We start from the raw sequence: 57,671 nt of genomic DNA, 5'->3' as shown, positions 1-57,671 counted from the left end.
GGTTAAATAGGCGGTGGTAGACGTACACCCCATAGATAAACGTTCAAAAATAATGCTCGCATCCAAGCGACTCAGCCCCAATCCGCCACTGGCTTCGGGGGCATACAGGGCCGCAAAACCCATTTCACCCGCTTTGCGGATCACCTCTACCGGAAAGAAATGCTGTTGATCCCATTCGGCGGCATGCGGCTCAAGCTCAGTACGAGCGAAGGCCGTCGCCATATTGGCAAACGCCTGCTGATCTTCATTTAGCTCAAAATCCATTACCCTCTCCTTACACTCAAGCTGTCTGGCTTAGTCGATGTGGCTTTTAACAGCCGCATTATTTGTAATCTGTTGTTTCTAATAGGTTATGTCACACGCTTTATTTCAAGCACTTTATTTCAAGCACTTTATTTTAAGCACTTTACTTTAAGGTAATGGTCATATTCGGACCTGCTGCAATGTCATCCTCAAACCAACGAGCCGTCACTGTTTTGGTCTCACTGTAAAAACGTACCGCTTGCTTACCATAGGCATGTTGGTCGCCGTAGAATGACTTGCGCCAGCCAGTAAAAGAGAAAAACGGTAACGGCACAGGTACCGGTACATTAATACCGACTTGCCCTACTTTGATTTCATGTTGGTATTTACGTGCCGCGGCACCCGATGCGGTAAAGATAGAAGTGCCGTTGCCATAGGGGTTGTCGTTGATCAAGGCAATCGCCTCTTCCAACGTATCCACTTCCAATATCAGCAATACAGGGCCAAAAATCTCTTCGGTATAAATCGACATATCCCGCGTTACCTTAGTAAACAAGGTCGGCCCGACCCAGTTTCCCTCTGGGAAACCAGCGACCTGACAATCACGCCCGTCTAAAACACACTCAGCGCCTGCGTCTATGCCCTCGGTTATTAACTGCACCACTCGTTGCTTGGCTTGAGGGTTGATCAAGGGGCCATAACCCGCCGCTTTATCATCCCACGCACCGGGGCGAACTTTCGCCAGCGCTTCTGTTAATTCACCCACCCATTGGCGCGACTCGCCGACAAACACCGCCACCGAAATCGCCATACAACGTTGGCCAGCAGCGCCGACGGAAGCCCCAACCAGATTATTAATCACCTGCTGCTTCTGCGCGTCTGGCATCACTACCATATGGTTTTTGGCACCCGCAAAAGCCTGCACCCGCTTCATATGCGCTGTGCCGGTTTTATAAATATGTTCCGCCACGGCGACCGAACCGACAAAAGAAATGGCTTCTATATCTGGATGTACCAATAACTGATCCACTACCTCTTTAGTGCCATGTATTACTTGCAATAAACCCGCTGGTGCACCGGCATCTTGAAACAATTCGGCTAAACGCATCGGGGTTAATGGATCTTGTTCAGAGGGTTTTAAAACAAAGGTGTTACCGCAGGCAATGGCCATGGGAAACATCCACAACGGAATCATCGCCGGAAAATTAAACGGCGTAATGCCGACACACACGCCCAGAGGTTGGCTGTAACTGTAGCAATCCACTTTACGGGCCACGTTTTCAACCGTTTCACCCATGCTGAGGGAGGCAATATTGCACGCATGCTCCACCACTTCTATACCACGCCACACATCGCCTTTGGCATCCTCAAAGGTTTTTCCCGTTTCCTTACTTAGAATAGTCGCCAGTTCATCATGGTGCTCTTTTAATAAGGCTTGATAACGCAACATAAGCCGAGCTCGCTCTGACACTGGGGTTTCTTTCCAGCTAACAAAGGCGGCTTTGGCTGCGGCTACAGCCTGTTCAACCTCGGCCTGCGTCGCGCACGGCAGGCTGGCGATTTCATTTTGTGTCGCTGGATCAGTCACGGCGAGCCATTGAGTTGTACGGCTGATCACCATTTCACCATTGATAAGCATAGGAACTTGTTGCGTCATATCCGTTTCTCCCGAGGTAGTTACCTTTACGTTAACGTTAATCTCAAAGTGGTTCTTTTTCAATACTAAATATGTTTTACCACGCCCGCGAAACTAACAGGATTGATTAAGTTGCTAAACTAATGGACTATATTGCGATTCTCCCATAAAGCTTACCTAAGCCTGCACTCACAAGGGTATTATCCATGAGTCGACCATCTAGCTGGCCCATCCCCTCCGGCAGCATACGTTTTGTACTACCGCGGCCCATTGTGAGCGAGTTAAGCCAACACAACCTGTCTAAAGATATCTATCCGTTAGCCATGGGGTATTACAAAAACGCCGCTGGACATCGAATGTCGCGCAATCAGCACGATGACTATTTATTAATATATTGCGTTTCTGGGGAAGGTTTTTTACGGATCGACCAGCAAGACTATCGAGTCAGCGCAGGCGACTTATTAGTACTGCCAAAAAATGGTATTCATAGCTATAGAGCGGATGAGAGTAATCCGTGGAGCATTTATTGGTTACATTGTGATGGAACGTTAGCGGCGGACTATTTTCAGTCCGTCGAAGCCATGCCCGCACAGCCGGCGCTCTCCCTTGGGCTGCACCCACGGCTGGTGGCCGACTTTGAAGCCTTGCTAGACATGCGCCAATCGTCGCAATTACTGGTGGCATATTTACATAGCAGCAGTCTATTAAGGCAGATAATGACCCACATCGCCCTTCTGAAAACCCAAATGCAGCACCATTATGATAAAAGCCTCAACATGAGCGCCATTCAAAGCCTGATGTTGACGCACCTGCATGAAAAGCTCGATATAGAAACCTTGGCCGCTACCGCCAATTTATCGAAATATCACTTTATCAAACGCTATAAAGCCCTGACTGGGCGCACCCCGATTAATGATTTTATTCATATGAAAATAGAACGCGCCTGCCACCTACTGGACATCAGCGACCAAAGCATGGCGGAAATAGGCTGGGCCATAGGCTACGAAGACGCCTACTACTTCTCTCGGGTATTTAACAAAGTGATGGGTATCTCACCCAGCCGCTACCGCAGCATACGCATAGGTAAAGCCACTTATAAAGAGTAGGAGATTCCAGTTCTATACATCCTGACATAGCTTATTCAGCACCATATTTATTCCAAATGTGGCTAACATTTTCAACGAGCATCTGAATTTGAACTCACGGATAAATTAGCTTTTCTACATACAGCTACATGTCAGATGCAAAATAAGCCATTATTTCAGCGGTTGTCATTTCTTTGGTTTCATTTGAAAAGCAGTAATAGCTAGGTCGCATGTCACTAAAGTACTGCATATCCATCTCCAGCCCTTCCAAGTAGAGAAGACTAGCTTGCTCGGCGGCAGCCAAAGCCCTGCTATCAGGCTGACCACCTTTTTGATTGATATGGATTTTAAGTTAACACCGGATAATAACGCGAACAAGTGTTTATGGCACAAGGAGCACCAATACAAAAAACTGCACAATTGAGAGGCTGGCTTGCGGTGTACTGAGTACCGCTATAGCCTCCCATTAGTGCCCCCATTTACCCTAGCATAAGGTGCCACAGAAAACTGTTAGATCAGTTCAATCGCTACCGCTGTGGCTTCGCCGCCACCGATGCAAAGAGACGCGACGCCGCGTTTTAAATTGCGCTGCTGGAGAGCATATAGCAGGGTCACCAGTATGCGGGCGCCGCTGGAGCCAATCGGGTGCCCAAGGGCGCAAGCGCCGCCTTTCACATTCACTTTGGCTGGGTCTAGCGACAATTTTTGTTGCGCTAACATAGTGACAACAGCAAAGGCTTCGTTTATTTCAAACAGGTCCACCGTGTCTTTCTCCCAGCCAGCTTTTTGCAATACTTTTTCAATCGCGCCTATAGGCGCAAGGGTAAATTCCGCTGGTAATTGAGCGTGGCTGGCATGCGCTACAATACGCGCCAACGGCTGTAGACCGTCTTGCAATGCTAAAGTCTCTGTCATCAGCACCAGTGCCGAGGCGCCATCCGAAATGGAGCTGGCATTGGCGGCGGTAACCGTGCCGTTTTTCGCGAAGGCAGGCCTTAAGGTACGGATTTTTTCTGGCCGCGCTTTGCCGGGTTGCTCATCAACGCTGACAAGGGTGTCGCCATGGCGACCCACGACAGTCACTGGGGCAATTTCGGCGGCAAAGCTACCGCTTTCAATGGCGTGTAGGGATTTTTCCAAAGAACCAATCGCAAAATCATCCATAACTTCGCGCGTCAAAGCAAAGGTATCCGCTGTGTTCTGGGCAAAGTTACCCATCAAGCCGCCTTCGTAGGCGTCTTCTAAACCATCACAAAACATATGGTCCAATACTGTGCTATGACCCATACGCAAACCTTCACGCACTTTGGGCAATAAGTAAGGGGCTTGACTCATGTTTTCCATGCCACCCGCGACCACCACAGTCGCGCTGCCGGCCAAAAGTTGATCGTGCGCCAACATGACCGCCTTCATGCCTGAACCGCACATTTTATTCACTGTGGTACAGGTTGTTGACAGAGGTAGACCTGCTTTTAGCGCCGCTTGACGAGCCGGTGCCTGCCCCAAACCGGCGGGTAACACGCACCCCATAATGACTTCATCGACCTGATCCGAGGCGATGCCTGAACGCTCGATGGCCGCCGCAATCGCCACGGCCCCAAGGTCTGGTGATCTGACACTGCTTAAATCTCCTTGTAAGCCGCCCATTGGTGTCCTTGCGGCGCCGACTATTACGATTGACTCACTCATATCTCACCTCTTGCTAACTTAATGCCCTTCTCTCTAGCTTATTAACACTCTAGTTCACGGACTAACGTTAATTCACACACTAGGCCAGAAGAGAAAGGCGGATTGATCACCATTACTGGCGCTTTTTCTTTAGCCACTTTTGCAGCTCGCCCACGATACCCGCACGAAACGCCAATACACAGACAATAAAAATCCCCCCAAGAATGACGTTTATCCAATCCCCCAGTGCACCCTGAGATAACTCATGCTCAAGACTCACCACAAAGGTCGCCCCAACCACAGGACCAAATAAGGTCCCAACGCCACCCAGTAAGGTCATCAAAATCACTTCGCCAGACATCTGCCAGTGAGCATCATTTAACGAGGCTAATTGGAAAACCAACACCTTAACGGAACCCGCCAAGCCAGCCAGACCCGAAGCCACCACAAAGGCCAGCAACTTATAACGATCCACGTGATAGCCCAAAGAAATGGCGCGTGCTTCGTTTTCTTTAATGGCTTTTAATACCTGTCCATAAGGCGAATGGATCATCCGCTGCACCAAGGCAAAACCCGCTATAAAGACAGCCAATACAAAGTAATACATATTCATATTGTCTTGCAGATCAATCAGGCCCAACAATTCCCCGCGCGGAATGCCGTGCAAGCCATTTTCTCCATGGGTAAACGGCGCTTGCACAAAGAAAAAGAACACCAATTGCGCCAAGGCGAGGGTAATCATGGCAAAGTAAATGCCCTGTCGGCGAATCGCCAGAAGGCCAAACACCAGCCCCAACGCTGTGGCCACTAAGGTGCCTGCGACAATGGCGATTTCCGGTGTGAGGGTAGAATAGCTAGTCAATAAATAGCCAGTGGTATAACCACCAGTGGCCAAAAAGGCAGCGCTGCCAAACGACAGCAAACCGACGTAGCCCAACACCAAGTTAAACGCCACCGCAAACAAGGAGAAGCAGAGTATTTTCATCAAGAACACTGGATACACCAATAACGGCGCAAACAGTGCCGCCACCAGCAAAACGGCATATAAAATCAGCATATGGCGTTCGCTACGGGAGCGTGTCGCCAAGCTAGGTTTGGTACTGGCCGTGGTAGATACGAATATCGACATAACTACGCCTCCTTTCCAAATAAGCCCGCAGGGCGAACCAATAACACCAACACCATCACCAAGAAAATTACTGTGCTGGACGCTTCTGGGTAAAACACCTTAGTCAGGCCTTCGATCACCCCCATGGCTAAACCAGTAATCACAGCGCCCACGATGGAACCCATGCCCCCTATGACCACGACAGCAAAGACGATAATCAATAAATTGGCCCCCATTACAGGTGTCACCGAATAAATAGGCGCCGCCAACACACCGGCAAACGCCGCCAGCATCACCCCAAAACCATAGGTTAAGCTGACCAATAAAGGCACATTGATGCCAAAGGCTTGGAGCAAGGGCGAGTTTTCCGTACCAGCCCGTAAATAGGCGCCCAGCTTGGTTTTTTCAATCATCAGCCAGGTCGCCAAACACACCAGCAACGCCACCACTATGATCCAAGCGCGATAGTAGGGCAGGAACATAAAACCCAAGTTCACCCCGCCGCGAAACACTTCGGGCATGGCATAACGCAAACCCGACACCCCATAAATATTGGTAAAAACCCCTTGAATCACCAAGGCCAAACCAAAGGTTAACAATAGACTGTAAATCGGCTCTTCATTGGCTATTTTGCGCAACAAAAAATATTCCACCGCCACACCCAACGCACCCACCAAAATGGGCACCAGCAATAGCGTCAGCCAATAACTCACACCAAAGGCATTAAACAACACCACAGCGCATAAGGCCCCCAACATATAAAATGCACCGTGGGCAAAGTTAATGATTTTCAACAAACCAAAAATCACCGCTAACCCAAGGCTCAGCAAGGCGTAAAATGCCCCATTGATCAAGCCAAGCAATAACTGACCAAAGAGTACCGCCATTGGCACCCCAAATATTATGCTCATAATGACAACCCACCTATATCAAACGGCGGCGGCAACGCCGCACGCAACTCTCGGCCCCAGTGACAAGGAAAGCGAGAATCACATGCAGGTTACCCACCTACCTTATATGGCCTATTTTACGGCAACTGTACCTTTAATCAGCTTGCACTGGCTGTCGGCCAAGGGACGATAAGCGTCTTTGGCCGGAATAGTACGGATGATGTCATACAGATCCCATTCGCCTTTTGATTGGGCTGGGGTTTTCACTTTTGCTAAGTACATATCGTGTACCATGCGGCCGTCTTCACGAATCTCGCCGCCTTTGGCAAACATGTCATTAATAGGGGTGGCGATCATTTTTTGACGTACCTTTTGGGTATCGTCTGACTCGGCCGCTTTAATGGCATTAAGATAATGCAAGGTGCTGGAATAAATCCCCGCATGCACCATAGTTGGCCGTACGCCAGTACGCTCCATAAAGCGATCCGACCAGGCTCTTGCTTCGGCGTCTTTATTCCAATACCAACCGGTTGTCAGCTGTATTCCTTGGGCGACATCCACACCCAAAGCATGCACATCCGTGAGGAACAACAATAGCGCCGCTAACGATTGGCCTGATTGAGTCACCCCAAATTCACCCGCCGTATTGATGGCATTAATGGTATCGGAACCGGCATTGGCCAGCGCCACCACGGAAGCGCCCGAACCTTGCGCCTGCAAGATAAACGAAGAAAAATCACTGGTCGGGAAAGGGTGACGTACTTTTTGCATCACAGTGCCGCCATTTTCTCGCACCACTTTTTCCACGTCTTTTTCAAGCGAGTGACCAAAGGCATAATCGGCCGTCAAAATAAACCAGCTATCACCGCCCTCTTTTACGACGGCTTGCGCTGTACCATGGGCCAACGGATAAGTGTCGTACACATAATGAATATGGTTAGCGGTGCAATATTGGTCGGTAATACTGGACGCAGCGGAACCAGACACTATGCCCAATTTATTGCTTTGTTCTAAAATTTTCGTGGTGGCAATGGTGACCGAAGAGGCAACCATACCCGCCACCATATCGACGCCATCGGATTCCACCCATTGGCGTACAGTGCTGGACGCCACATCTGGGCTGTTGCGATCATCCGCACTGACCACGGTAATAGCCGCCCCATTGACCTTGCCGCCAAAATCCTCAACCGCCATATTCAAAGCCGTCAAACCATTGGGGCCAGCAAGGTCGCGATAGGTGCCAGACATATCCGCTAAATAGCCGATGCGCACTTCATTATCGCTAATGGCCGCTTGGGCACTGCTGGCCATAACGGCACTCGCTATGGCTGCAGTTAAGAGTTTTTGCATTATTTTCATCGTGTGTCTCCATTGCCTAATTGGCTATTATTTTTTTTAAAAGTAACAACACTGGTTTCTTTGCCCCGACTAGGAGCCTTACTGGTTTTATCTCTGGATTGCTTGGCTTATCTCTAGATCACTTGCCTTAGCCACGCCCTACACTCCCAAACAAGTATTCAGCAAGGCTTGCTTGGCCGTTAATTCGCTACTGTGAATTTCTTCTATGATTTGGCCATGCTCCATCAAGTAATGACGGTCCGCCAATGGCGCTGCGAAGCGGAAGTTTTGTTCCACTAAAATGATGGTTAAGCCTTGTTCCTTGAGCTGCAAAAGCACTTGCGCCAGTTGCTGCACAATCACTGGCGCCAGCCCTTCGGTAATCTCATCGAGCAGCAGCAACTTGGCCCCGGTTCTTAAAATACGCGCCATCGCCAACATCTGCTGCTCACCACCAGACAGGCGGGTGCCTTGGCTAAAACGGCGCTCATAAAGATTGGGGAACATGCCATAGATGTCGTCCAAACTCATGCCACCAGCGCATACTACTGGCGGTAACATCAGATTTTCCGCCACACTCAAGGCGGCAAAAATACCCCTTTCTTCTGGGCAATAACCCACGCCCAAACGGGCAATATGATGGGCTGGACTGGTGATAACTTGCTTACCATGAATTTTGATAGAACCTGTGCGGCGCCCCACCATATTCATAATGGCTTTTAAGGTGGTGCTGCGCCCTGCGCCATTGCGGCCCAATAAAGTGACTAATTCACCCTCTTGCACGTGTAAATTAACCCCATGCAATATATGCGACTCTCCATAAAAGGCGTGTAAATCGCTTATCTCCAATGACGTTGGCGCACTGGCCTTGTGTAAGTCTGGCGCTTGCGCGACTATGGTAGAGTTTTGCATTAGTGCACCTCCAACGGGCCAGCGGCGGTGTTATGTACTTGGTTTGTGTTGGTGGGCGCACTGGAATCTTTGTCCTCAGCGGCATCGCTGCCCACTTCACTGCCCACTTCACTGCCCACTTCACTTCCCATGTAGGCCTCACGCACTTCTGGATTGGCCGCCACGGTTTGATAATCCCCTTCGGTGAGCACCACGCCGCGCGTCAATACACTAATGCGATCACATAATTGGCTCACCACACTCAGGTTATGCTCCACCATGAGTACAGTTCTCCCCACGGCCGTTTGACGAATAAGCTCGACCACCCGCTCCACATCTTCATGGCCCATGCCTTGCGTTGGCTCATCAAACAAAATCAGCTCTGGCTCCATTGCCAAGGTCGTGGCCAATTCCAAAGCGCGTTTGCGCCCATAGGACAAGGCCACCGTGGGCGTATCGGCCCAGTCCGCCAAGCCGACGGATTCCAACAACTGATAACAACGCTGGTTAAGCTTATTCAGCGTTTTATCCGACGACCAAAAGTGGAAGCTGTTGCCCTCAAAACGCTGCAAGGCAACGCGCACGTTTTCTAACACTGTCATATGCGGAAATACCGCCGAGATTTGAAACGAACGAATAATCCCCAAACGGGCAATAGACGCCGGTTTCATGGCGGTAATGTCGCGCCCATTAAACAAGATCTGTCCTTTTGTCGGGGTTAAAAACTTGGTTAGTAAATTAAACACCGTGGTTTTACCGGCCCCATTCGGGCCGATCAATGCGTGTATATGGCCGCGTTTAATTTGCAGATTCACCTTATCCACAGCGGTAAATCCCTTAAACTCTTTGACTAAATTTCGCGTTTCCAGAACAAATTCAGAACTCATAAGCCTGCGCCACCTATTATTATTTTTGTTGCTTTAGGGCTGTGTTGTTACTTGTATTGCTATGCCGTTACTTTTATTGCAGTGCCACAGCTGCACTAGGCCATTTCGGCCACCTCAGCCTCGGCGGTTTGCCGCAAGATAAAGCGCTGAATTTTGCCGCTGGGGGTTTTCGGTAAAGCTTCCATAAAGGTGATTTCACGGGGAAATGCATGGGTAGATAAGCGATTACGCACCAAGGTTTTTAGCTCGCCGGCCAGCGCATCTGACGCCATGTAATGGGCCTTGAGCACCACAAACGCCTTGATAATAGCGCCACGTTTGGCATCAGGCTTGGCAACCACACCGGATTCGGCGACCGCTGGATGTTCCAATAAACAACTTTCCACATCCGCAGGTCCCACGCGATAACCCGCCGTGGTAATGATGTCGTCATCACGGCCAGTAAACGAAAAACCACCGTCCTCATGACACAACACCATATCGCCAGTGAGATAATACTGACCATGAAACGGCGACTTCACAGATTGGCCATAGCCATCAAAGAAAAACAACGAGGACGCGGCCACATCCACCGCCAACTGACCCGTTTCACCTGCGGCCACTTCGTTAAATGCCTCGTCCAATGCCACCATTCGATAGCCCGGCATGGCATACCCCATAGAGCCGATGCGTTTAGAATGCGCCAACGCATGGAAGTTACAGCAGGTCATGCCAGTTTCAGTTTGCCCATAATGATCCATCACAGGGCAGTCCAAACGCCGCCCCACCCAATTAAGCACCTCAGGATTCAACGGCTCACCCGCACTGCTGGCCACGCGCAAGCCAAAGGATTTCGCCGCTGGCAATAGATCATCATTCGCCATCAACATCCGATAAACCGTCGGCGCCGCCGCCAGATTGCTGATGCCGTATTTTTCAATCATCTGATAAGTGCTTTCAGGGGTAAAACCGGCTTCATTAAAATGTGTCGAATGGCCCAACAACAAAGGCCCTATCACCGCATAGTACAAGCCATAAGCCCAGCCGGGATCGGCCATATTCCAATAGCTGTCCTGCTCTTGCAGTTCAATGGCGTATTTCATATAGACATAAAACGACAGCAAGGCCTTCGCGGGAATGGTCACCGCTTTGGCTTTTCCCACAGTGCCTGAGGTAAACATCTGTAAAAACGCCTCATCGGCGGTAATTAATACTGGGGTAAACGAGGTCGATTGCTGCGCCATAAGTTGGCCAAAGTCATCCACCCCTTGAGCATCCAACGGGTCCACACAAATTATCGGCGGACAGGTCTGTATCGCCTCAAGCTTGGGGTAGTTTTCCCCATTGGTGACCACCAAACGCGTACCCGCTTGGGTTAATCGATAATCGATCGCACTGGGGCCAAACGCAGTAAATAACGGTTGGTATACCGCACCCGCTTTGAGCGTACCCATAATCACAATCAATAACTCTGGGCCACGGGGCAACAAACCCGCCACCCTATCGCCCTTACCAATGCCTCTTGCCGTTAGATAATTGGCAAAACGCGCCGCCTGCTGGCTGAGTTCGGCAAAGGTTAAGGTGCCCGAGGTGCCGTCGAGAGCTTGATAATAGAGCGCAATTTTCGCTGTGTCAGTTGCCCATCTATCACACACTTCATCACAAACATTGAGCCCCTTTTCTAGATCACCATGCAACGCTTGCGGGGCCAGCATTGCGGGACGAAAATCGGGGAAAAATGACGAATATTCCATTACACTCATAACTAGTCACCTCGGATAATTATCTTGACTGGGGGCAAATAAGTACCACAGCATTACCTTAACGTAAAGGTAGAATTGTTTAAAAAATAAACCAATCTGGACCAGCCGAACAACAAATCCCTACAACTAGTTGAAGCGCAATAATTTTCTACTTTTTGAGATGATTCTCCATAAAATTGACTAATAAGCCGTTAATTGGCGTTTTTTTAGCTGTTTCATTCACAGACAGTGACTCATACGTCGCCCTATTGCCGCTATAATAAGCCTCAAAGCACTCGTCAAATTTAGCCAAAAATCTACTTTACGTTAACGTCAACTTTGGTTAATCTTAATTCAAGCTAAAGGAACCTCATTATGAACAGTAAAAAGAAAACCTTTTCCATCAGCGAGCTTGCCAGTGAATTTGATGTCACCACTCGCAGCATCCGTTTCTATGAAGACCAAGGGCTGATTAAACCCGAGCGCAAAGGCCAAACGCGAATTTATAGCTCGCAGGACAAGGTACGTCTGAAACTGATTTTACGCGGTAAACGCTTGGGGTTTTCTCTCGCCGAATCGCGCGAGCTGTTTGAACTGTGGGACGAAACGCCCAGTGGCAGTGAACGCCAACTATTTAAAATGCTAGAGACCCTAGGCGCCAAACAAGTGCAGCTGGAGCAGCAACTAAAAGACATTCAAATGGCTAAGATAGAAATCGAAAGTGCCGAAGCCCGCTGCCATGCAGCACTAAAAGAACTGCAACAAAAGAATCAAAACACCAGCGACACCATGACAACAGACTCGGATAACGTCTTGAACCGACTATAATAACTCACAGGTAACTGACATGATCTCACAATACTCTGAACTGAATTTTGGACTAGGTGAAACCTTGGATATGCTGCGCCAGCAGGTAAACCATTTTGCCGCCACGGAAATAGCCCCACGCGCCGCTGAAATAGACCAAACCAATGTCTTTCCGGCCGACTTGTGGAAAAAATTCGGTGATATGGGGCTGTTGGGCATTACCGTCAGTGAAGAGTTTGGTGGCGCGGATATGGGTTATTTAGCCCACGTTATTGCTATGGAAGAACTTAGCCGCGCTTCGGCTTCGGTCGCCCTGTCCTATGGTGCCCACTCCAACTTATGCGTTAACCAAATCCACAACAATGGCACCCAAGCGCAAAAACAAACCTACTTACCCAAGTTGCTGTCCGGCGAACATATAGGCGCACTGGCGATGTCGGAACCCAATGCGGGCTCGGATGTGGTGTCGATGAAATTACACGCACGCGATGCCGGTGATCACTTTGTACTAAATGGCAATAAGATGTGGATCACCAATGGTCCAGACGCCAATGTCTATGTTATTTACGCCAAAACCGATTTGCATGCCGGTTCCAAAGGCATCACCGCCTTTATTGTTGAACGCGGCACCCCAGGTTTCACCCAAGCACAAAAGCTCGATAAGCTCGGCATGCGTGGTTCCAACACCTGTGAACTGGTATTCCAAGACTGCCCTGTTCCCAAAGAAAATATTCTTGGCCAACTCAATGGTGGCGCCAAAGTCCTCATGAGCGGACTCGATTACGAACGCTTAGTGCTGGCAGGTGGCCCCTTGGGCATTATGCAGGCCGCTATGGATGTGGCCGTACCCTATATTCGAGAACGCAAACAGTTTGGCAAAGCCATTGGTGAATTCGAATTGGTACAAGGCAAGCTGGCCGATATGTACACACGCATGAACGCGGCTAAATCCTATGTGTATATGGTGGCTATGTCGGCCGATCGAGGTGAAACCACCCGTAAAGACGCCGCTGGTGTCATCTTATATTCCGCCGAAATGGCGACTCAAATTGCCCTTGATGCACTGCAACTGCTGGGCGGCAATGGTTATATCAATGAATATCCCACAGGGCGTTTATTGCGCGATGCCAAGCTGTACGAAATTGGCGCGGGGACCTCTGAAATTCGCCGTATGTTAATTGGTCGTGAACTCTTCCTGAATCACTAAACCGCTTAGCAAGGAGCCGGGTAATGACTATTCTACAAAGTAAGATCAATGTGCGTTCTGAGGAATTTTTAGCCAAAGCCGAGGCCATGTCGGTGGCGGTAATGGACCTCAAGGATAAGATAGCCACGGTTCAACTGGGGGGTGGCGCAGCGTATCAAGCCCGCCATCTGGCGCGCGGTAAACTGTTACCCCGTGAACGTATCGACCAACTGATCGATGAGGGCAGTGCTTTTTTAGAACTGTCCCAATTGGCCGCCTACAAGGTATATGAAGACGATGTGCCCGCCGCTGGCTTGATCGCTGGTGTGGGATTAATCGAAGGCGTGGAGTGCATGATAGTGGCCAATGATGCCACAGTAAAAGGCGGAACTTACTACCCTCTGACCGTCAAAAAGCACTTACGAGCACAGGAAATTGCCGAGCAAAATCATCTGCCTTGCCTCTATTTAGTCGATTCCGGCGGCGCCAACTTACCCAGACAAGAAGATGTGTTCCCAGACAGGGATCACTTTGGGCGTATTTTCTACAATCAAGCGCGCATGTCCGCCAAGGGCATTCCGCAAATCGCCGTGGTGATGGGTTTATGCACGGCTGGGGGCGCTTATGTGCCCGCCATGGCCGATGAATCCATCATAGTGCGCAACCAAGGCACCATCTTTTTAGCTGGCCCACCTTTGGTAAAAGCGGCAACAGGGGAAGTGGTCAGTGCCGAGGACCTAGGCGGTGCCGATGTGCATTGCAAAACCTCTGGCGTAGCCGATCATTATGCAGAAAACGATCAACATGCGCTGCAAATCGCCCGTCGCTGTGTGGCTAACCTCAATCGCAAAAAATCCATCCAGTTAGACATTCGTCAGCCAGTCGAGCCCTTGTACGACGCCCAAGAACTCTATGGCATAGTTGGCACCGATCTGCGTAAACCCTTCGACGTGCGAGATGTGATTGCCCGCTTGGTCGATGGCTCTGAATTTGATGAATTTAAACAACTATACGGCACCACCCTAGTCACTGGCTTTGCCCATATTCACGGCCTACCCATCGGCATCATAGCCAACAATGGCATCCTGTTTGGTGAGTCGGCGCAAAAAGGCGCGCATTTTATCGAGCTTTGTTGCCAACGGCAGATCCCGTTATTGTTCTTGCAGAATATCACCGGTTTTATGGTGGGACGTAAGTACGAATCAGAAGGCATCGCCAAGCATGGCGCCAAGATGGTAATGGCTGTGGCCTGCGCCAATGTGCCCAAACTGACTATCTTAATCGGCGGCAGTTTTGGTGCCGGTAATTATGGCATGTGTGGTCGGGCCTATAATCCGGACTTTCTATGGATGTGGCCCAACGCCCGTATTTCTGTGATGGGTGGTGAACAAGCCGCTGGCGTTATGGCTACGGTACGCAGCGACAGCCTAGAGCGCGATGGCAAAAGCTGGACCAAGGAAGAAGAAGCCGCCTTTAAACAGCCCATTATCGACACGTACGAGCATCAGGGGCATCCCTATTTTGCCAGTGGTCGCTTATGGGATGACGGGGTAATTGACCCAGCGCAAACTCGCACAGTCATCGCCTTAAGCTTGTCGGCGACGCTCAATCGACCAGCACAACCTACTCGCTTCGGCGTCTTTCGTATGTAAGGGGGTTCGTATGACGCACTATTCAAGTAAGCCTACTCAGAAGCTAAAAGACAGTGTTGCAGACTCAGCCACAGAAGCCGCTGTTATCTTGCATTATCCACAGGCTGGCGTGGCCGAACTGATCCTCAATCGGCCCGCCAAACACAACGCCTTTGATGATCTTATTATTCAGCAGCTGCTGGATAAGTTGGCCGAAGCGACAGCGAATACCCAGCTGAGGTTATTAATCCTACGCTCTAACGGCAAGCATTTTTCCGCTGGCGCCGATCTCAATTGGATGCAGCGTATGGCCCACAATAGCCATGCCGATAACTTGGCCGATGCCCAACAGTTAGCCAAGCTAATGCAGACGTTAAATAGCTTTCGCACGCCTACCTTGGCCTTGGTTCAAGGGGCTGCCTATGGTGGTGCCGTTGGTTTGGCCGCCTGTTGTGACATTGTCATTGCCAGCGAAGACGCTCGTTTTTGCCTGAGTGAAGTCAAAATAGGTCTGATTCCGGCGGTGATTAGCCCGTATGTAATTCGTGCCATTGGCGAGCGACAGGCGCGGCGTTATTTCCTCAGTGCCGAAGTCATCCAAGCCGAGCAAGCTCAGTCCATGGGACTGGTGCATGAGCTAGTGTCTGCACCAGCGGAACTGGCCTCTGCGGCGCAACGTTTTATCCAGCAACTGAGCCACAACAGCCCACAGGCTATGGTCGCTGCCAAGGCGCTGATTTTTACCGTCAGCCAACAGCCTATTGATCAATCCGTGATCGCGATCACTGCCCACAGCATTGCCGATATTCGGGTAAGTACAGAAGGACAAGAAGGCCTCAATGCGTTCCTAAATAAACGCCGCCCTCAATGGCTGCCAGAGGAAAATCAAGATGTTTAATAAAATCCTAATCGCCAATCGTGGTGAGATCGCTTGTCGGGTGATTCAGACAGCCCATAAAATGGGCATTCGCTGTGTCGCCGTCTACTCAGAAGCGGACATCAATGCCCGTCATGTGACCATGGCGGATGAAGCTTTTTTATTGGGGCCAGCTGCCAGTTCAGAGAGCTATCTAAGAGGCGATAAAATCATCGACATTGCCTTACGCAGTGGCGCGCAAGCGATCCATCCAGGCTATGGTTTTTTATCCGAAAACACCCAATTTGCCGATGCTTGCGCCAGCAATGGCTTGGTATTTATTGGCCCTCCTGCCTCCGCTATCGCGGCGATGGGGTCCAAATCCGCCGCCAAAGCCATTATGGAAAAAGCCGGTGTGCCCCTAGTACCCGGCTATCATGGCGCCAACCAAGACCCCAGCCAATTACGAGCAGAAGCGGTAAAGTGCGGTTTCCCGTTATTGCTCAAAGCCGTCGCCGGTGGTGGTGGGAAAGGCATGCGGGTGGTCAATCAGCTAAACGAATTTGACGACGCCTTAGCCGCCGCCAAACGAGAAGCCAGTAACGCCTTTGGCAACCCAGATATGTTGATCGAGCGCTATCTGCTGCAACCGCGCCATGTGGAAATTCAAGTGTTTTGCGACGCTCATGGCCAAGGGGTGTATTTGGCCGAACGGGACTGCTCTATCCAACGGCGTCATCAAAAAGTACTCGAAGAAGCGCCCGCGCCGAATCTTTCTGATGCTACTCGCCAAGCCATGGGAGAAGCCGCGGTAAAAGCCGCCCAAGCCATTCAATATGTCGGCGCTGGCACGGTAGAGTTTCTTTATGCCAGCGATGGCGAGTTTTTCTTTATGGAAATGAATACTCGCTTGCAGGTCGAACACCCAGTGACCGAAATGATCACGGGGCAAGATCTCGTCGAATGGCAGTTACGTATTGCCTATGGCGCCCCGCTGCCGTTACTGCAATCGCAAATTCGTCTACACGGGCATGCGATTGAAGCGCGTATCTATGCGGAAGACCCTGAACATGATTTCTTACCGGCTACCGGCACTCTGAGCTACCTTAAAACACCCCTCGAAAGCCGTCATGTGCGGGTCGATACCGGGGTGATAGAAGGCGATGAGGTCAGCATGCATTATGACCCTATGATTGCCAAATTGATTGTGTGGGATGAAACCCGCGAACAGGCGATCAACCGTATGCAGCAAGCGCTGGAGCACTATCGCATCAGTGGCGTCACCACCAACATCCGCTTTTTACACGCTCTGGTGGATAGCCAACCGTTCCGCCAAGCCGAGCTGGACACAGGCTTTATTGAACAGCATCAAGCGCTCTTGTCACCACCCTCAAAACTGTCACAAGCACAGGTATTGGTGTTGTCCGCTGGCTTCTTCTTACAGGCACAAGCCGTTGCCCATCACGCTTCGACCCAGCTATCGCCGTTTGCTCAGCAAAACAATTGGCGCCTCAATACCGCTTATCGCAGAACCTTACCATTGATGTTGGGCGAGCAGTTGCACCAACTAACCATAGTGCATCAGCCGCAGCATGATGACATCCACATTGGTGAACAGGTCTATCAGCTGCATGCCGAACTGATCGGTGATTGCCTGCATGCCACGCTTGACGGCCATAGCATCCGCCTACACGGCGCTTTGAATGACAGACAATTAACCCTGTTTTACCAAGGTGAAAGCTATGCCTGCCAGCATTATCAAGAACAATTTGGCCAGCAAGATCATAGCGCCACTGGTGGCCTTACCGCGCCGATGAATGGCGCCGTGGTAGCCGTCATGGTCGCCCAGGGGGATGCAGTGCAAGCAGGGCAAACCTTGGTCATCATGGAAGCAATGAAAATGGAACACGCCATTAAAGCGCCTTTTGACGGTGTGGTAGAGGCCATCTATTTCAACGAAGGTGAACTGGTGGCAGACGGAGCCGAACTATTGGCCATTAGCGCCACGGAACAAGAGGCTGTCAGCCTATGAGTTTGCCCCCTCAGGTACGCATAGTCGAAATGGGGCCTCGAGATGGTTTGCAAAATGCCACCAGCGGATTTGTACCCACCGAGGTCAAAATTACCTTAATCGACCGCCTCAGCGCGACCGGTTTAACCCATATCGAGGCCGCCAGTTTTGTGTCTCCTAAATGGGTACCACAAATGCGCGATGGCGCCGCCGTAATGGCCGGTATTCAACGGGCGAAAGGGGTGACTTACGCCGCGCTAACCCCCAACCTGCAAGGCTTGACCGCCGCACTTGCGGCCAATGTGGGGGAAGTGGCGGTGTTCGGCGCCGCCTCCGAAGCCTTTAGCCAAAAGAACATTAACTGCTCGATTGCCGAAAGTCTGGCGCGCTTTGAACCGGTTATCGAAGCGGCCCATGCTCAAGGGGTGCGAGTGCGCGGTTATGTATCGACCGTGATGGGTTGCCCTTACCAAGGGGACGTTAGCCCTGCTCAAGTCGCCCAAGTGGCCCGCCAATTATTGGCGATGGGCTGCTACGAAATTTCCCTTGGGGACACTATTGGCGTGGGCACGCCCTTGCAAGCCAAACGTATGCTGGAGGCGGTCCGTCAATATGTGCCACTGGAACAGATCGCCGTGCATTTTCACGATACTTATGGGCAGGCCATTGCCAACCTGTATGCGGTGTTAGAAGAAGGCGTGGCGATTATCGATTCATCGGTCGCGGGTCTTGGCGGCTGTCCCTATGCGGCGGGTGCTTCAGGCAATGTCGCCACCGAGGACGTGCTGTATTTATTACAAGGTTTAGACATCGCCACTGGGGTAGATTTGCAAGCCATGATCAACACTGGCTTCTGGATCAGCCAACAGATGCAACGTCAAAATGGTTCTAAAGTGGCGCTTGCCAAAGGAATTAAGCATGAAAACTAGCCCTACAACGAATACTTCAACTAGCCCTACCACTCACTCTACCCGCCCAGTCACGGCCCTTGATCTGGCCACGCCCGCCGTGGCGGATTTACCAGACGAAAACCGCCGCTATTTTGAAAAGTGCCAACAAAAGCTAGGCATGATCCCCAATGTGTTGACGGCCTACAGTCACAATGTGGCTCAGCTAGAGGTATTTAGCCGTTTTTACAATGAGCTGATGCTAGGTGAGTCCGAACTGACACCACTAGAACGCGAAATGATCGCCGTCGTGGTGTCAGCCGAAAACCACTGTTTTTACTGCCTGACCGCCCATGGTGCCGCCGTGCGAGAGTACAGCCAAGACCCAGTATTGGGCGAACAACTGATGATGAACTATCGCAGCGCCACCTTATCCGCTCGCCATAGAGCCATGCTGGATTACGCCTCTTTATTGACCCGCACCCCTGCGCTGGTGACCCCAGCCGATGCGGCACCACTTAGGCAAGCGGGCTTTAGTGACACGGCTATCTGGGACATCTGCAATTTGATTGGTTTTTACAATATGACCAATCGCATTGCCTCGGCCGTTGATATGCGCCCCAACGAGGCCTATCACAGCCAACACCGTTAGCCAGACCTTTTTTGTACAACCGACTCTGCACTGCCTCTCGCAATCAACAATAATAATGGAGCCAGCACTATGACGACACTTTCAAGCTACAGCAGCGGTACCGCCGCCCAGCCGTTATTAGGGGAAACCATAGGCACGGCCTTTGATAATACCGTTGCCCGTTTTGCCGATAACGAAGCTTTGGTGGTGTTACACCAAAACATCCGTTGGACTTACAAGGAGTTACAACAAGAGGTAAATTTATGCGCCCGTGCCTTATTGGCTATTGGGGTGCAACGGGGGGATCGTGTCGCTATCTGGTCGCCGAATCGCTATGAGTGGACCTTGACCCAATTAGCAACCGCCAAAATGGGGGCCATTCTGGTTAACATCAATCCGGCGTATCGCGCCCATGAATTGGACTATGCATTAAACCATTCCCAAGCCCGCTACCTAGTCACGGCCGATAGTTTCAAAACATCGGATTATCGCGCCATGCTGTATGAACTCGCCCCTGAACTGGCCCATTGCCCTGTGGGTGAACTCAACGCCAGCAAGTTGCCCCTGTTAAAAGGTGTGATCAACCTAGATGCACAATCACATGCTGGCATGTGGCGCTGGGCCGATTTTATGCAAATGGCCGAGGAAATTCCGCAACACACACTGACGCAAATACAAGCCAGCTTGCAGTTTGATGATGCCATAAATATCCAATACACCTCAGGCACAACCGGCTTTCCGAAAGGCGCTACCCTGTCCCATCACAATATTCTTAACAATGGTTATTTCGTCGCCCAAAGCATGAATTTTACCGACCAAGATCGCTTGGTAATGCCTGTGCCTCTGTATCATTGCTTTGGCATGGTGATGGGCAACCTTGGTTGCATTACCCATGGGGCCACCATGATTTACCCCGCAGAAAGCTTTGATGCAGGCGCGGTTCTGCAAGCGGTACATCAAGAACGCGCCACCGCCCTCTATGGCGTACCGACCATGTTTATTGCCCAACTGGCGCACCCAGATTTTGACAAGATGGATCTGTCTTCCTTGCGCACTGGCATAATGGCGGGCTCTTTATGTCCCACCGAAGTGATGAAACAGGTCATCAGCAAGATGCATATGAAAGAAGTACAAATCGCCTATGGCATGACAGAAACCAGCCCAGTTTCCAGCCAAACAGGCCGTGATGACCCGTTAGAAAAGCGCGTCACCACAGTGGGTAAAACCCAACCCCATATTGAATCCAAAGTGATTGATACCAACACCGGACACATTCTCCCACGGGGCGAAATTGGCGAACTCTGCACCCGCGGTTACAGCGTCATGCTGCAATACTGGAACGATGCCGACGCCACCGCCAAAGCCATTGACCCTGCCGGTTGGATGCACACGGGCGATCTAGCCATCATGGATGAACAAGGTTATTTGCAAATTGTCGGCCGTATTAAAGACATGGTCATTCGCGGCGGGGAAAATATTTACCCGAAAGAAATCGAAGAGTTTTTATACAGCCATCCCGCCATTGCCGATGTCCAAGTCACCGGTATTCCCGATGAAAAATTCGGCGAAGAATTGATTGCTTGGGTCAAGTTTCACGCCCATGCAACCCCAGTCAGCGAAGCGGACTTACAAGCCTACTGCAAAGGCCAAATAGCCCACTTCAAAATTCCCCGTTATTTTAAATTTGTCGATGAATTTCCGATGACAGTCACAGGCAAAATACAAAAATTTAAAATGCGCGAAATATCCATCAAGGAACTGGCCCTAACATCGCAATAAATCGGCAACCTAGGCCGGAAGGCGCTGAAAGATGGTCATGCCGAAAGGCGCTGCGCTTTTCCGGCCTACTTTGTGTGTAATAAGGTTTGAATTACGTGTGGTAGAGTAGAAAAGCCGCAGGCGTCTTCCACCAATTTGGTTAGACCTTGGCATCGCATGGCGAAAAGACAGTTACCTTTCTAAAGCTAACCGGGCTTTTCTCGACTTTGTTAGTGAACATGGGCGCGATAACCAGTAAACATAAAAATGCCCACGTGCTGTATCTAATCACAATTAAAAAGCGTGGGCATTGCCATTAAAAGCGTAAACGTTCCACACCACGATATGATCCATATCAACCTGCCTTCCTGCGTAATAAACAAATAACACCACACGATTCAATATTTTCTCACTTTTTTTATTTACCTCATGCGCTTATTCCTGCGTTTTTCATCCCGTTCATTGCGACTAGACAGGCGAGCACTTAAGAATTCTAAAGCGCTCGCCCTACTGGCGTTTGCTTTTAGTGACTTAGCTAGACAAGTTACTAATCCCATGCTCGGTTTCATTTTCAAAATACCAAACTGTCATAAATTGGTCATTTTTTAGACTTATCTAGATAACCAAACTGTCACAAAACCTACCTAGTATCGCCTCATCAGAAACGCTTTTGCGTTCATCAATTAAAGAGGTCGACATCCAATGAGCATTATAGAAATCACTGGTGTAAAAAAACACTTCACCAAAGAAGTCTGTGCATTAAAGCATGTGGATTTATCAATTAAACAAGGCGAAATGGTGGCTCTTATTGGCCCTTCAGGTTCTGGAAAGTCTACGCTTATGCGACACATTTCAGGCTTAACTCTCGCCGATAAACACAGCGATTCCTGCATTAAGGTGCTAGGCAATACCATTCAACAACGCGGCAAGCTAGACAGACACGTTCGTACTTCTCGGTCGCAGATAGGCAATGTGTTTCAGCAATTTAATTTGGTAAGTCGTTTAAGCGTATTAACCAATGTGATGATCGGTGGACTCAGCCGCATTCCGACCTACCGCAGTTTACTGGGTTGGTTTACCGCTGAAGAAAAACACATGGCGCTTGAAGCGCTAGAAAGAGTGGGATTAAAAAACGTCGCCTTAAAACGTGCTTCGGAACTTTCTGGTGGTCAGCAACAACGAGTGGCCATCGCCCGCGCTCTAATGCAAAAAGCCAAGGTGATTTTGGCTGACGAACCCATTGCCTCCCTTGACCCTGAATCCTCTCGTTTGGTCATGCAAACCTTAAAAGACATCAACGAAAAAGATGGCATCACGGTTGTGGTAACGCTTCATCAAGTGGATTACGCACAAAAGTACTGTGAACGCGCCGTGGCGCTACAAGATGGAGAGGTGTTTTTCGATAACCTCATTCATCATCTGAATGAAGAAAACCTTGCCTCACTTTATGGCTCTCAACAAGAAGAATCGCCTGTTAACGATTCCTCTCAAGCCATCTTAAATGGAATATCACGCCCTAAAAACAGACGAATTACCACAGAAATAAACCGTGCAACGCACCACTCATTGATCAATTAATTATTGGAGTTTACGTTATGAAATTAAAAAGGTTTATCGCCAAAGTAATGTCAGCGACGGCATTTTTTGCATTACTGTCGGCTCCCGTGACAGTACAAGCAGAAGACATGAAAACACTGAACTTCGGCATCATATCTACCGAGTCTTCACAAAATTTAAAAACAGTCTGGGTGCCATTTTTAGACGATATGTCTAAGAAAATGGGCATGGAAGTAAAACCTTTTTTTGCTTCGGACTACGCTGGCATTATCCAAGCAATGCGTTTTGATAAAGTCGATATCGCTTGGTTAGGCAACAAATCAGCGCTAGAAGCAGTTGACCGTTCTGGTGCACAAATATTTGCACAAACGGTAGACGTTTCAGGCAACCCAGGTTATTGGAGTTTGTTATTGGTCAACAAAAACAACACCAAAATCAATACTGTTGAAGACATGCTTGAACACAGTAAAGAACTAACCTTTGGTAATGGTGATCCTAACTCTACGTCTGGCTTCCTAGTACCTAGTTACTATGTATTTGCCAAAAATAATGTTGATGCAAAGAAAATATTTAAACGTACGACCAACGCAGGACACGAAAGTAACTTCCTTGCGGTCGCGTCTGGGCAAGTTGATGTTGCAACAAACAATACTGAAAACGTGGCTCGTATCAAGTCAACACACCCTGATAAATACGACAAAGTTAAAGTCATCTGGAAGTCACCTTTGATTCCTGCCGATCCTATCGTTTGGCGTAAAAATCTACCTGAGAGCATCAAAGGTAAAGTTTACGACTTTATGTTGAGCTACGGGAAAACCAATGATTCTGAAGAACTTGAAATATTAGAAGCCCTACAGTGGGCACCATTCAAAGCGTCTAACGATGACCAATTATTGCCAATCCGTCAGCTAGTGTTGTTTAAAGAACGCCTTACATTGAGCGGCGATTCGAAAATGGCAGCCAAAGAAAAAGCGGAAAAAATCCAAGAAATTGATGACAAATTAGCAGAATTAAACCGTTCTATGGACGCTATTGCGGCCGCAAAAACGAACTAAGGTTCATGTAACTAAATCGGTTTAGCAATACAGGACAGATAAACGATAAAGGCGCGGTAAATACCATAAACATCACGCCTTTATCGTCACTTATCTTTCAATGACAAATAAGAATTGAGAAGCAACATGAGCGATATAGCAGTCAATCAACTCATCAAAAAACCTTTTAATTGGCTATCAGCAATCGGCTGGGCAGTGCTTTTTATGCTGTTAAGTTGGGGTTGGAATGCGGCAGAAATGAATCCGCTTGTTTTGATCAAAGACAGCGGCAATATGTTGGAATTTGCCGGCGATTTTTTCCCGCCCGATTTTCGTGATCTTTCCTATTATCTGGATGAAATGATCATCACCTTGCACATCGCTCTTTGGGGAACGGTGCTAGCGATTATTTTCGCCATCCCTTTTGGTTTGATGAGTGCTGAAAACATGGCACCGGCTTGGCTTTATCAACCCGTGCGCCGTCTGATGGATGCGTCTCGTGCCATCAACGAAATGGTGTTTGCCATGCTGTTTGTTGTTGCTGTCGGGTTAGGCCCTTTCGCGGGGGTAATGGCGTTGTTTATTCATACTACCGGCGTTCTAGCCAAGCTATTTTCAGAAGCCGTTGAAGCGATCGATCCACGCCCTGCAGAAGCAGTTAGAGCCACAGGCGCCAATAAACTAGAAGAGATTCTTTATGGTGTCATTCCACAGGTTCTGCCGCTATGGATTTCCTATTCCCTGTATCGATTTGAAGCCAATGTACGTTCAGCCACCGTTGTCGGCATGGTTGGAGCTGGCGGGATTGGTGTGATTCTTTGGGAAAGTATTCGCGGTTTCAGCTTTCAACAAACGTGCGCCGTAATGATCGTCATCATTATTTGTGTGGTCATTATTGATTTGATTTCGCAGCGTTTGCGCAAAGCGTTTATCTGATTTTTTTTGCCCAGAAAATTTGTCTAGACAAGCAATCAATACGACAAATAGTTACCAAGTGTCTTTTTACATAAGGCTCTTTTTAAAAATAAACACGAGAAGACGATGGCCATTTATCTAAAAATTGCCCAGCAACTAAAAAACGAAATCCACCAGCAATACGAATCTGGAGATCTCTTGCCTGCAGAGCAAAAGCTGGCAAGTCGTTTTCAAGTAAATCGTCATACGGTGCGTCGCGCTATCGATGAATTGGTGCAAGATGGTTTGATCAAGCGTTTTCAAGGACTGGGCAATCAAGTCACACAGCCGGCAATTGATTACTCTCTCGATAATCAATCCTGTTTTACCTACAACCTATCAAAATCTGGCATGACATTAGAAACCCAAGTGCTCGGCTGCTGTGAAGAAACGCTGCCCTATGAGCTTACGCAACGCCTCAGGTTACCCAATGACCAAAAGGCAGTAGTGATCAAAACCTGTCGCTCTATTAACGAACAAGCGACAACCTTGATCAAGCACCACCTCTTTGGTGTGACCAAACAGGTAATGCGTGGCTATCAGTCCGATTCACTACACCATTTTTTGCAAGAACATTACCAATTCCAAGCAACCCGAGGAAAGACTCGACTCAAAGCCCGTATGCCAACCTTTGACGAATGCCAACAACTGCAAATTGGCCGTGGTATTCCAGTGATGGAAATTCATTCCCAATATTACTTAATCGAAAGCGACACACTGATGGAATACTCCATCAGTGTCAGCCGTAGCGATATTTTTGAATACAGCGTGGAGCCTTAACACCATGATTAGTAAACCTATGTCTGATACACAAAAAACCAGACAACACTGGATGTCAGTAATGGCAAAATCAAATTCAGACAGCTTGATTAAGCTATCCAATGTTTATATGGATCAACAAGACTTTGAAAACATCCGCCCCGCCGAAGTAGGGCTGACCCAAATTCGCGGTCGCATGGGCGGAACGGGGTCTCAGTTTAATGTGGGCGACATGACCATCACTCGTTGTGTCGTACAATCCGCGAAAGGCCATTACGGCCACAGCTACATTGCAGGGCGTGATAAGAACCACGCTCTTCGCGCGGCGCAACTCGACGCCATGCTGCAAGACCCAACCCATCAACATAGCCTAATGGAAAACATCATTCAGCCTTTGGCTCACACCTTAGCCACACAGCAGGCTCAAAAAGCCAACAATGTGGCGCAAACCAAAGTGAACTTTTTTACCCTAGTTCGAGGGGAAGATTAATCATGACAGCACTCACCTTAATCAAAGGTTTTCAAAAACCTACACACGACAGTCAGCGGGTATTTCGTCAATTGCTCAAAGCAATGAGTGAACCCGGCACACTGGTTTGCGTCGATTCGCCAGAGTCCATTGACTCCCTTCATGCCAGCACTTTTGCCGTGTGCCAAGCCATGATGGATCAACAAACACCGCTGTGGTTGTCGCCGCATTTTACGACATCAAACATCAAACATAATCTGCATTTTCATACTGGAGTGCCCATCGTTGAAGACAGCCAACAAGCGCTCTTTGCCTTAATGGGTCCAGCTGAAATCGATTCTGTTGAGCGATTCCCTCATGTCTTTTTTCAAGGAACAGACGAGTATCCAGAAACGGGCTGCACCGTCATCGTTCAAGTGCAGAGTGTGAAAGATGATCTTGGCGAAGGCGTTAATTTGCGTCTCACTGGGCCCGGCATCGAGACGGCGCAACTGGTTTCCATCAGTGACCTTTCACCGACACTGCTGGACTATTTATCGAATCAAACAGGCGAACGCAACGGGTCTTTCCCACTTGGTTTAGATTTTATCTTTATCGACCAAAACCAACTCGTTTGCCTACCCCGAACCACTCAAGTGGAGGTGCTTTAAATGTACGTGGCCGTAAAAGGCGGAGAAACCGCCATCAACAACGCGCACAAATTGCTCGATAAAAATCGCCGCGGTGATGTGCAAATTCCTGAAATGTCCGTGGCACAAATCAGTGAACAGCTCCCTCTGGCTGTCGCTCGGGTAATGACCGAAGGGTCTATTTATGATCCTCAACTGGCGGCATTAGCCATCAAACAATCTGCTGGGGATTTGGTCGAAGCCATCTTCTTATTACGCGCTTATCGCACCACGCTGAGTCGTTTTTATCGCAGTGAAGCGATTGAGACCACACAGATGCACATAGAGCGTCGAATCTCGGCGACGTTTAAAGATTTACCTGGCGGCCAACTTTTGGGATCGACCTTCGACTACACCCATCGACTGCTGGATTTCACCTTATTAGCCGATGGTAGAACGCCTGCAGAGTTAGACAATATCACGCCGACCAATACTGAAGATGAACCTGAAGCCATGACTCGTGTCTTGCAAATGCTCGAACGGGAAAAGCTTATCGTAGAAGAAGTGGATGAAAACATTGCGCCTGCCGATATAACGCAAGATCCACCGTCTTACCCTTGTGATCGCAGTGCGCGTTTGCAATCTCTTGTGCGTGGCGACGAAGGTTTTTTACTCGCACTGGGTTATTCCACTCAGCGCGGTTACGGCCGTAATCACCCGTTTGCAGGAGAGATTCGAACAGGCGAAGTAGACGTCTTTATCACCCCAGATGAACTCGGCTTCAGTGTCGATATTGGCAGCATTCAAGTGACCGAATGCGAAATGATCAACGGTTTTAGCAAGCTAGAAGACGATGACATTAAATTCACTCGAGGTTATGGACTGGCGTTTGGTCAAAATGAACGAAAAACCCTGTCTATGGCATTAATTGACCGCGCGCTACAGGCAGAAAAGTACGACGAAGAACGCGTGTCCCCTGCTCAACAAGAAGAATTTATCTTATCTCATTGTGACAACGTAGAAGCGTCGGGGTTTGTTTCCCATCTAAAACTCCCCCACTACGTGGATTTTCAATCTGAGTTGGAGCTGTTGCGTCGCTTACGAAAAGAACAGGCAAACAAAGAAACAGCCAATACCGAAAAAGGAGAACAAGCATGAGCCTATCTTCCACAAACAGCGTCAATCCTGTCATTAATGACGTCACGCTTGACCCCATAAAAGACGGCTACAACTTCGCTTATCTTGACGAGCAAACCAAACGCATGATTCGCCGTGCGTTACTTAAAGCCGTGGCGATTCCCGGTTACCAAGTCCCTTTTGGTGGGCGTGAAATGCCCATGCCTTATGGCTGGGGAACCGGCGGCATTCAGCTTACCGCCGCGGTAATTGGTGAAAGTGACATTCTAAAAGTAATCGATCAGGGCGCAGATGACACCACCAACGCCGTCAGTATTCGAGCCTTTTTTAAAGAACTTACGGGGGTAGAAACCACCGAAAAAACCGTAGACGCCAGTTTAATTCAAACCCGTCACCGTATTCCTGAAACACCATTAAGTGCCGATCAGATTTTGATTTATCAAGTACCGATTCCAGAACCACTGCGCTTTATCGAACCGAGCGAAGTGGAAACACGCAAAATGCACGCGTTAGAAGACTACGGTGTGATGCACGTAAAACTCTATGAAGACATCGCCCATTTCGGTCATATCGCCACCACATACGCTTATCCTGTGCGAGTGAACGACAGATACATTATGGATCCGTCGCCTATACCCAAATTCGATAACCCAAAAATGCATCAAATGCCGGCATTACAGCTGTTTGGTGCGGGACGAGAAAAACGTATCTACGCGGTTCCACCTTACACCAACGTCGAAAGTTTGGATTTTGAAGATCACCCTTTTGAGATTCAAACTTGGGAAGAAAGCTGCGCCATTTGTGGTTCTCAGAGTAGCTTCTTAGACGAAGTCATTATTGATGATCAAGGCTCCCGCAGCTACTTATGCTCGGACACCGATTACTGCCGACAGCAGGTCGATAAGAACGAAGCGCACGCCACACAAACTGGAGAGAAAAATCATGACTGACACTCTCATGCCGACTAAACCAATACCAAATAAATCAACCGCCAATGAAGCAATGATGAACGAACCACTTCTAAAAGTGAACAAACTGACTAAGTTATACGCACCGGGCAAAGGCTGCGAAGACATCAGTTTTGATCTGTATCCCGGAGAAGTCTTAGGTATTGTCGGGGAATCGGGTTCAGGAAAATCTACCTTGTTGACCAGTTTATCGGCTCGTCTTGCGCCAAATGCAGGGGAGATTCTTTATCTTAATCGTGACAATAACTGGCTTAATCTTTATCAGCTTTCAGAAACAGAACGCCGTTATTTGTTGAGAACCGAATGGGGTGTGGTGCACCAACACGCTCGTGATGGTTTACGCATGGGAGTTTCGGCTGGCGCCAATATCGGCGAGCGTTTAATGGCCGTTGGCGAACGTCATTACGGCAAGATTCGCGATAAAGGCTTGCAGTGGATGGAAGATGTGGAACTGGATGTCAGCCGTATCGATGATAAACCGTCTACCTATTCTGGCGGTATGCAGCAACGCCTACAGATTGCCCGCAATCTGGTGACTCACCCAAGAGTTGTCTTTATGGACGAACCCACCGGCGGACTTGACGTATCGGTTCAAGCACGCTTATTGGATTTACTGCGCACCTTGGTAACCGAAATGAACCTTGCCGTGGTGATCGTCACTCATGATCTTGCCGTCGCTCGGCTGTTGGCTCAGCGCCTAATTGTCATGCGTCACGGAAGAATCGTCGAAACAGGTTTAACCGACCAAGTGCTCGACGACCCACAACACGCCTACACCCAGCTATTAGTGTCATCGGTGCTGACCCCTTAACCAATAGCGCCTTTATCCAAACCTTTAATCCATTTTTATAAGGCTATTTAGCGATGACAAGTGCCAACATGAGTAACACCAGCACAACCACGATGATTCAAGTGGAACAGCTCAGTAAAACCTTCACCCTGCACAATCAGGGCGGCATACAGCTGCCCATTTTAAACAACGTCGATCTGCAGATTTCTGCGGGACAATGCACCGTATTACATGGCGAAAGTGGCTCAGGAAAAAGCACCCTTCTGCGTACTTTATACGCTAACTACTTACCCAGTTCAGGAGCCATTCATGTTCGTCATCAAGGCGACATGCTGGATTTAGCCACGGCGACTAGCCATGAACTATTAGACGTAAGACGCCACACCATTGGTTACGTCAGCCAATTTTTAAGAGTCATTCCTAGGGTTTCCACACTCGATGTGGTCAAGCAACCACTGAAAGAACGTGGCGTGGCCGACGACGAAGCCGAAGCGAGAGCAACGCTTTTGTTGCAACAGCTTAATATTCCAGAGCGTTTATGGTCGTTAGCACCGAGTACCTTTTCGGGGGGCGAACAACAGCGAGTTAACATCGCTCGTGGCTTTATTCAAGATTATCCCATTTTATTATTGGATGAACCGACTGCGTCTTTGGATCAAAAAAATTCAGAAGTGGTCGTGCAATTGATCAAAAATGCACTGGCTAAAAATATCGCCGTGGTCGGTATTTTCCATGATAGCCAAGTGCGTAATGCCGTCGCTGACCATGTATTTTCCGTGAACGAAAACCGCCTTCATACCACTCAGACCAACGACCAGCCAGTCGCCCTAAACCACTAATTTTGGAGAAGTAGTCATGATTTTAACCAATGCACAAATTGTCTTAGCCAATGAAGTCATTAAAGGTACGGTAATGATTAACGAGGGCGTTATCACACACATTGACCACGGCAACGTGTCTTTGCCTGGCGCCATTGATTGCCACAATGGTTACCTAACCGCGGGTATGGTCGAATTGCACACAGACAACATGGAGAAACATTTCACACCGAGACCAGGAGTAAGTTGGCCTGCGATTCAAGCGTTTAAAGTCCATGATGCGCAAATGGTCAGCGCAGGAATCACCTCGGTATTCGATGCGGTTTCAGTGGGCGATGTGATCGAAGGCAGCGAACGATTAAACAATCTAAGCCGCATGGTCGATGCGCTTAATGAATCCCGTGAGCGTGGTTTAACCCGCGCCGATCACTTTTTACATTTACGCTGTGAAGTCAGCCATAAAGACACATTAAACAATTTTCAAGCGCTATTGAAACAAACCCCCGTACAACTTGTGTCTGTCATGGATCATTCTCCCGGACAGCGTCAATTCGCTAAAATGGAAAAATACCGCGAATATTACCAAGGTAAATATAAGCTATCGGATGACGAAATGGACGCGTTTATTACCCGTCAAGTTAATGCTAGCCAACGTTACAGTGCGACGTTTAGAGAAAGTATTTGTGCAACCTGTCACGAATTAAATATTCCTCTTGCCAGCCATGACGACGCCACTTTAGAGCACGTGGAAGAATCTGATCATTTCAACATGGTGATTGCAGAATTTCCGACCACGGCAGAGGCAGCAAAAGCCGCTCACAGCAAAGGAATGAGTGTTTTGATGGGCGCGCCAAATGTGGTTCGTGGTGGCTCTCACTCTGGCAACATTGCGGCTCATGAACTGGCAAGCGCGGGCGTATTAGACATTTTATCCAGTGATTATTACCCTGCGAGCCTATTAGAATCCGCGTTTAAAATCGCTCAATTAGAAAGCAATGATTACGATGTGCCTAAAGCCATGAATTTGGTCAGCCTAAACCCCGCAAAAGCCGCGGGTTTAAACGACAGAGGTCAAATTGCAGTCGGCCAAAAAGCCGACTTAATTTGGAGTACCTTAAAAGGCGATCATGTCCACATCGAACATGTATGGAAAAACGGTCAACGGGCTTTTTAAGCACTGGTAAATAAAGTGAAAAAGAACAACGTCATTAAGGGTTAACGGAACAACTATGAGCAAGGTCATTTATCTCATCGGTGCTTCAGGTAGCGGCAAAGACTCTGTTTTAGCCGGCGTACGCCAATGGCTAAATACGGAAGCGTTAACCTCGTTGCCCAACCTAATGATTACCAATCGCTACATTTGTCGCGATTGGCAATCTGGTAACGAAAATCACATAGAATTGAGCGAAGCGGAATTCCAACGACGCCAACAACTGGGTTGCTTTTCTTTAGATTGGCAAGCCAATGGATTGCGCTACGGCATTGGCAAGGAAATCGACCTTTGGCTAGCAAAAGGTCAGAACGTCATCGTCAATGGGTCAAGAGAATACTTGCCCACCGCCATGACGATTTATGGCAAAGATTTAGTGCCTGTATTGATCAAGGTGGAAACAGACATACTGCGCCAACGATTAATAAACCGAGGCCGTGAATCGCTACCGGATATCGAGGCGCGACTGACTCGAACGCAGCAGCAATTCGCCTCTTCCAAAGCAAAAGGACCGCTTGATCAGTGCCATGTCATAAACAATAACACCAATATTGATGACGCTGTTCTGCAACTTATTAGTTACCTTAATTCACTGTCTACCAGTTCATAAAAAAGTGACTGAATGACGAATGAAAGAGAAAAAATCATGTTGAATATTCGAATTCTTGGCTCAGGTAACGCGGGTCAGGTTCCGGTTTGGGGCTGTGATTGCGCGGCATGTGAACGAGCAAAGCAAGATGACACGTTTCGCCGAGGACCTTGCAGTCTTGAAATTCGCACCGAGCTTGGCGTGACTCTGATTGACGCGGGCGTTCCTAACCTGGCGGAACGATACGAATTTGATGAGATTCAACGAATTGTCCTGACTCACTTTCACATGGATCACGTTCAAGGTTTGTTTCATTTGCGTTGGTCTGAACGACCAGAGAAAATTCCGGTGTTTCGACCGGACGATCAAAAAGGCACAGACGACCTTTATAAACACGCTGGCGTGCTCGATTTTCAGCCGGCGTTTATACCATTCGAAACCATGCAATTTGATGATTTTTCGATTACGCCTTTGCCATTACTGCATTCTAAAATCACCTTAGGCTATGTCATTGAAAAGAACGATTTTACCCTAGCGTATCTCACTGACACCGTCGGTTTACCTGAAACAACACAGGCATTCTTAGCCAACAAAACGCTGGATTACCTGATACTCGATTGCTCAGAACCACCAACGCCAACGGCGCCTAGAAATCATAACGACATCAATCTTGCTCTCTTGGCCTATCACACCCTGCAGCCGAAAATCATGATGCTCACACACATCAGCCATCGCTTAGATTGCTGGTTAATGGAGCATGGGGACAGTTTGCCTGACAATATGCTCATTGCGAAAGATGGCATGACGGTAATATAAAAAATGCCCACGCTCTTTCTCTATTTCTAGTAAAAAACGTGGGCATTGTATTTAGTCGTGCTTGATCAAGACATTTCGTTTAATGGAACAAGCGCGCTTCAAATAATGAAGAATTTTTAACGCGATTCAAGCTTTTTGCGCCTGCAAGTACAGCAAGATCTAACACAGGCTCAAGCAACACAACACTCATATAAGCAAGGCCAAACGTCGCTACCGACGCCATATTTTCAGCACCAAAACCTTGTCCGTAAAACGCCCAAAACGCGACCCAAACAACGATGCCACCTTGATACGTTAAAGACAGTTTTAATGCCTGTTTATAAGAAATATCCACGTAAGCCGTATTGTCCGAAATGATACGACGCGCGACGACAGACATAGCAAACAGAGGCAATAATAAGGTTGTGACGTTCATGCCATATTGTGGAAGGTCGATCAGGGCAAAAAATAGACCTTGCACCAATAATCCTGATAACAAACCGATCGACGCCGCTGCAGGACCAAACATAAGAAATAATGTCGAGCCAAGGATAAAGTGAACTTCAGATACCCCTACCGCGTGGTGTGGCATCACTTGAAAGAAAATAAAGACGAATACGGTGGTTAATGCGCTGCGTCCGATTAAAGACAACAGTCCATTTTTTTTAATCATGTCGATAGACGCTTTTGCAGAAAATCCAAAAGCAGCTAACGCCGTAGCGTAACTCAAAACAATTTTTGCGCCGTCAACAACGCCTGGTTCAATATGCACGATGTGCCTCCAAAATATGCGTCATACTCACCCGTATGATTCAAATTAACAGACCCTCACTTAGCACGATGTACTAAGCAAAAAATCCTAATCAATGAAGGCCGGTCTCCGGACTCATAAGCGTTTGGCAACACTGCATTTTTCTAAAAGCCTCATCCCTTCCCATCCAAAAAAGGACAGTGGGAGTAAGTAGAAGAACACACCACTTATTTACCGTTGCGGGGGCAGTACAGGGTTTGCTTAACACGCACCTGTTTCCCGTTTCACCAGTAAAACTGGCACCTTCACAAGAACTGATAAGCGCCGTTAATAACACATTATCAGAAAGTGGAAGCGTACGGTTTAAAGCGAACTTAAGCAACCAAAGCGAGAAAAATAAGAGCTGGGAGAAGAACGTTTTTCATGCAAATAAAAACACTCTGCTGCAATAAATACCAGCGTATAACAATCAAAAAAAGCGAGTGACCCTAGTCGCTCGCTTTTTTATGTAGTGATGTTTTTTATATAGGCTTTTGTTTAAAACTTTATTTGAAAATACGTTCAGACCACACCGTTAAACCTGCCGCCACACTGCCAAAGTGATCTCCATCCAATACAGGAATATCCCCAATACGTTGTTGAATCGCATCACGAATAACAGGAGACTTGGCCGAACCACCAGTCATATAAATCAAATCAGGTTTTTCACCAGCTTGCTCTATCGCGGCAGACATCAAGTTCAACATTTTTTCGAGTGGTGAGGTAATTGATTTAGCCAACTCGTCACGAGTAATCGTAGCCTCTAGCGCAGCTTCAATATAATCCAATGAAGCAAGGTAGCTCTGAGAGTCAGATAAGGCAATTTTGGCTTCTTCTGCACTGCGCACAATATGGTAGTTGTGCTTTTCTTCTCGCATCCGCAGGAAACGCTCGATTAATTTAGGTTCTGACGCATCCAATCGCATTTGATGTATTTGATTTTTTGTTTCCATGCTATTAAAGGTCGCGATGGCCGATACATCGTTGGTTGTAATGGCATTCCAATACATTTGCGTTGGCATTGGCAAACCAGTTTTTAGCAGAGAATTCATTCCAAACAACGGCATTAAGTGTTTGCCCGCAATTTGTATGTCTAAATCATTACCACCAATTCGTTCACCGGTATGCGCCAAAAAATCACTGCGTCGGTCTTCTTTTCGCACATAATCAGGCCCCATTCGAACCATGGCACAGTCAGTGGTACCACCACCAATATCCACAACCAGTACCGTTTTATTTTCGGTCATGGCCACTTCAAAATCTAAACCCGCGGCAATCGGTTCATACAGAAATTCAATTTCTTTAAAACCCGCTCGCTTGCCCGCGGTGGTTAGAATCTCTAACGCTTGACGATTGCTTACCTCAGCATCAATACCTTGAAAGTTTACCGGTCGACCAATCACAGTATGTGTAATGTCCGCACCTAGACTTTTTTCCGCACGTTGTTTGATGTTTTGCATCATCACAGTAACAACGTCTTCAAAGAAGTGGATGTGCTCTGCGCGCAGTCCAGCACCACCTAAAAAGGATTTAGGTGATTTTACAAAATACCCTTCTTCAGGCCATTGGAAATATTCATCAAACGCAGCACGACCAAAAAATAGGGTTTGATCATCATCAGCAATGTCTTCTTCGTAACGAGCACGTTTGGCGCGCGTTAAGGCATTTTGACGCAGCTCTGCAAAGGTTTGTCGTGACTGAAAATCTTGAATGTTTCTGCCAACGGCTTCAGTAATTAAATCACGATCTAAAGCGTATAACGTGGAAGGTAAAAAAGTATGATCACCTTCTAAAGCGACCAAACGCACAGACGAGTCCTGCACAATGCCTAATGCACAATTCGATGTTCCATAATCAAATCCACAAATCATGTATTTCTTACCTATCATCGCTAATAAAAGGGGCGCGGACGATAACAGAAAGACCTAAAAGTATCAAAACTAACCGTGCGGACGTGATTAAAAACGCAGCATGAGACTCAAAGGTCATTCGTTTAATCTTTCTCTTCCTGCAAACAAATACTAGACCAATGGTGACACACCGATCACCGCTTCATGCAGATAAAAAACGATCGTAAACCAAGAGATCATCGCAAAAACAAAAGCCGCTAAATTGGATGGAACACTGGACTCGTCCGAAGTTACATACACAACACCCGCTTTTCTATCACGACGGCGATAGACAGCAAAGCTGACAATCGACCACACTAAGAAACTTCCGAATATCATCACATCGGCCACAGTACCGTTACTGATTAGATGAGCAAACGCCCAAATTTTTATTCCAATCAACAATGGGTAGCCCATTTTCTGTTTCATCGAGGTATTCGGTACTAATGCAGAACCAACAAAGAAAAGCGCAACCAGTACAAGTAAGCCCGCTAAATGACGCGTCCACACAGGGGGAAACCACAACCAAATAGGCTCTACACGCATTTGCATGTAACCCATAACAATGAATGCCGTCGCCAGCAAAGTTAATAATCCAAAACGCATATGCCAACGCATAACACCGTTCTTACCCTGCCCCATACTTGTTTCACGCCAATTAGGGGCAAACAAACGAACGGAATGCACACAGAAAAATACGACCAAACCAATAACTAAAATCAACATACTACGATGTTCCTTATACTCTTTTAAAATATATTAGTGGCGAATACACGAGTCTTAAAACGCTACAAAAATCAATTGTAGCGGATTATAAAGCAGAATTAGCTAGGAGGTTACCCTATTATCTTCCACGCAAAAGTGAAATCATCAATGAATCACTCTATTGAAAGAGCATACAGGTCAAATAAAAAGCACGAGCATGCTGAAGGAACAGGAAAAGTCGTCAAAATGACACAGAAAGGCTCATAAAATTCCTATTTTAAGCTAGAAAACACACCCACCTTTGCTCTAGAATACAGCGTTTTGACTACTGGGCAGGTTGCCATGATCAAGACACCGTATTACCTCATTGATAAAGCGGCTCTTCTAAAGAATTTAGAGAAGATCGCTTATGTGCGCCAACAGTCCGGAGCCAAGTCATTATTGGCCCTTAAATGTTTTGCTACTTGGTCTGTATTCGACTTAATGCAAGAATATATGGATGGCACTACATCGTCTTCCTTATACGAAGTCAAACTGGGTAACACTAAGTTTAAAGGTGAAACCCACGCTTACAGTGTGGCGTATTCCGACGATGAAATTCGCGAAGTATTGGATCATTCAGACAAAATAATTTTCAACTCCATTGGTCAATTAAGCCGCTTTAAAGACATTAGTGAAGGCAAAACACGTGGTTTACGTGTTAATCCACAAGTCAGTACGTCTGAGTTTTTAATTGCCGACCCAGCAAGACCCTTTAGTCGTCTTGGCGAATGGAACCCTTCAAAAGTCGAAACTGTCATTAGCGATATTTCGGGCTTTATGTTCCACAACAATTGTGAGAACGACGACTTTGAACGCTTTGATGAAATGCTTACCTTGATCGAAGAACGCTTTGGTCATCTTATTCAGCAGGTAAGCTGGATAAGCTTGGGCGGTGGAATTCACTTTACAGGGGAAGATTACCCCATTGACCAATTCTGCCAACGCTTAAAAGCTTTCTCTGAAAAGTACGATATCCAAGTGTATTTAGAACCAGGCGAAGCATCAATTACCAAAAGTACAACGTTAGAAGTAACGGTATTAGATACATTATTCAATGGCAAAAACTTAGCCGTTGTCGACAGTTCTATTGAAGCTCACATGCTAGACCTGCTGATTTACCGTGAAAGTGCTAAAATGGTGCCTTGTGATGGTGAACATGAATACATGATTTGTGGTAAGTCTTGTTTAGCTGGCGATATTTTCGGTGAATTTAAATTCAAACAAACACTACAAGTCGGTGACCGCCTGTCTTTCGAAGACGCAGCCGGTTACACCATGGTGAAAAAGAACTGGTTCAACGGAGTAAAAATGCCGTCCATTGCGATACGTCAATTGGACGGCAGCATCGAACTCGTAAGAGAATTTGATTACAACGATTTTGAGCAGAACCTGTCTTAATTCTGTCTAGACTAAAATTTTGGAGATCGCGTTACTATGAAAAAAAATGTCTTAATCATCGGCGGTGGAGGCGTGGCTCGTGTTGTAGCCCACAAATGCGCCCAACACAATGACACACTGGGCAATATCGCAATTGCTTCGCGCAGCGTTACGAAATGCGACGATATTGTATCCAGTGTCCTCGACAAAGGCAGCATGAAGGTAGAGGGCCGTATTCAAGCATTCGCTCTAAACGCCCTTGATGTCGCCGCAACGGTGAAATTAATTAAAGAAACAGAATCACAAATCGTGATCAACGTTGGCTCATCCTTCATCAACATGTCTGTATTAGAAGCGTGTATCGAAACGGGTGCCGCTTACCTAGACACAGCGATCCATGAAGATCCTGCGAAAATTTGTGAAACACCACCATGGTATGCAAACTACGAATGGAAACGCCGCGAATTATGTAAAGAAAAAGGCGTGACCGCTATTCTTGGCGTAGGTTTTGATCCGGGTGTGGTAAACGCGTATGCCGCTCTTGCATACAATGATTATTTCGATAGTGTTAGCGACATCGACATTATCGACATCAACGCGGGTAGCCATGGTAAATACTTCGCTACCAACTTTGACCCAGAGATTAACTTCCGCGAATTTACCGGACGTGTTTATTCTTGGCAAAACCGCCAATGGCAAGAAAACAAAATGTTCGAAGTCAGCCGAACAGATGATCTCCCCGTCGTAGGTAAGCAAACGGCTTATATGACAGGCCACGATGAAGTTCACTCTATTTCGCAAAATCTAGACGTGCCAAACGTACGCTTTTGGATGGGCTTTGGCGAACACTACATCAATGTGTTTACGGTGTTAAAAAGCCTAGGTTTACTGTCTGAGCAACCGGTTAAAACCGCAGAAGGCCTAGAAGTCATTCCGCTTAAAGTTGTTAAAGCAGTACTGCCTGATCCTTCTTCACTTGCTCCTAATTACACAGGCAAAACCTGTATTGGCGATGTGGTAAAAGGCATTAAAGACGGTAAAGAGAAAGAAGTCTTTATCTACAACGTCGCAGATCACAAAGACGCGTACAACGAAGTGGGTAGCCAAGGTATTTCATACACCGCTGGTGTACCACCCGTTGCTGCGGCCATTCTAGTGGCTAATGGGACTTGGGACGCGAAAGAAATGCGTAACGTGGAGCAACTTGATCCAAGACCTTTCCTAGGTTTACTAAACGACATGGGTCTACCGACTCGCATTAAAGACGAAAACGGCGACCGCCCTTTCACGTTTTAACCTTTCGTTTTAGTCCTTTGTATTTCAAACGATAGAAAAACAATAACCCCCAACCGAAATAGTCGGTTGGGGGTTATTTTATTTGTCCATTCAACAATGCTAAACAGCACTTTAGTACTCAAAATTTATAATATAATTTCGATCTTTATCTCTGTCTTTACCGAATTAGCAATAAAACACGCTTCGTGAGATTCATGATGCATTGTCTCTAAAACGTCTCTGCTTGGTTGATTTTCACCTGAGAAAATAACTTCTGGCTTAAGCGTTACCTCTGTCATGGCAACTTTTCCGTCTTCGTTTTTTTCCATTTTTCCAACGGCATTATCTTCATAATGCTCAATCACAAACTTACGCTTAGCAGCAACGGAAAGGAAGAACAGCAGATGACAGCTCGACAATGACGCAACAAACGCCTCTTCAGGGTCTACATTTGCTTCAATAGAGTAAGGTAAAGGCACAATGTGGGACGAAGAGGACGCAGGAACCGTCATGCCGCCATCGAAAATCCACTTATGCCCTCGACTGTACCGATGATCTGTAAAAGCCTCTTCACTATCTCGCTGCCAGACTATTTGAGCGCTGTATTCTGCCATTGTTTACTTCCTATTTAAAAAACGAGTCAGTTAATGTATATCATTGTTTTGAGTTTTATCGTTCAGCAAAAATTGACCATACCAAGAAAACTAGCTTGCACTCCTACACTACAACCAGTGCGCCCCCTAATTGAATAACTAAACCTATGACACTCTAAACCTGTCATTTTTGTCTTATATTAAAGTGAGCGAATAAACAGCGCTACTTACGGTGGGCAAAAGCCGTTTTAGTACAATCCCCGTCGATTTTGTCTCTCTCTTCTTCCAAGATCTCGTCGGTAAACTGCCCCATAAAACAACAACAAATGCCTTCACCTATCATGGTTCTTGGCCCCATTGGGTGGCCAATGTGTTTGTAGACACCGTGGGAATGTCCATGGCTATGATCGTGAGAGTGGGAACCATGAGAATGGCTATGACTCTTATCATGGGCATGAGTGTGAGAATCGTGAGAATGCCCGTGATTCTTATCATGGGTATGAGTGTCGTGACTGTGGTCATGCGAATGTCCGTGGTTATGCGAATGTTCATGATCAGAAACAGACAAGCCTTGCGTGTCGTCTTGAGGGTCAACAAACTCGGCGTGATGGTGATGAACGTCCACTTCGCCAGCAGCAAGACGACGCTTGAAGGAGTTCATCAGGGTTTCTTCGCCGGTTTGCAGTTCGCCTTGCATGATCTCTTCGACTCGATGCTGGAACGCGTCAATGACTCTTGGGTGATCGCTCAGGTAAGGCGTTTGGATAAACTCAATGGCTGGATTGGTTTGCGCCACTTTGTCCACATAACCTTGAATCCGTTTGATCAATCGGCCGGTGAATAAAAAGTAAGGCGCAACGACTATGCGTTTATAACCTAACTTCATTAGGTTTTCTAACCCTACGCCCACAGAGGGGTAAGTGACGCCTGAATACACGGTATCCGACCAACCAAAGCCCATATTTTCACTGACGATGCGCGTCAGTTTCGCCGCTTCCGCATTAGCGGATGTATCAGACGTTCCACGACCCACAACCACTAATAATGTGTCGTATAGGTTTTCTGGTGGATTTTGTGGATCGAGCCCAAGCGATTCATAAATGCGCGCTTGAAAGGCTTCTATCATGTCGTCTTGTAAGCCAAGTTCACGGCCGTAAGTAATGTGTAGCCCTGCGTTCTTTTCTTCATAGGTGGTCAATACAGAAGGAATATCGTTTTTCGCGTGCGTCGCAGCGAATAACATGCCCGGCACGGCGTAAATTTCTTCAACACCTTGCGACAATAAGCTGTTGAGTCCCATGTGAATATTCGGTGCGGAAAATTCCAAAAATCCGTATTCAACAGGTAAATGTGGGAAGCGCTCTTTTAGCCCTTTTGCGACTAAACCAAACTCACGCTCTGCGTCTTTATCACGGCTACCGTGACCACAAATCATAATGCCCTGTTTTTTTACTGGTGTTGTATTGCTCATTGTCTCTCTCTTTCTGTCGACTCTGATGGCGTTCCAGTGACTGTACGCTCATAAGGTTACCAGCAAGCCTCTGCCCAAGGTTACTGACTCTTTTCTTCTTGCTCTTGCTGCTGATCTAGGTCAAGCAACAAGGATTGAATTTGTTCTCTGTGGCCTTCTGCGTTCTGCCACATGCCACGTTGAATTGCCTCTAATAGACGCTCGCCCATTTCTTCCAAAGCATGAGGGTTATTATCGCGCATAAACGCTTGGTTGTCTGGGTCAAGTAATAAACGATCGGTCACCTGTTCATATTGGTAATCGGCGACTAGGTCCGTCGTCGCATCATAGGCAAACAGATAATCAACCGTAGCGGTCATTTCAAACGCGCCTTTGTAGCCATGAGTTTGCATGGCGTCGATCCATTTAGGGTTCAGTACTCGCGATCGAACAACACGGTTTAATTCTTCTTTAAGCGTACGAATTTTCGGCGAACTCGGATTAGAATGATCACTATGATAGACACTCGGCGCTTGTCCACTAAACGTCGTTACAGCGTTGGTCATACCGCCTTGAAACTGATAATAGTCGTCGGAATCCAGAATGTCGTGCTCGCGATTGTCTTGATTTTGCACCACAACATCAAGCTGAGATAAACGCTCAACGAAGGCAGATTTGGCTTCTACGCCGTCTTGTTTTCCTGATTGAGAGTTGCCATCATAAGCGTAACCACCCCAGTTCACATACGCTTCGGCTAAGTCCGCTTTCGTGTCCCAACAACGTTCATCGATTAAACCTTGTAAGCCTGCGCCGTACGCACCTGGTTTGCTGCCAAACACTCGATAAGACGCTTGGCGACTGGCCTGTTCTTCGTCCATTCCTTGGTCAAGTAAGGTTTGTTTTCTCGCTTGAACATTGGTACGAATCGTATTGCCATTCCCCGGCTCTTCATACTCTGCGATGGCTTGCACCGCCGCGTCGTAAAGCCGCATAACATTAGCAAACGCATCACGGAAAAAACCCGATACACGCAAGGTCACATCCACTCTGGGACGTCCCATTTGCATACAAGAAAGCATTTCAAAATCCGTTACGCGATTCGAACCCGGCGCCCAAATGGGACGAACACCCATCAGTGCAAACGCTTGCGCAATATCATCGCCACCGGTACGCATGGTCGCCGTACCCCATACCGACAAACCAAGGTCTTTCGGATAATCACCATGTTCTTGTAAATGTCGCTGTACCAACGCCTCAGCGGATTTCTGACCAATTGCCCACGCCGCAGGCGATGGAATCGCTCGGTTATCTACAGAGAAGAAATTACGTCCTGTCGGCAAGGTATCTAATCGACCACGTGTTGGCGCACCACTTGGCCCCGGTGGAATAAAGCCCCCCGCCAAACCAGTAATCAAGGCCTGAATTTCATCGTTTGCGCTTTTTTCCAACGCCAGCATCAACGTCTTTTTAGCATGAGACAAAAGCACCGCGGTTTGCGGAAAAGACGCTGCCAATTCATCCGTAGGATGACCTTGAATCAGATACGTCTGCATCATGTCTTTGGCGAATAATTCGAGCCGCTCTTTGGTGTCCGCATGGGTTCGCCAATCGGCATCACTCACTAATAATAATGCATCTGGCTTTATACCCAGCCAAGGCGTTCGCAGGCTTTGCATAGGATCAAAATCATGTTGATCAAAGCCATGATTATTCAAAGCAAAGTCTTTCACCAAGACATGTAAGATACCTTGGCTGGTTATCTCGTTACCACGAGGTAAACGTAATAACGCCACCAGTGTGTCAGCCAACTTGTCTTCTACAGGTAGCTCCCCAAGGCGATGCAAACCGTGACGAATTTGTGCTTCTTTGATTTCACACAAATAGGTGTCCAGACCTTCCAGTACTGCATCATCATTGTTCGCTTCAATGCCGTTATTTTCGACAATGGTAAGCTCTTCTAACAAATGGGATTGTTGGACTTTTTTTAGAATCTGCTCTCTTAGCCAGGTTTCGCGGCGAACATCCATGCCCATGGCTTGGTAATATTCGTCCACTAGGTTTTCCAGATCCGCCATGTCACCGTACGTTTCAGCTCGCGTCATCGGCGGCATTAGATGATCAATAATCGTTGCTTGAGACCGGCGTTTGGCTTGCGCGCCTTCGCCTGGGTCATTGACAATAAACGGATAAAAATTCGGCATAGGACCAAGCGCAATATCTGGCCAACAAGACTCAGATAAAGCCGTGCCTTTGCCCGGTAACCATTCGAGATTACCATGCTTGCCAACATGCACGAAGGCATCCACTTGATAAACGTGACGCAGCCAAAAATAGAACGCTAAATAGCTATGAGGGGGAATCAAATCTGGATCATGGTAGTTTGCAGCAAGATCGAGGTTAAAGCCTCGCGCTGGCTGAATACCAACAAAGGTTTCGCCAAGGCGAATACCGGACAACATGATGCGTCGCTGACCGTCTTGTGCTCGGCATTTATGATCGTCTTCTGGCGGCCCCCAGCGATCCCAAACCGCATTTTGACTTTCTAGTGGTAATTGATAAAAGTAAGTTAAGTAATCTTCCAGCGCCAAGCTCTGCCAACAACCTCGTTCATGCAAGGTGTTTGGATTGTTTGTCACGGCACCCAATAACATTTCGATTAATGCATTGCCGTGATCGGGAATGCCTTGAATCGGATAGCCTGCACGCTCCAACGCGTTGAGTAAATTTACCGTCGACGCAGGCGTGTCTAAACCAACGCCATTGCCAATGCGGCCATCTTTGGTTGGGTAATTCGCCAGTACAAAAGCAATGCGTTTTTCCGCGTTTGGTTTGCTTGCCAAGGTGGCGTAACGCTTCGCCAGTTGTGCAACGAATCGCGCGCGCTCTGGATGAAGTTCGTAACGCACTAAGTCGACTTGGGCTGTTTCATTATAATGACTCAGCGCTTTGAAACTGACGGCGCGGGTAATGATTCGGCCGTCCATTTCAGGCAAAACAATTTGCATGGCCACATCTCGACTGCGCAACCCTTGCGTCTGCTGTTGCCAGTCGTCTTGTGTGCTGCCGGATAAAATCAATTGCAAAACAGGAATTGGAGAATCAAAGGCGGATTGAAAATCTGTTGGCTCAGAGGCCAAATCTGGGCTGCCAACGCGATTCGCGGCAAAACCTGTGGTATTTAAAATCACTTTTGCGTTGGTTTTCTCAACCAGTGTTTCAATTAAACCAACGGATACATCGTCTTTTAAGGAGCTAACGGCAACCGCTAAAGGGACAAGACCTTCTTGTTCGATGATCTCTAACAATTCATCAAACATTGCGGTATTTCCGCTTTGTAAATGAGATCGATAAAACACCACCAGCACCACAGGCTGACTCTTCACTTCATTCGAATAAGATAAAGCATCTTGATAATGCGCTTTCCATTCACTCAAGCTAGAAGTATGACCTTGATTTGAATTATTGCCTTGATTTGACTTATCACCTCGAAAGTAAATAAGTGCGCTGGGTAAAGGCGCAGGTTCCTGCCACTTAATGTTTTTTTGGAAAAACTGCGCGGCAAGAAATTGAAAAAATTGCTCACAGTTTCGTTGACCGCTTTCACGAAAATAGCGCCACACTCTGTGAGCGTCTTCCATGTCGCAATTAGACGCATTCATCAAAGCAGGATCAGGGGTGTCATCACCCGGTACGACGATTAAAGTACGGCCTTTTTTGGCTTTCGACCAAGCCTGTAACTGCTGGAACCCGTAGGCCCAATAATGCTCACCACCGAGTAAAGAAACAACCACCACTTTGGCGTGTTCTAGCACCTTATGTTCGTACAAATCGTAGGCGGCGGGTTTTACCAACTGCATCCAATTTGCTAGGCGAATACTCGGTAATCGGTCGCTATCGCTTACTTCCAGAGAAGCATCATGTGAACGACTTGAAGACTCAACTAAAACCAAATGATCAAGAGCGCTGCCTAGCGCCCCTAATACAGAATCCGCTGCGGCCAAAATAACCATATCCGCAGGTGTTTGCCCTAAATCGACAATCCCTTCATCGTCAACAAATCCACCCGGTTTGGCCGCTAATAAATGCACACTTTCTCCACTTGATTGCCTATCAATGCCACTTTAATTAAGCACTTAGAGCATCGTGTAAAACGCCTTCAATTTTTTCTTTCGTAATGCCTTTACCAATAAAGACCAACTGTGTTTTACGCACTTCTTCTGGTTGCCATAGACGGTCAAAATAACGATCTAAACGGGTGCCGACAACTTGAAAAACCTGACGCATTGGCTTGCCATGCACCGCAGCAAAACCTTTCACACGATAAATATTGTGCTCTTCAACCAACTGAGAAAGCGTTTCTTGCAAAAGGTCCGACTGCACTTCGCCAAGTGTCACAACAAATGAATCAAAGTGGTCATGGGCATGGTCATGATGAGCACCGTGTGCATGGTGATGATCGTGGTGGTTATGCACATCGTCGATACGACTTTCTGTTGCGGCATCAATACCGAGTAGAACATCCAAAGCCGCTTCACCATTTTCGATGTAAACCGTTTTCACAGTATTAGGTACTTCATGGGCGATGATGGCTTGCACTCGAGCACGCGCCGCTTCGTCTAGTAAGTCGTTTTTCGTTACCACCACTAAGTCGGCGGCACTCAATTGATCGTCGAGTAATTCTTGTAAGCTTGGATCGTGATCAAGACTTTCATCGGCGTCGCGCTGCGCTTGTACTTTGTCTTCATCATGGGCAAATCGACCTGCCGCAACGGCTTCGCCATCAACGACAGTAATCACTGCATCCACCGTGCAATATTCTTTAATACCCGGCCAGTTAAAGGCCTGAACTAACGGTTTTGGCAATGCCAATCCGCTGGTTTCAATCAAGATATGATCGATATCGCCACGGCGAGCCACTAGTTGCTTCATTACGGGTAAAAACTCTTCTTCCACTGTGCAGCAAATACAACCGTTTGCCAGTTCATAAAACCCATCATCACTGCGCTGGCCGCCTTCTTGGCCATCTTCCGTACCTTCTGGACAATCTAAAGGACATGAACGCAATAAATCAGAGTCAATGTCTAACTCACCAAACTCATTAACGATCACAGCGATACGCTTGCCTGCCGCCTGTTTTAAAACATTGGATAATAATGTGGTTTTGCCACTGCCCAAAAAGCCAGTCACAATCGTTGTTGGAATTTTATTAAGCTGCATGATGAATCCTTCTTACTTTTAGGCTTAGTATTTTAAAGTTATTATTTTTTAGGCTTATGTATCTTACGGAAGATATGAGCCTGCCCTTTATCGTATAAATAAGAGTCGTCGAAATCCTCTGTGTCTAATACTTTCCCGACCAGTATCAAACACGTACGAGTGAATTTTTTCTCTCTTACTTTGGCAACAATATCCGCTAACGTTCCCACAACATAATCTTGATCTGGCCAACTAGTGCGATAACACACAGCAACAGGACAATTTTCACCATAATGCGGTATGAGTTCTTCGACAATTTTATGAATTCGAGTAATACCAAGGTGAATCGCCAAGGTCGCACCGCTCTGCGCCAATGCAGGTAAACGCTCTCTTTCTGGGAAAGGGGTTTTACCTTCGTAACGCGTCATGATAACGGTTTGTGATACACCAGAAAGCGTCAATTCTTTTTTCAACATGGCCGCCGATGCGGCAACCGCACTGACACCGGGAATCACTTCGTAATCGATACCTAACGCTTCGATGCGACGTATTTGCTCGCCAATAGCACCATACAAAGCAGGATCGCCACACTGCAAACGCGCCACGTCTTTGCCTTCTTTAGAAGCCTTTTCGATCACCGCAGTGGTTTCATCTAAATTCATTTCGGCGGTGTCGTAAATCGCTTCGGCAGACTCTCTCACGTTGTCAATAACTTGAGTTGGGATCAAGGAGCCAGCGTATAAAATAACGGGGCAACGCGCCATTGTCTTAACCGCTTTGATCGTCATCAAGTCTGGATCGCCAGGTCCTGCGCCTATAAAGTAAACCGTCATATCATTCTCTTAATAATTGTCATAAAGGCTCATAACTTTTTCGAGTAGCCACGTGGCGTATAAATCCACTGTTTCTCGCCATTTGTAATGTGTTTGGTATCGGAATTCCCCACGCTCACCATGGTAAACATATCAACGTCTTTTGCGTCCAATTCACCAAGGGTAGTAAAGGTAATTTCTTCTTCTGGGCGCGTTAGTTGACGGCCTATCATCACAGGAGTACTGGCAGGACGGTATTGCAGTAAGACATCGCGAGCATGATTAAGTTGCCAGTCACGCTTTTTGGAAACAGGATTATAAAAAGACACGACAAAGTCGCCCGCCCCACAAGCATGAAGACGCTTGTCGATGGTTTCCCAAGGGGTTAATAAATCTGAAAGGGAGATAGTACAAAAATCGTGGCCAAGCATGGCGCCGACTCGGCTTGCTCCGGCTTGCATCGCAGAAATACCAGGGATTACTTCGATATCCACGTCCAGCCATTCTGGATGGTTTTCTTTACCTTGCAACTGCAAATCCAGCAGTTCAAAAACGAGTGTCGCCATCGCATAGATTCCGATGTCACCGCTGGAGATCAAGGCTGTATTTTTACCTTGCGCGGCTAAACTCAACGCAAGACGAGCGCGTCCGATTTCTTCACCTAAAGGAAGATTATGAAAGGTTTTTCCTTCGCTTAATTCGCCCAATAAATCTAAATAATAACCGTATGCAACCCAATCGCTGCACATCGCCAATGCCTTAGTTGCATTCGGCGCCACCAAGCCTAAATCTCCAGGCCCCATGCCCATCACAAATAATTTACTCATGCCATCTCTACAATATAATCAAGCGTCATAGGACGCGAATGGCATCATTGTACACGGATTGCAAATCCGACGAGATGAAAACACCATTATTAAAAGTGAGCGATGTTCAGGTAGAAGGACCTAGGACTCAACACGAACAAGGCGGCAATGATTTTTTTCCATGTCATTAAACTCTAATTCAGCACTATCATCATGAATCCAAAAAGACACGCCTTCGCCCAAGTAAAATGCGCCAGAGGCACTCACCGCATGGGTTAGTCGATAGGTTTTTTCTTTCCAAGATAATTGGGCTTGTTCTGCATGAAAATAAATATTTAAAGGCATACCTTCACAAAGGTAGACAGCAGAATTGGTTTGCTCGGTGTTTTCTATTTCATAAGTGTCATCGTACGCTGTTCTGTCTTTATCTACTGAGCTACAAGCAACCAAGCCCAACACAGAGAAACCAACCAAGATACTTTGTGAAAAAAATTTTTGGATATGCATTATATGAGACTCCATTCTATTTCAGAACTACTTTTCTAATCTATTTACATTCAAATAAACAGAACAAACAATGCCAATATAAAAGACATATTTTTATATTAAGCCAGTAAAAACGCCCTACTAAACAACTGCGATTATTAGTTACTTTTTGTTACCAAAAACGACCCAATATCACTAAGTAGCTTAAAACATGCAAATCTTACACAAAAAACCCTTATTTTGAAACAAATCACGCTTTGACAGTCGATGATAAAAGCAAGTATATTCCCCCTGTCGGATCATTCCGACTTCGTTCTCGGGGCGGGGTGTAATTCCCCACCGGCGGTAAGGAATTTATTTCTAAGCCCGCGAGCGCCTAATGGAAGTCTTTCTTTTAGGGTCAGCAGATCTGGTGTAACTCCAGAGCCGACGGTTACAGTCCGGATGATAGAGAGCGCGTCAGACAAGACCTCTAATGGTGTCGTATTTTGCGTCACCTTATTTAAGGTATGCCATATTTTATGGTGTATTTGCCTGCCCGTTCGCCCTGATTCACCTTATATTTATAGGATTTTACAATGAATCAGAGCTCAACGAATCACATTGATTTCACACCATCCACAAAACGCATTGCGATACTTCACGCTTCTTGGCACGAAGACATCGTGCTTAATTGTGTTGAAGGCTTTAAAAACGAATTAGTCGCACGTGGTTACGACGCTTCTTTAATTGATGTCATCCCTGTACCAGGCGCTTATGAGATTCCACTGCAAGCAAAATTACTCGCTAAAAGTGGACTCTATTCCGCCATCGCTGGCACGGCGTTGGTTGTCGATGGTGGTATTTATCGCCATGACTTCGTCGCGCAAACGGTATGTAGTGCGTTAATGCAGGTTCAGCTGGAAACAGAAACACCGGTACTAACCGCTGTACTGACACCACACAACTTCCATGAACATGACGAGCATAAAGATTACTTTAGCCGCCATTTTGTTAAGAAAGGCCTAGAACTTGCCAATGCTTGCGACCAAGCCATTCGATTAACAGAAAGCGCAAAAGCGCTGTCATAAATCGTCAATGTCAAACTGAAAATGCCTCCTGCTCTCACGAACAGGAGGCATTTTTTATGTCTGCTATTTTTTTTTCTGTTATTGTTTTGCTGTTTTATTGTTTAAAAGCAACAGAACTTAAACAACGAGACTTTAACGACAGATAAAGCACATCCGTTTTATCTTCTTCAGTACACAGACTCAGCATATCATCGATAAAAAAGCCCAGTGCTCGTCGCTCTATTTGCTCAATGCCTTGCTGCTGATCCATAGTCAAATTGCCATACTTTGACGCAGCGCCAAAATCGCCAAACAAGACATGCCCCTCTTCACTGATCAATATATTATGAGCATACAAATCACCATGACTGACTTTTTTCTCACAAAAATGAAGGACTAGACGATCGACCTGTTCGACAATGTAGGCGATCTTTTCAAGCGAAAACTGCAAACCCGCCAAAAACGTATCTCGCGTGCAAGATACCAAACTCGGCGGTTGCCCTAAGTTTGTGTAATGCGAAGGAATTAGCTCCATCACCAGCGCGGAGCAATCCTGATCAACCACTTTGGCTAATGGCTTAACCAGATTGTCATGACTTCCTACGGCCAAACAAGCATCCAGTTCATCTTCAGGATAACCATCACTGGTTACTTCACCCTTAAAGACCTTTACCGCGACCGTGTCTGGAAAATCGAACGAATTACGCTGCCAAGTCGCTAATGAAATAACACCTGACGCCCCCTGCCCTAACACTTGATGCAATGCCAAATCACCAAACGGCACTGTTTTAAACTCATCATGAGAATCACGTTCTACACAAAATGGATTCCCAGAAAACGCCAACCACGCTAGACGAGGCAAACTCAACAGCACATCAGGAAAGGCATTAAGTCTATTCGCAGACAACCTGATCAATTCTAATTTATGGCAATGTTCAATGGAGTCTGGAAGCAAGGTTAAACGATTTCCCGCCAATGCCAATTTTTGTATGCGTTCCAATCTGCCAATGTCTTCTGGAAGTTGCTCAATTCGGTTATCCGTGAGAATTAACCAGCGAGTCAATGACGGTAATGCTGCAGAAGACACTCGAATAATCTGATTGCTTTTAAAACCAATCATTTCTAACTGCTGACATCCCCCTAAAACCTCAGGTAACTCTGTAAAACGATTATTCGAACAAAATAGGATTCGCAGTTTTTTTAAACGTGACAGATCATCCGGTAACACGCTCAATTTGTTATTTGATAGGTCTAGAATTTCTAAACTGTCAGCGAGGTCAAAAATCGCCTCTGGAAACGTCGTCAAATTCTCAGACAGCTGCAAGCGTACAACGCCTTTTAGTTCTCCGCGGTTAAGTTGGGCAAGTGTATGCAAAATAGGACTCATCTAAAATGGATTTAATAGCACGCATTATACCTTGCAACGATTACCTAGAAGCAAACCCATTTAGTCAATTACATGTTGGGAATGGTCGTAATTAAATCAGTTACCCCAACCTCTATGTTCATTTGAGAAAATAAAGTGGTTAACTGCCCCCTATGGTGCGTTTGGTGGTTAAAAAAGTGCTGTAAAACAAATTCAAAACGCTGTAAATGCTCAATACCTTTTGTATTTTTATAGCCAAGAGCCATTGTTAGCATCTCATCCGTTATTTCATCCATCATGGCTATAATCACGTTATCTAGTTCAAAACGCCTCTCTTGCAGAGAAATAAGGTCCTTGAAAAGAAGCACATTTAGCGCAGTAGGTTTTTCTAACGTTCGTACATATTCAAGACTATCAAGCGAACCAAAGCACTCCGAAAAACGCTTTAGCCAAATAATATCCGCGACCAAATTATGGTTAAGCGTGCCTAGCACTGACCCAAAAAAAGCACCTTTATTTTCTGTAAGATCAACATCGTTGAGCTCGCCAGCCGCCCGATAAATTGTTTGATTCATCCAATGGTTGTAGGACGCCATCAACTGCATATTTTCCTTAGCCGACATAGTAATTCGCCTTTTTATAAAATAATCAAACCGCTATAAATCCAATGTTTAAACATAACCTAGAAGTGCGGTAACGTGGTTGCCAAAGGTAAACGAAGCCTTTTTATTTTCATTTCGCTCCATTCAATGAACCATTTGGCTAGGGAAGATGAATAAACAACTCAAGAAACTCTTTTTATTTTTCTTTGTCCACTTCTTCAAGCTTATTTTGCTTTTCTTGAAAATCGTGTAAAACGATGGTTAACGCATCCACCGCCACTTGTGGCTCAATCTGATGGCTTTCAAGCAGCTCAATAAGATCAACAGCCAGCTTTATATGATCTGGCGCAAGGTCTAAAGACATAACAATTCCATAGTAAAAATGAAGCGATGTGTTTGTAAAATAGAACTAAAGTGGCAATGAAAAATATAAGCAAACGTTTATACTGGTTTTGGTCGTCTACCGATGGTTCAAGCCAGAATAAGACGAATACAATACACATCGAATGTAAACAAGCCAATTTTAATGAGGTGATCGTGATTACAAATGAATTTTGGTTGGATCGATGGAAAACCGGACGTATTGGCTTCCATCTAGAAGGCATTAACCCAAAGTTAATTGAATTTTGGCCCACGCTGCCAAAAGGCAGTCATATTCTTGTTCCTCTGTGTGGTAAATCCAATGACATGATTTGGTTAGCGGAACAAGGTTATCAAGTGACTGGCGTCGAGCTATCCTCTTTAGCAGTCATTCAATTTTTAGGCGATAACGATTTGGCCTATGACACACACCACGAGGGGGAACTAAAAATACATACGGTTCATGGCTTGTCTCTACGCATTGTCGAAGGTGATTACTTCCAATTCAGCGAAACAGGGTTTGATGCTTGCTATGATCGAGCCGCTATGGTCGCCATGCCAGATTCAAAACGCGCCAGTTACGTTAGTCACACACTTGATCGTTTATCTTCTTCAGCCTACGTTCTGTTAATTTCACTGCATTATGACGGTGATGAACAAGGTCCTCCGTTTTCAATTGACGAGCAAAGTGTTGTGTCGTTATGGGGAAGTAATATACAAAAAATTGCCTTTGAGAATTTAGCGCTGACTCAGCCTCAGTACAGAGATCGAGGACACACCACTTTTGAAGAAAGCGTTTGGCGCCTTCAACCATAGATAATAAAGGTTCTAGGAGTCTAGATTAGACTGTCTACCCTAGCCTTTTTCTGGGATAATACGGCACAATTTTTTACCGATAATCCATGTATCTTCATTAGTAGCGAAAATAGAAAAAACGCCACTATCCCCGATACCAAGAGTAGACAATGATCAAACGACATAAAACCGCCAAACAACTCTTTTCTTACCCATTATATTGGGCTGAGTGTTACGGTGTTTCACCCTTCCTTCCGACCACTAGGGAAGAAATGGACGCGCTTGGCTGGGACAGTTGCGATGTCATCATTGTTTCAGGCGATGCCTATGTGGATCATCCTAGTTTTGGCATGGCAGTACTGGGTCGATTATTAGAAGCTCAAGGTTATCGTGTTGGTATCATTGACCAGCCAGATTGGCGCAATACCGAAGATTTTATGCGCCTTGGTCGCCCCAACCTGTATTTCGGCATTACCGCTGGGAACATGGATTCTTTAATCAACCGCTATACCGCAGATTTAAAAGTGCGTAATGACGACGCGTATACGCCTTATGGCGTCGGTGGAAAACGTCCTGACCGTGCCGTTATTGTGTATTCTCAGCGCTGTAAAGAAGCGTTTCATGATGTGCCTGTCATGATAGGCGGCATCGAAGCCAGTCTTCGACGCATTGCACAATACGATTATTGGAGCGATGAAGTCCGCCGCTCAGTATTGATCGATTCCACCGCTGATATTTTGCTTTACGGAAACGCTGAGCGTGCCATGTTAGAAGTCACGCACCAGATGGCCATGGGCAAAACCTTAGACGAACTGACGGATATTCGTGGCACCACCATTGTTCGTAATACACCACCGGGTGGCTACACAGAGATCGATTCAACACGCGTTGACTGGCCGGGCAAAGTCGAACAAATTTACAGTCCGTATGAATACATTCCTGAAGGAAAATGCCAAACCAAGGAAGAAGATCCAGACGTAATGCCTATTCGAGTAATTCCTGCGCCATTACGTCGTGGTGAAAAACTTGATCCAGAAAAAACCTATATTCGATTACCTTCTTTCGAAAAAGTATCGAAAGACCCTGTGTTGTACGCGCACACTTCACGTATTTTGCACCTTGAATCTAATCCGCATAATGCCCGCGCTTTAATTCAAAAGCATGGCAAAAAAGAAATCTGGGTTAACCCGCCTCCAATTCCATTGGAAACACCAGAAATGGATGGCGTGTTTGATTTGCCTTATGCTCGTGTGCCGCATCCAAAATACAAAAAAGCCCGCATTCCCGCTTATGACATGATCAAGACATCAATCAACATCATGCGCGGCTGTTTTGGTGGTTGCACCTTCTGCTCAATTACTGAACATGAAGGTCGTGTCATTCAATCGCGCTCACATGAATCTATTCTAAAAGAAATTGAAGACATAAAAGACAAGGTTCCAGGCTTCACTGGACACATATCTGACCTTGGTGGGCCGACATCAAACATGTACACATTGAATTGCAATGATGATGAAGTTCAAGCATCTTGTCGTAAACTATCTTGTGTATACCCAACGATCTGTTCAAATTTAAACACTGATCACAGCCCAACCACTCAGCTCTATCGTAAAACCCGTGCAGTGGAAGGCATTCACACGGTTTCCATTGCTTCTGGATTGCGTTATGACCTTGCAGTAGAAGACCCTGAATATGTACGAGAGCTCGTTACTCATCACGTTGGTGGCTTGTTAAAAATTGCACCTGAGCACTCCGAACAAGGCACTTTATCAAAAATGATGAAGCCTGGAATGGGCACTTATGATCGCTTCAAACGCATGTTTGATAAGTACTCTAAAGAAGCTGGCAAGAAGCAGCATTTGATTCCTTACTTCATAGCCGCCCACCCTGGCAGCTCAGATGAAGACATGCTGAACCTTGCCGTGTGGTTGAAAACGAATGATTTCAAACCAGACCAAGTACAAACTTTTTATCCTTCACCTATGTCCTTAGCAACCGCTATGTATCACTCTGGCAAGAACCCATTAAAACCCGTCACGTACAAGAGTGAAGACGTTTATACGCCAAAAGATGCTAAGCAGCGCACGGTGCAAAAAGGCTTTTTACGCTACCATGATCCAAATAACTGGCAAGATCTACGCAATTCCTTAATCAAAATGGGGCGCCCGGACCTTATCGGTCATGGTGATAATAAGTTGGTTCCAGCGGAAGATAAAGACAAGCAAGTTCACCGACGACCTCAAAAGGCGAAACCTGGTCAAGCAACTGGCGCGTCACATACATCGAACAGACCAACGATGGAAAAAAATACAGCAGCAGAGAAAGCACGCCGAAAAAACAATAATGGCAAGCCTGCGAGTAGCCGTAATACTGGCGAAACAGCCAACCCAGCGAAGCGTCGCAAGACAAAGATTAAAGCTCGCTAATATATAGGCCTACTAAATATATAGGCCCACTAATAGACATAAAAAAACGCGTTATGTCGTATGAACATGACGCGTTTTTTATGTCTTTTAGAAGCATCTAATTAGCCGAAGAAACACCATAAATAAGACATATGGATTGAGGCTAATGCTTACCCGTAATCTACTAAATTAAGAGAAGCCTCGCTGTCCATCAATTCATCGTGCATTGTCTCAACATGCCCAGCAACTTCATCAGGTGAAGAGAAGTGAGCAATATGATACATAGCATCACCTTCTTGTGCTAACGGAATATTTTGTTTACCAATAATAATACCGCCATTTTTACACAGCACCGTATCCAAAATGTCACCGTAAGGACCTTTGATTTCTGCCAATACTTCGCCTGCTTCGACAAGGTCACCAAGCTCTTTAATATGTGTCGTAAAGCCGCTATCCGTTGCACGAACCCAGCTGCTACTTCGAGCAATTCTTGGCTCAGATAATGATTTTTTGCTACGAGACTTAGGCAACATATTCAAATGCCTCATGACACTGACAATACCTTTTACACCAGCGCGTATGGATAATTCATCGAAACGCAACGCCTCACCCGCCTCATACAAAATAACTTTAGCGCCAAAATCATTTGCGCACTCACGCAATGAGCCATCCCTAAGGTTTGAGTTCATCACAACGGGCACGCCAAAAGCCTTCGCAATTTCCAAGGTTTCTGGGTCATCAAGATTCGCTCGTACTTGTGGTAAATTAGTACGATGCAAACTGCCTGTATGAAGGTCTATACCGTAATTTGCCTTAGCCACAATCTCATTCAAAAAGTGATCGGCAACGCGTCCAGCCAACGAGCCCCTCTTAGAACCTGGAAAAGAGCGGTTTAAATCTCTACGATCTGGTAAATAACGACTTTGATTCAAAACGCCATAACCGTTAACAATGGGAACAGCGATGAGTGTACCTTTAAGGTTACTCAAATATTTACTCTGAATAATACGGCTGATAATTTCAATACCATTGAGCTCATCACCATGAATAGCAGCACTAATAAATAAAGTTGGACCTGCTTTTTTACCGCGCTTTACAAAGACAGGCATCGACATATCAGTATCTGTGTATAACTTAACCATTGGTATCTTGATACGAGCCGTACCACCTAAAGGAATATCCACACCCCCAATCGTTAAAACAGTACTGTCCATTATCCTTTACCTTTTGTCTTAGTACCGCTTAGAAACGCTGTTTTTTCAATGTGCTCAATAATCATCGCTGCAACATCTTTTCCAGTAGCAGATTCAATACCCTCTAGACCTGGCGAAGAATTTACTTCCATTATTAGTGGGCCATTATTAGATCTTAAAATATCCACACCACACATATTTAGACCCATTGCTTTGGCCGCTTCTACAGCCGTGCGACGTTCTTCCGGTGATAATTTAACCAAAGAAGCTGTACCACCACGGTGCAAATTAGAACGAAATTCACCTTCCGCGCCTTGTCTCTTCATGGCAGCGATAACTTTTCCACCCACAACCAAGCAACGGATATCAGCACCACCAGCTTCTTTAATGTATTCTTGAACTAAAATGTTTGCCTTTAGACCCATGAAAGCTTCAATGATAGATTCTGCTGTTTTATTGGACTCAGCCAAGACCACACCAATTCCTTGAGTGCCCTCTAGAAGTTTAATAACCACTGGCGCACCGCCAACGTTTTTCAGTAAATCACTAATTTTATCAGGATGGTTTGCAAAACCGGTTTTTGGCAAGCCCAACCCTTTACGAGACATCAACTGTAAAGATCTCAACTTATCTCGCGAACGACTAATCGCGACAGATTCATTAATGCTATAAGTTCCCATCATTTCAAACTGACGAACAACAGCCGTCCCATAAAAAGTTACTGATGCGCCAATTCGAGGGATAACAGCGTCATATTTGGGCAGCGGCTTACCGTCATATCGAACAACTGGGTTACTACTTGTGATGTCCATATAACAATGCATCGTATCAATAACATCCACCTCATGACCGAGCTTTTCACCAGCCTCAACCAATCGACGAGTAGAGTAGAGCCGAGGATTACGAGAAAGAATTGCAATTTTCATAGATGTCCTTTGAACAAAAAAAGAAAGCACGCATGATGCGATACTTATTTAAAAAGTTTGTACCATTGGCGCGAGAATAGTGAATAACTTGGAATTTAGAAAGGTATTTTATATATTTTGTACAAAAAAAATCTCCAAATGCCTTCGTTATACAAAGATATTTGGAGACTTTTAAGCAACCAGACAAAAATAAAATTTATTTTTTCGGTGCGTAAGGGTTTTCGGACGATTTAAATTCAAAAATAATTGGCGTACCAGTGATGTTAAGCACGGTTCTGAATTTGTTTTCAAGATAGCGTTTATAGCTTCCAGGAATAGAATCAGTCTGATTGCCATGAACAACAATACGCGGAGGGTTAGACCCACCTTGGTGTGCGTACCTTAGCTTGATACGACGGCTGTTCACCATTGGAGGCTGATGCTCTGCAACAGAGTCTTCCAAAATGCGCGTCAATCGGTTTGTCGACCATTTTGCATAACAAGACTCATAGGTACTTTCAATGGTGTCGTATAGATCACCAACACCAGTGCCATGTAAGGCTGAAATGTAATGAACTTTGGCATAAGGCACAAAACCCAAGCGGCGTTCAACTTCACTCTTAATGTGCTCACGTTCGTCTTTTTTAAGTCCA

General features: G+C 46.6%; 52 protein-coding genes, 1 pseudogene and 2 riboswitches (2 of these 55 running past the window's edge). Of the genes and pseudogenes, 28 read left to right on the top strand and 25 right to left on the bottom strand.

Annotation, left to right across the window (positions count from 1 at the left end; translation table 11 throughout):
* On the bottom strand, positions 1–264 hold the start of the coding sequence (locus M3I01_RS04455; protein WP_275564934.1) for an acyl-CoA dehydrogenase family protein. It extends 891 nt beyond the left edge of the window; only the first 264 of its 1,155 coding nucleotides appear in the window; the start codon lies at positions 262–264; its stop codon lies beyond the left edge, outside the window.
* 142 nt (positions 265–406) lie between these two features.
* Positions 407–1,900: a CoA-acylating methylmalonate-semialdehyde dehydrogenase gene (locus M3I01_RS04450; RefSeq protein WP_275564933.1), complete on the bottom strand. Its 1,494-nt coding sequence runs from the start codon at positions 1,898–1,900 to the stop codon at positions 407–409.
* A 185-nt stretch (positions 1,901–2,085) separates the two neighbouring features.
* Here M3I01_RS04450 and M3I01_RS04445 point away from each other — a divergent pair, with 185 nt between their 5' ends.
* Positions 2,086–2,985 carry an AraC family transcriptional regulator gene (locus tag M3I01_RS04445; protein ID WP_255894379.1) on the top strand — a complete coding sequence of 300 codons (900 nt, stop codon included), beginning with the start codon at positions 2,086–2,088 and terminating at the stop codon, positions 2,983–2,985.
* A gap of 489 nt (positions 2,986–3,474) precedes the next feature.
* Here the strand turns inward: M3I01_RS04445 and M3I01_RS04440 are convergent, their stop codons facing one another.
* The 7 genes from M3I01_RS04440 to M3I01_RS04410 form a co-directional block, all read right to left on the bottom strand.
* Positions 3,475–4,653 (bottom strand): acetyl-CoA C-acyltransferase, encoded by a 1,179-nt coding sequence (locus M3I01_RS04440; protein ID WP_275564932.1) that lies wholly within the window; start codon positions 4,651–4,653, stop codon positions 3,475–3,477.
* 112 nt (positions 4,654–4,765) lie between these two features.
* A complete protein-coding gene (locus M3I01_RS04435; RefSeq protein ID WP_255894802.1) occupies positions 4,766–5,689 on the bottom strand; it encodes a branched-chain amino acid ABC transporter permease in 924 nt (307 codons plus the stop codon).
* A 74-nt stretch (positions 5,690–5,763) separates the two neighbouring features.
* Positions 5,764–6,651, bottom strand: coding sequence for a branched-chain amino acid ABC transporter permease (locus M3I01_RS04430; protein WP_255894378.1), 888 nt, complete (start codon positions 6,649–6,651; stop codon positions 5,764–5,766).
* 111 nt (positions 6,652–6,762) lie between these two features.
* Positions 6,763–7,989 (bottom strand): ABC transporter substrate-binding protein, encoded by a 1,227-nt coding sequence (locus M3I01_RS04425; protein ID WP_255894377.1) that lies wholly within the window; start codon positions 7,987–7,989, stop codon positions 6,763–6,765.
* A 138-nt stretch (positions 7,990–8,127) separates the two neighbouring features.
* On the bottom strand, positions 8,128–8,880 hold the full coding sequence (locus tag M3I01_RS04420; RefSeq protein ID WP_255894376.1) for an ABC transporter ATP-binding protein: 753 nt from the start codon (positions 8,878–8,880) through the stop codon (positions 8,128–8,130).
* A complete protein-coding gene (locus tag M3I01_RS04415; RefSeq protein ID WP_275564931.1) occupies positions 8,880–9,746 on the bottom strand; it encodes an ABC transporter ATP-binding protein in 867 nt (288 codons plus the stop codon). Before M3I01_RS04415 ends, M3I01_RS04420 begins: the two co-directional genes overlap by 1 nt.
* 95 nt (positions 9,747–9,841) lie before the next feature.
* Entirely contained in the window at positions 9,842–11,488 is a 1,647-nt protein-coding gene (locus M3I01_RS04410; protein ID WP_255894375.1) for an AMP-binding protein, read from the bottom strand.
* Positions 11,489–11,842: 354 nt separating this feature from the next.
* Here M3I01_RS04410 and M3I01_RS04405 point away from each other — a divergent pair, with 354 nt between their 5' ends.
* The 22 genes and pseudogenes from M3I01_RS04405 to phnP all read left to right on the top strand — a co-directional run bounded on the left by M3I01_RS04405 (position 11,843) and on the right by phnP (position 32,943).
* Complete coding sequence (locus M3I01_RS04405; protein ID WP_112137479.1) at positions 11,843–12,295, top strand: MerR family transcriptional regulator; 453 nt, start codon at positions 11,843–11,845, stop codon at positions 12,293–12,295.
* Positions 12,296–12,314: 19 nt separating this feature from the next.
* Complete coding sequence (locus tag M3I01_RS04400) at positions 12,315–13,481, top strand: isovaleryl-CoA dehydrogenase (RefSeq protein WP_255894374.1); 1,167 nt, start codon at positions 12,315–12,317, stop codon at positions 13,479–13,481.
* A gap of 23 nt (positions 13,482–13,504) precedes the next feature.
* Positions 13,505–15,112, top strand: coding sequence for a carboxyl transferase domain-containing protein (locus M3I01_RS04395; RefSeq protein WP_275564930.1), 1,608 nt, complete (start codon positions 13,505–13,507; stop codon positions 15,110–15,112).
* A 10-nt stretch (positions 15,113–15,122) separates the two neighbouring features.
* On the top strand, positions 15,123–15,989 hold the full coding sequence (locus tag M3I01_RS04390) for an enoyl-CoA hydratase-related protein (RefSeq protein WP_112137474.1): 867 nt from the start codon (positions 15,123–15,125) through the stop codon (positions 15,987–15,989).
* On the top strand, positions 15,982–17,979 hold the full coding sequence (locus M3I01_RS04385) for an acetyl/propionyl/methylcrotonyl-CoA carboxylase subunit alpha (RefSeq protein ID WP_255894373.1): 1,998 nt from the start codon (positions 15,982–15,984) through the stop codon (positions 17,977–17,979). Before M3I01_RS04390 ends, M3I01_RS04385 begins: the two co-directional genes overlap by 8 nt.
* A complete protein-coding gene (locus tag M3I01_RS04380; RefSeq protein ID WP_255894372.1) occupies positions 17,976–18,887 on the top strand; it encodes a hydroxymethylglutaryl-CoA lyase in 912 nt (303 codons plus the stop codon). Before M3I01_RS04385 ends, M3I01_RS04380 begins: the two co-directional genes overlap by 4 nt.
* Positions 18,877–19,497 (top strand): peroxidase-related enzyme, encoded by a 621-nt coding sequence (locus M3I01_RS04375; protein ID WP_255894370.1) that lies wholly within the window; start codon positions 18,877–18,879, stop codon positions 19,495–19,497. The genes M3I01_RS04380 and M3I01_RS04375 overlap by 11 nt, the downstream gene beginning before the upstream one ends.
* Before the next feature lie 69 nt (positions 19,498–19,566).
* Positions 19,567–21,255: an AMP-binding protein gene (locus M3I01_RS04370; protein ID WP_255894369.1), complete on the top strand. Its 1,689-nt coding sequence runs from the start codon at positions 19,567–19,569 to the stop codon at positions 21,253–21,255.
* 127 nt (positions 21,256–21,382) lie between these two features.
* Positions 21,383–21,493: pseudogene (locus tag M3I01_RS18560) on the top strand (LysR family transcriptional regulator); the annotation flags it as partial.
* A gap of 443 nt (positions 21,494–21,936) precedes the next feature.
* Positions 21,937–22,812, top strand: coding sequence for a phosphonate ABC transporter ATP-binding protein (gene phnC, locus M3I01_RS04365; protein ID WP_255894368.1), 876 nt, complete (start codon positions 21,937–21,939; stop codon positions 22,810–22,812).
* 17 nt (positions 22,813–22,829) lie between these two features.
* Positions 22,830–23,846, top strand: coding sequence for a phosphonate ABC transporter substrate-binding protein (phnD, locus tag M3I01_RS04360; RefSeq protein WP_255894367.1), 1,017 nt, complete (start codon positions 22,830–22,832; stop codon positions 23,844–23,846).
* A gap of 126 nt (positions 23,847–23,972) precedes the next feature.
* Positions 23,973–24,761 (top strand): phosphonate ABC transporter, permease protein PhnE, encoded by a 789-nt coding sequence (gene phnE, locus M3I01_RS04355; RefSeq protein WP_255894366.1) that lies wholly within the window; start codon positions 23,973–23,975, stop codon positions 24,759–24,761.
* 105 nt (positions 24,762–24,866) lie between these two features.
* Positions 24,867–25,559: a GntR family transcriptional regulator gene (locus M3I01_RS04350; RefSeq protein WP_255894365.1), complete on the top strand. Its 693-nt coding sequence runs from the start codon at positions 24,867–24,869 to the stop codon at positions 25,557–25,559.
* Positions 25,560–25,563: 4 nt separating this feature from the next.
* Positions 25,564–26,028 carry a phosphonate C-P lyase system protein PhnG gene (gene phnG / locus M3I01_RS04345; RefSeq protein WP_255894364.1) on the top strand — a complete coding sequence of 155 codons (465 nt, stop codon included), beginning with the start codon at positions 25,564–25,566 and terminating at the stop codon, positions 26,026–26,028.
* A 2-nt stretch (positions 26,029–26,030) separates the two neighbouring features.
* Positions 26,031–26,657, top strand: a complete 627-nt coding sequence (gene phnH, locus M3I01_RS04340) for a phosphonate C-P lyase system protein PhnH (RefSeq protein ID WP_255894363.1) — start codon at positions 26,031–26,033, stop codon at positions 26,655–26,657.
* The gene (locus M3I01_RS04335) at positions 26,658–27,773 is read left to right on the top strand and encodes a carbon-phosphorus lyase complex subunit PhnI (RefSeq protein WP_255894362.1); all 1,116 of its coding nucleotides are present in this window, start codon (positions 26,658–26,660) and stop codon (positions 27,771–27,773) included.
* A complete protein-coding gene (locus M3I01_RS04330; protein ID WP_255894361.1) occupies positions 27,770–28,702 on the top strand; it encodes an alpha-D-ribose 1-methylphosphonate 5-phosphate C-P-lyase PhnJ in 933 nt (310 codons plus the stop codon). Before M3I01_RS04335 ends, M3I01_RS04330 begins: the two co-directional genes overlap by 4 nt.
* Positions 28,695–29,531 carry a phosphonate C-P lyase system protein PhnK gene (phnK, locus tag M3I01_RS04325; protein WP_394358965.1) on the top strand — a complete coding sequence of 279 codons (837 nt, stop codon included), beginning with the start codon at positions 28,695–28,697 and terminating at the stop codon, positions 29,529–29,531. The genes M3I01_RS04330 and phnK overlap by 8 nt, the downstream gene beginning before the upstream one ends.
* A 68-nt stretch (positions 29,532–29,599) precedes the next feature.
* Positions 29,600–30,349 carry a phosphonate C-P lyase system protein PhnL gene (gene phnL, locus M3I01_RS04320; RefSeq protein ID WP_275564929.1) on the top strand — a complete coding sequence of 250 codons (750 nt, stop codon included), beginning with the start codon at positions 29,600–29,602 and terminating at the stop codon, positions 30,347–30,349.
* A 16-nt stretch (positions 30,350–30,365) separates the two neighbouring features.
* Positions 30,366–31,502: an alpha-D-ribose 1-methylphosphonate 5-triphosphate diphosphatase gene (gene phnM, locus M3I01_RS04315; RefSeq protein ID WP_275564928.1), complete on the top strand. Its 1,137-nt coding sequence runs from the start codon at positions 30,366–30,368 to the stop codon at positions 31,500–31,502.
* A gap of 55 nt (positions 31,503–31,557) precedes the next feature.
* Positions 31,558–32,148 (top strand): ribose 1,5-bisphosphokinase, encoded by a 591-nt coding sequence (gene phnN, locus M3I01_RS04310; RefSeq protein ID WP_255894357.1) that lies wholly within the window; start codon positions 31,558–31,560, stop codon positions 32,146–32,148.
* Positions 32,149–32,160: 12 nt separating this feature from the next.
* Positions 32,161–32,943: a phosphonate metabolism protein PhnP gene (gene phnP / locus M3I01_RS04305; RefSeq protein ID WP_255894355.1), complete on the top strand. Its 783-nt coding sequence runs from the start codon at positions 32,161–32,163 to the stop codon at positions 32,941–32,943.
* 79 nt (positions 32,944–33,022) lie between these two features.
* On the opposite strand, the gene M3I01_RS04300 is transcribed toward phnP, so the two are convergent.
* The 3 genes from M3I01_RS04300 to M3I01_RS04290 form a co-directional block, all read right to left on the bottom strand.
* Positions 33,023–33,694: an energy-coupling factor ABC transporter permease gene (locus tag M3I01_RS04300; protein WP_255894354.1), complete on the bottom strand. Its 672-nt coding sequence runs from the start codon at positions 33,692–33,694 to the stop codon at positions 33,023–33,025.
* 82 nt (positions 33,695–33,776) lie between these two features.
* A riboswitch (cobalamin riboswitch) is annotated at positions 33,777–33,995 on the bottom strand.
* 223 nt (positions 33,996–34,218) lie between these two features.
* On the bottom strand, positions 34,219–35,583 hold the full coding sequence (yegD, locus tag M3I01_RS04295; RefSeq protein ID WP_255894353.1) for a molecular chaperone: 1,365 nt from the start codon (positions 35,581–35,583) through the stop codon (positions 34,219–34,221).
* 150 nt (positions 35,584–35,733) lie between these two features.
* Entirely contained in the window at positions 35,734–36,327 is a 594-nt protein-coding gene (locus M3I01_RS04290; protein WP_255894352.1) for an NnrU family protein, read from the bottom strand.
* Positions 36,328–36,648: 321 nt separating this feature from the next.
* On the opposite strand from M3I01_RS04290, the gene nspC reads away from it, so the two are divergent.
* Positions 36,649–37,746, top strand: a complete 1,098-nt coding sequence (nspC, locus tag M3I01_RS04285; RefSeq protein ID WP_255894351.1) for a carboxynorspermidine decarboxylase — start codon at positions 36,649–36,651, stop codon at positions 37,744–37,746.
* Positions 37,747–37,782: 36 nt separating this feature from the next.
* Entirely contained in the window at positions 37,783–39,021 is a 1,239-nt protein-coding gene (locus tag M3I01_RS04280; RefSeq protein WP_255894350.1) for a saccharopine dehydrogenase family protein, read from the top strand.
* A 125-nt stretch (positions 39,022–39,146) separates the two neighbouring features.
* Here M3I01_RS04280 and M3I01_RS04275 read toward each other — a convergent pair whose 3' ends face one another.
* From M3I01_RS04275 to M3I01_RS04245, 7 genes are all read right to left on the bottom strand, one after another.
* Positions 39,147–39,614 carry an OsmC family protein gene (locus M3I01_RS04275; RefSeq protein ID WP_255894348.1) on the bottom strand — a complete coding sequence of 156 codons (468 nt, stop codon included), beginning with the start codon at positions 39,612–39,614 and terminating at the stop codon, positions 39,147–39,149.
* A 202-nt stretch (positions 39,615–39,816) separates the two neighbouring features.
* Positions 39,817–41,064 (bottom strand): sirohydrochlorin chelatase, encoded by a 1,248-nt coding sequence (locus M3I01_RS04270; protein ID WP_255894347.1) that lies wholly within the window; start codon positions 41,062–41,064, stop codon positions 39,817–39,819.
* A gap of 80 nt (positions 41,065–41,144) precedes the next feature.
* Positions 41,145–45,131 (bottom strand): cobaltochelatase subunit CobN, encoded by a 3,987-nt coding sequence (cobN, locus tag M3I01_RS04265; RefSeq protein ID WP_275564927.1) that lies wholly within the window; start codon positions 45,129–45,131, stop codon positions 41,145–41,147.
* Between the two features lie 37 nt (positions 45,132–45,168).
* Positions 45,169–46,260 (bottom strand): cobalamin biosynthesis protein CobW, encoded by a 1,092-nt coding sequence (gene cobW, locus M3I01_RS04260; protein WP_255894344.1) that lies wholly within the window; start codon positions 46,258–46,260, stop codon positions 45,169–45,171.
* Positions 46,261–46,301: 41 nt separating this feature from the next.
* Positions 46,302–47,072, bottom strand: a complete 771-nt coding sequence (gene cobM / locus M3I01_RS04255; RefSeq protein WP_255894342.1) for a precorrin-4 C(11)-methyltransferase — start codon at positions 47,070–47,072, stop codon at positions 46,302–46,304.
* Positions 47,073–47,101: 29 nt separating this feature from the next.
* Positions 47,102–47,878, bottom strand: coding sequence for a precorrin-3B C(17)-methyltransferase (cobJ, locus tag M3I01_RS04250; protein WP_255894341.1), 777 nt, complete (start codon positions 47,876–47,878; stop codon positions 47,102–47,104).
* Positions 47,879–47,998: 120 nt separating this feature from the next.
* The gene (locus M3I01_RS04245) at positions 47,999–48,364 is read right to left on the bottom strand and encodes an MliC family protein (RefSeq protein WP_255894339.1); all 366 of its coding nucleotides are present in this window, start codon (positions 48,362–48,364) and stop codon (positions 47,999–48,001) included.
* Between the two features lie 287 nt (positions 48,365–48,651).
* Positions 48,652–48,803, top strand: a riboswitch (FMN riboswitch).
* Between the two features lie 118 nt (positions 48,804–48,921).
* On the opposite strand from M3I01_RS04245, the gene M3I01_RS04240 reads away from it, so the two are divergent.
* Positions 48,922–49,413, top strand: coding sequence for a 6,7-dimethyl-8-ribityllumazine synthase (locus M3I01_RS04240; RefSeq protein WP_255894338.1), 492 nt, complete (start codon positions 48,922–48,924; stop codon positions 49,411–49,413).
* A gap of 94 nt (positions 49,414–49,507) precedes the next feature.
* Here the strand turns inward: M3I01_RS04240 and M3I01_RS04235 are convergent, their stop codons facing one another.
* From M3I01_RS04235 to M3I01_RS04225, 3 genes are all read right to left on the bottom strand, one after another.
* Positions 49,508–50,767, bottom strand: a complete 1,260-nt coding sequence (locus tag M3I01_RS04235) for a leucine-rich repeat-containing protein kinase family protein (protein ID WP_255894337.1) — start codon at positions 50,765–50,767, stop codon at positions 49,508–49,510.
* A gap of 80 nt (positions 50,768–50,847) precedes the next feature.
* Entirely contained in the window at positions 50,848–51,381 is a 534-nt protein-coding gene (locus M3I01_RS04230; protein ID WP_255894336.1) for a DinB family protein, read from the bottom strand.
* Positions 51,382–51,556: 175 nt separating this feature from the next.
* Positions 51,557–51,724: a DUF2496 domain-containing protein gene (locus M3I01_RS04225; RefSeq protein ID WP_255894335.1), complete on the bottom strand. Its 168-nt coding sequence runs from the start codon at positions 51,722–51,724 to the stop codon at positions 51,557–51,559.
* A gap of 56 nt (positions 51,725–51,780) precedes the next feature.
* Between M3I01_RS04225 and M3I01_RS04220 the strand changes: the two genes are divergently transcribed.
* Together M3I01_RS04220 and M3I01_RS04215 are read left to right on the top strand one after the other, a co-directional pair.
* Complete coding sequence (locus tag M3I01_RS04220; RefSeq protein WP_255894334.1) at positions 51,781–52,536, top strand: class I SAM-dependent methyltransferase; 756 nt, start codon at positions 51,781–51,783, stop codon at positions 52,534–52,536.
* A 149-nt stretch (positions 52,537–52,685) separates the two neighbouring features.
* On the top strand, positions 52,686–54,941 hold the full coding sequence (locus M3I01_RS04215; protein WP_275564926.1) for a YgiQ family radical SAM protein: 2,256 nt from the start codon (positions 52,686–52,688) through the stop codon (positions 54,939–54,941).
* A 149-nt stretch (positions 54,942–55,090) separates the two neighbouring features.
* Here M3I01_RS04215 and M3I01_RS04210 read toward each other — a convergent pair whose 3' ends face one another.
* The 3 genes from M3I01_RS04210 to der all read right to left on the bottom strand — a co-directional run.
* Complete coding sequence (locus M3I01_RS04210; RefSeq protein WP_255894333.1) at positions 55,091–56,134, bottom strand: succinylglutamate desuccinylase/aspartoacylase family protein; 1,044 nt, start codon at positions 56,132–56,134, stop codon at positions 55,091–55,093.
* The gene (gene rimK, locus M3I01_RS04205) at positions 56,134–57,039 is read right to left on the bottom strand and encodes a 30S ribosomal protein S6--L-glutamate ligase (RefSeq protein WP_255894332.1); all 906 of its coding nucleotides are present in this window, start codon (positions 57,037–57,039) and stop codon (positions 56,134–56,136) included. The genes M3I01_RS04210 and rimK overlap by 1 nt, the downstream gene beginning before the upstream one ends.
* 196 nt (positions 57,040–57,235) lie before the next feature.
* Positions 57,236–57,671, bottom strand: partial view of a ribosome biogenesis GTPase Der gene (gene der, locus M3I01_RS04200; RefSeq protein ID WP_112137411.1) — the end only. Its footprint extends 902 nt past the window's final position; only the last 436 of its 1,338 coding nucleotides appear in the window; its start codon lies off the right edge, out of view — the gene reads right to left on this strand; it ends in the stop codon at positions 57,236–57,238.

Origin of the sequence: Marinomonas maritima, assembly GCF_024435075.2 — a bacterium.
In the GTDB taxonomy this organism is placed as follows: domain Bacteria; phylum Pseudomonadota; class Gammaproteobacteria; order Pseudomonadales; family Marinomonadaceae; genus Marinomonas; species Marinomonas maritima.
Note: the sequence above shows the minus strand (reverse complement) of the source record. Positions and strands in the feature narration are given on the sequence as shown.

What these genes read in the sequence shown, in the direction of transcription:
- phnK (WP_394358965.1), top strand. Translation starts at nt 28,695, where the DNA reads ATGACTGACACTCTCATGCCGACTAAACCAATACCAAATAAATCAACC.
- M3I01_RS04385 (WP_255894373.1), top strand. Translation starts at nt 15,982, where the DNA reads ATGTTTAATAAAATCCTAATCGCCAATCGTGGTGAGATCGCTTGTCGG.
- cobM (WP_255894342.1), bottom strand. Translation starts at nt 47,072, where the DNA reads ATGACGGTTTACTTTATAGGCGCAGGACCTGGCGATCCAGACTTGATG.
- yegD (WP_255894353.1), bottom strand. Translation starts at nt 35,583, where the DNA reads ATGATTTGTGGATTTGATTATGGAACATCGAATTGTGCATTAGGCATT.
- cobW (WP_255894344.1), bottom strand. Translation starts at nt 46,260, where the DNA reads ATGCAGCTTAATAAAATTCCAACAACGATTGTGACTGGCTTTTTGGGC.
- M3I01_RS04335 (WP_255894362.1), top strand. Translation starts at nt 26,658, where the DNA reads ATGTACGTGGCCGTAAAAGGCGGAGAAACCGCCATCAACAACGCGCAC.
- M3I01_RS04230 (WP_255894336.1), bottom strand. Translation starts at nt 51,381, where the DNA reads ATGTCGGCTAAGGAAAATATGCAGTTGATGGCGTCCTACAACCATTGG.
- M3I01_RS04450 (WP_275564933.1), bottom strand. Translation starts at nt 1,900, where the DNA reads ATGACGCAACAAGTTCCTATGCTTATCAATGGTGAAATGGTGATCAGC.
- phnL (WP_275564929.1), top strand. Translation starts at nt 29,600, where the DNA reads ATGAGTAACACCAGCACAACCACGATGATTCAAGTGGAACAGCTCAGT.
- rimK (WP_255894332.1), bottom strand. Translation starts at nt 57,039, where the DNA reads ATGAAAATTGCAATTCTTTCTCGTAATCCTCGGCTCTACTCTACTCGT.
- M3I01_RS04430 (WP_255894378.1), bottom strand. Translation starts at nt 6,651, where the DNA reads ATGAGCATAATATTTGGGGTGCCAATGGCGGTACTCTTTGGTCAGTTA.
- phnN (WP_255894357.1), top strand. Translation starts at nt 31,558, where the DNA reads ATGAGCAAGGTCATTTATCTCATCGGTGCTTCAGGTAGCGGCAAAGAC.
- M3I01_RS04375 (WP_255894370.1), top strand. Translation starts at nt 18,877, where the DNA reads ATGAAAACTAGCCCTACAACGAATACTTCAACTAGCCCTACCACTCAC.
- phnP (WP_255894355.1), top strand. Translation starts at nt 32,161, where the DNA reads ATGACGAATGAAAGAGAAAAAATCATGTTGAATATTCGAATTCTTGGC.
- M3I01_RS04390 (WP_112137474.1), top strand. Translation starts at nt 15,123, where the DNA reads ATGACGCACTATTCAAGTAAGCCTACTCAGAAGCTAAAAGACAGTGTT.
- M3I01_RS04330 (WP_255894361.1), top strand. Translation starts at nt 27,770, where the DNA reads ATGAGCCTATCTTCCACAAACAGCGTCAATCCTGTCATTAATGACGTC.
- M3I01_RS04240 (WP_255894338.1), top strand. Translation starts at nt 48,922, where the DNA reads ATGAATCAGAGCTCAACGAATCACATTGATTTCACACCATCCACAAAA.
- M3I01_RS04280 (WP_255894350.1), top strand. Translation starts at nt 37,783, where the DNA reads ATGAAAAAAAATGTCTTAATCATCGGCGGTGGAGGCGTGGCTCGTGTT.
- nspC (WP_255894351.1), top strand. Translation starts at nt 36,649, where the DNA reads ATGATCAAGACACCGTATTACCTCATTGATAAAGCGGCTCTTCTAAAG.
- M3I01_RS04400 (WP_255894374.1), top strand. Translation starts at nt 12,315, where the DNA reads ATGATCTCACAATACTCTGAACTGAATTTTGGACTAGGTGAAACCTTG.
- M3I01_RS04270 (WP_255894347.1), bottom strand. Translation starts at nt 41,064, where the DNA reads ATGAGCAATACAACACCAGTAAAAAAACAGGGCATTATGATTTGTGGT.
- M3I01_RS04370 (WP_255894369.1), top strand. Translation starts at nt 19,567, where the DNA reads ATGACGACACTTTCAAGCTACAGCAGCGGTACCGCCGCCCAGCCGTTA.
- M3I01_RS04225 (WP_255894335.1), bottom strand. Translation starts at nt 51,724, where the DNA reads ATGTCTTTAGACCTTGCGCCAGATCATATAAAGCTGGCTGTTGATCTT.
- M3I01_RS04420 (WP_255894376.1), bottom strand. Translation starts at nt 8,880, where the DNA reads ATGCAAAACTCTACCATAGTCGCGCAAGCGCCAGACTTACACAAGGCC.
- M3I01_RS04425 (WP_255894377.1), bottom strand. Translation starts at nt 7,989, where the DNA reads ATGAAAATAATGCAAAAACTCTTAACTGCAGCCATAGCGAGTGCCGTT.
- M3I01_RS04405 (WP_112137479.1), top strand. Translation starts at nt 11,843, where the DNA reads ATGAACAGTAAAAAGAAAACCTTTTCCATCAGCGAGCTTGCCAGTGAA.
- phnC (WP_255894368.1), top strand. Translation starts at nt 21,937, where the DNA reads ATGAGCATTATAGAAATCACTGGTGTAAAAAAACACTTCACCAAAGAA.
- M3I01_RS04350 (WP_255894365.1), top strand. Translation starts at nt 24,867, where the DNA reads ATGGCCATTTATCTAAAAATTGCCCAGCAACTAAAAAACGAAATCCAC.
- phnH (WP_255894363.1), top strand. Translation starts at nt 26,031, where the DNA reads ATGACAGCACTCACCTTAATCAAAGGTTTTCAAAAACCTACACACGAC.
- M3I01_RS04220 (WP_255894334.1), top strand. Translation starts at nt 51,781, where the DNA reads ATGAAAAATATAAGCAAACGTTTATACTGGTTTTGGTCGTCTACCGAT.
- M3I01_RS04380 (WP_255894372.1), top strand. Translation starts at nt 17,976, where the DNA reads ATGAGTTTGCCCCCTCAGGTACGCATAGTCGAAATGGGGCCTCGAGAT.
- M3I01_RS04290 (WP_255894352.1), bottom strand. Translation starts at nt 36,327, where the DNA reads ATGTTGATTTTAGTTATTGGTTTGGTCGTATTTTTCTGTGTGCATTCC.
- phnD (WP_255894367.1), top strand. Translation starts at nt 22,830, where the DNA reads ATGAAATTAAAAAGGTTTATCGCCAAAGTAATGTCAGCGACGGCATTT.
- M3I01_RS04245 (WP_255894339.1), bottom strand. Translation starts at nt 48,364, where the DNA reads ATGCATATCCAAAAATTTTTTTCACAAAGTATCTTGGTTGGTTTCTCT.
- M3I01_RS04445 (WP_255894379.1), top strand. Translation starts at nt 2,086, where the DNA reads ATGAGTCGACCATCTAGCTGGCCCATCCCCTCCGGCAGCATACGTTTT.
- phnM (WP_275564928.1), top strand. Translation starts at nt 30,366, where the DNA reads ATGATTTTAACCAATGCACAAATTGTCTTAGCCAATGAAGTCATTAAA.
- M3I01_RS04415 (WP_275564931.1), bottom strand. Translation starts at nt 9,746, where the DNA reads ATGAGTTCTGAATTTGTTCTGGAAACGCGAAATTTAGTCAAAGAGTTT.
- M3I01_RS04210 (WP_255894333.1), bottom strand. Translation starts at nt 56,134, where the DNA reads ATGGACAGTACTGTTTTAACGATTGGGGGTGTGGATATTCCTTTAGGT.
- cobJ (WP_255894341.1), bottom strand. Translation starts at nt 47,878, where the DNA reads ATGAGTAAATTATTTGTGATGGGCATGGGGCCTGGAGATTTAGGCTTG.
- M3I01_RS04215 (WP_275564926.1), top strand. Translation starts at nt 52,686, where the DNA reads ATGATCAAACGACATAAAACCGCCAAACAACTCTTTTCTTACCCATTA.
- phnG (WP_255894364.1), top strand. Translation starts at nt 25,564, where the DNA reads ATGATTAGTAAACCTATGTCTGATACACAAAAAACCAGACAACACTGG.
- M3I01_RS04435 (WP_255894802.1), bottom strand. Translation starts at nt 5,689, where the DNA reads ATGCTGATTTTATATGCCGTTTTGCTGGTGGCGGCACTGTTTGCGCCG.
- M3I01_RS04440 (WP_275564932.1), bottom strand. Translation starts at nt 4,653, where the DNA reads ATGAGTGAGTCAATCGTAATAGTCGGCGCCGCAAGGACACCAATGGGC.
- M3I01_RS04395 (WP_275564930.1), top strand. Translation starts at nt 13,505, where the DNA reads ATGACTATTCTACAAAGTAAGATCAATGTGCGTTCTGAGGAATTTTTA.
- M3I01_RS04410 (WP_255894375.1), bottom strand. Translation starts at nt 11,488, where the DNA reads ATGAGTGTAATGGAATATTCGTCATTTTTCCCCGATTTTCGTCCCGCA.
- M3I01_RS04275 (WP_255894348.1), bottom strand. Translation starts at nt 39,614, where the DNA reads ATGGCAGAATACAGCGCTCAAATAGTCTGGCAGCGAGATAGTGAAGAG.
- phnE (WP_255894366.1), top strand. Translation starts at nt 23,973, where the DNA reads ATGAGCGATATAGCAGTCAATCAACTCATCAAAAAACCTTTTAATTGG.